The following is a 57,003-nucleotide window of genomic DNA, read 5'->3' as shown; positions in this document are numbered from 1 at the left end:
ATGGCGGTGGTCAGCAGGGTTTCCTGACGGCGCGCCGGCCAGTACATCGGGTTCAGCGTCACGCCACCGTAGATCCAGCAAGTGGTGTCGCGGGTGAACTGGGTGTTCGGCAGCGGCGGCAGGATGAAGCTGGAGTGGCCGAGGAAGTCGCGGAACATCTGGATGGTCTTGCCACCAAAGCTGTCCGGCAGATCGTCGGCGGACACGCCACCGATCAGGAATTCGGCGATGTGCCGTGGCTCAAGGCTTTTCAGCCAGGATTTGACTTCGCTGATCAGGCCCAGGCCCACCGAGTCAGCAGTGACCTTGCGCTCGAGGATCCAGTCCAGTGCTTCCGGGATGGCGACGATGTCGGTCAGCAGGTTGTGCATTTCCAGCACGTCGATCCCGCGTTCACGCATTTTGGTCACGAAGTCGAAGTGGTCGCGCTTGGCCTGGGCGACCCACAGCACGTCGTCAAACAGCAATTCGTCGCAGTTGTTCGGGGTCAGCCGCTGGTGGGCCAGACCTGGGGAGCAAACCATGACTTTGCGCAGTTTGCCGGCTTCGGAATGGACGCCGTACTTAACTTTTTCCGTGGTCATTGCAGTGATCCTCCAGAGGTAAAAAATTGGGCAATTACAGGGTCAGGAAGCCGTCGTAGAGACCGTAGGCTGCCACCAGGGCACCGACGACTACCGCGGCGAAAATCAGCTTCTCGACGTTGGTGAAAACCGCTTGTTTGAGTTCGAGCTTGGCCTTGGCGAACAGGATCGCGCCGGGTGCGTAGAGCAGGGCCGAGAGCAGCAGATACTTCACCCCACCGGCATACAGCAGCCAGACCGCGTAGATCAGGGCGATACCACCGATGATCAGGTCCTTGCGGCGCTCGGCCGCGAAGCCTTCGTAGGTTTCGCCGCGTACCGCGAGCAGCAGGGCGTAGGCCGCCGACCACAGGTACGGCACCAGAATCATCGAAGTGGCGAGGTAGATCAGCGACAGGTAAGTGCTGGCCGAAAACAGGGTGATGATCAGGAACAGCTGAACCATCGCGTTGGTCAGCCACAACGCATTGACCGGTACGTGGTTGGCGTTCTCCTTGCGCAGGAACTCCGGCATGGTGTGGTCTTTGGCGGCGGCGAACATGATCTCCGCACACAGCAGCACCCACGACAGCAGCGCGCCCAGCAGCGAGATGATCAGACCGACGCTGATCAGCACCGCGCCCCAGTGACCGACCACGTGCTCGAGCACGGCAGCCATCGACGGGTTCTGCAGTTTGGCCAGTTCCGGCTGGGTCATGATGCCCAGCGACAGCACGTTGACCAGCACCAGGAACAGCAGCACGGTGATGAAACCGATCACGGTGGCCTTGCCGACGTCGGAGCGTTTTTCCGCCCGGGCCGAGAAGATGCTCGCGCCTTCAATGCCGATGAACACCCACACGGTGACCAGCATCATGTTGCGCACCTGGTTCATCACGCTGCCCAGATCCGGGTTTTTCACGCCCCAGATGTCAGCGGTGAAGATGTCCAGTTTGAAGGCGAAGACCGCGATCAGGACGAACAGCAGCAGCGGCACGACCTTGGCGATGGTGGTCACGAGGTTGATGAACGCCGCTTCCTTGATTCCGCGCAGCACCAGGAAATGCACGGCCCACAGCAGCACCGAGGCGCCGATCACGGCGGCCACCGTGTTGCCTTCGCCGAAAACCGGAAAGAAATACCCGAGGGTACTGAACAACAGAACAAAGTAACCGACGTTACCCAGCCAGGCGCTGATCCAGTAGCCCCAGGCGGACGAGAAACCCATGTAATCGCCGAATCCGGCCTTGGCGTAGGCGTAGACACCGCCGTCCAGGTCAGGCTTGCGATTGGCGAGGGTTTGAAAGACAAAAGCGAGGGTGAGCATGCCGACAGCGGTGATGGCCCAACCGATCAGCACTGCACCGACGTCGGCGCTGGCGGCCATGTTTTGTGGCAAAGAGAATATCCCGCCACCGATCATTGAACCGACTACCAATGCAACCAGTGCACCGAGTCGTAGTTTTCCGGGAGCTTCAGACATTGCATGACTCCATTGCAGGAGAGAAGAGTTCACAGCGTAGTGCCGTTGTCTGTTCAAACAGCTGACTTAGATCAGTTCATGGCCACATTCCATTGTTAATGAATGACTTATGAAAAGGCTGATGGCATAAAGCTGCTGCCCGAAGAGGCCCATTCCAGAGGCTTGCGGCAGATGGGGTTGGGAATTTCTCCTATTACTTTGGAATTATCACGCTAGTTGGTTTTCAGCTTTTGGCAAATTTTTCACATCTGTTTTCAGTACAGAATTGATTTATCAGGATCAGCGCACAAAACTGTCTCAACGTGCTATGCGTTAGCGTCAGTCGCTATATATAAGTGGGTATTGCTCGGCATTACCTGATAAGCATCATTCGGTATCAGACATTTAGTTAATAGTTGTTACAAAATGAATTAAGGGAGACAAGAATGTCGCAACCGACGCAAAAGCTGCGCCTTGGTGCGTTGATCGCCCTGGTTGTAGGTTCGATGATTGGCGGGGGAATTTTTTCCCTGCCGCAGAACATGGCCGCGCGCGCCGATGCCGGGGCGATCCTGATTGGCTGGGGAATCACCGCCATCGGCATGCTGACCCTGGCGTTCGTGTTCCAGACCCTCGCCAACCGCAAGCCTGAGCTGGACTCCGGCGTCTACGCCTACGCCAAGGCCGGGTTTGGCGACTACATGGGTTTCTCGTCCGCCTGGGGTTACTGGATCAGCGCCTGGCTGGGCAACGTCGGTTATTTCGTGTTGCTGTTCAGCACGCTCGGTTACTTCTTCCCAGTGTTTGGCCAGGGCAACACGCCGGTCGCCATCGGCTGTGCGTCGGTGCTGTTGTGGGCCGTGCATTTTCTGGTGATGCGCGGGATCAAGGAGGCGGCCTTCATCAATCAGGTGACCACGGTCGCCAAGATCGTGCCGCTGATCATGTTCATCGTGATTGCGGCGGTGGCGTTCAAGGCCGATATCTTTACCCGCGACATCTGGGGCCGCAGCAACCCGAGCTTCGGCGGGGTGATGGATCAGGTGCGCAACATGATGCTGGTGACGGTGTTCGTGTTCATCGGCATCGAGGGCGCCAGCGTGTACTCGGCACGGGCGGAGAAACGCACCGATGTCGGCCGCGCCACGGTGATCGGTTTTCTCGGCGTGCTGGCGCTGCTGGTGCTGGTCAATGTGCTGTCGCTGGGGATCATGAGCCAGCCAGAACTGGCGACCCTGCAAAACCCGTCGCTGGCGGCGGTGCTGGAACACATCGTCGGGCCATGGGGCGCGTTGTTGATCAGCCTTGGTCTGGCGGTGTCGCTGCTCGGCGCGTTGCTGTCGTGGGCGCTGTTGTGCGCCGAAATCCTGTTTGCCACGGCGCGGGACAAGACCATGCCGGCGTTCCTGAAAAAGGAAAACGCCAACCACGTGCCGGTCAATGCGCTCTGGCTGACCAACGTGATGATTCAGATTTTTCTGCTGATCACGCTGTTTTCCGCCGGCACCTACACCAGCCTGATCTACCTCGCTTCGTCGATGATTCTGGTGCCGTACCTGTGGTCGGCGGCATACGCGGTGCTGCTCAGCGGGCGCGGCGAAACCTACGAACATGCCTCGGCCGAGCGCACCAAGGACCTGCTGATCGGCGGCATCGCCCTGTGCTACGCGGTGTGGCTGTTGTATGCCGGCGGAGTGAAATACCTGCTGCTGTCGGCGTTGCTGTATGCGCCGGGGGTGGTGCTGTTCGCCAAGGCCAAGCATGAGCAGGGCGAGCCGTTGTTCACTCATGTCGAGAAGGTGATTTTCACCGGCGTGATCATTGGTGCGGGGCTGGCAGCGTATGGGTTGTACAGCGGGGTGTTGTCGTTGTAGGTGATGTCAGTGCGGGCCTCTTCGCGAGCAGGCTCGCTCCCACATTTGTTCCCCTGTGGGAGCGAGCTTGCTCGCGAAGGGGCCCGAATGGTCATCACCATAGCGGGCTGTGTGAACCCAATTCTGTGGCCGGCAACTGCCATTGCAGCGGCGTCCCGCTGATATTCACCGGTACCAGCAAGCGATGCGCCGGCCCCCATGGAGTCTGCTCCAGCGACAGACTTTGATCCTGCGCATCTTCAGCCCGCAACGCTTCGCTCGACCCCGGCCCCTGTTCGATCAACAGCTTGGCGGTGCGCGCCAGCGACAAGCGTGCCGAGCCACCTCGACCCGTCTTCAAACGTTGCGTCAACAGCCGGATCGCACTCGCCGCTATCAAATACCCTGTTGCATGGTCCAGCGCCTGCACCGGCAACGGCGTCGGTTGATCCGCGTGCTTCCAGCGCTGCCCGGCCTCGGCGATGCCGCTGCTCATCTGCACCAGACTGTCGAAGCCACGGCGGTTCTGCCACGGGCCGCTCCAGCCGTAGGCGTTGAGGCAGACGTCGATCAGCCCCGGGGCCAGTTGCCGCCGGCGCTCGCTGCCGAAGCCGAGGTGTTCCAGCGCGTCGGCACGGTAGCCGTGCACGAGGATGTCGGCGTCCTTCAGCAGGTTTTCAAACATCACGCGATCTGCCGGTTGCTGCAGATCCAGCCGCGCGCAGCGTTTGCCAAGGGTCATGTCCGGGATAACGCCCGGTTCGTTCCAGGTCGGCGGATCGATGCGCAGCACATTGGCGCCGAGGCCGGCAAGGAAACGGCTGGCGGTGGGGCCGGCAAGCACGCGGGTCAGGTCCAGCACCTTGAGGCCGGCCAGCGGCTGCGCTGCCGAGCCTTGCCACGCGTTGCTGTGTTCATCCTGCGCATCGAAGAAATGCACCAGCGGTTCGGCATTCACTGCCAGCCCCTGCGGATGCTGCTGCCACTGCGCCCAACTGCGCATTTCGGCGGCGCAGCCGTTGGCGTCGACGACTGCTTGTTCCAGATCGGCACTGCGCCATTGCGCGACGTTCGCTGCCATGGCGGCACGGTCGGCGCAGGCGCCCAGCACGCGTTCGGCGGCGGCGCGGTGATGCGGGGCGTTGGTGTGCAGGCGGATCCAGCCGTCCTCGGTTGCGTAGTCACCGGCCACCGGATCCCACAGCGGCGGAACGTTCCAGCCCATCGGACGCAGCGAAGTGGCGAACCAGAACGAGGCCAGACGTCGATCGACTTCCACCGCGGGCAAGTGCCCGGTCTGTTGCCGGAGCAGTTCGCTGACGGCCTGCCCGGCAGCGCCGATGCTGGCGCAGGCCAGGTCGGTCACGGCAAATGCCGAGGGCAGGGCGCCATGGCCCGTGAACGGAATCGGCGTGTGGGGCAAGCCGAGTGCGGCTTGAATGGACGTGAGTAGATCAGTCATCGAAGGCCCTCCGGGAGAGAGGGCGATGATAGTGCAAAAAAATCTCGGGTCAGATGAAATTCCGGACAACCCACGCTGCCCCCTGTGGGAGCTGGCTTGCCAGCGATGACGGTGGATCAGTCAGTACATGAGTGACTGACACACCGCAATCGCTGGCAAGCCAGCTCCCACAGGGACGGTGGTGATTATCAGACGCGGAACTGGTCCATCAGCTTCATCTGCTGGCTTGCCAGGGAATTGAGCTGGCTGCTGATCGCCGCCGACTCAGTCGCTTGCTCGGTCAGCGTTTCGGTCACGGTGCGAATCGCCGAGACGTTGCGGTTGACCTCTTCGGCCACGGCGCTCTGTTGTTCGGCGGCGCTGGCGATCTGCAGGTTCATGTCGCTGATCACGGTGACCGCGTCGCTGATCTTGCCCAGCGCGTCCACGGCCTGACGGATCTGCCCGGCGTTGTTGTGTGCCTGGGTCTGGCTCGAATGCATGGTCGCGACCACGCCACGGGTGCCGGTCTGGATGCGCTCGATGACGATGCGGATTTCTTCCACCGAATCCTGAGTGCGCTTGGCGAGGTTGCGCACCTCGTCGGCGACCACTGCGAAACCACGACCGCTTTCCCCGGCGCGGGCCGCTTCGATGGCGGCGTTGAGCGCCAGCAGGTTGGTCTGTTCGGCGATGCTGCGGATCACTTCCAGTACTGAACCGATCTGCTCGCTGTTGACCGCCAGTGCTTCGACTTCGGTCACCGCTTTGCTGACTTCGTCGGCCAGTTGATTGATGTCGCGGGTGCTGCGTTCGATGATCGACATGCCGTCGCGGGCCGACTGATCGGCGCCCTTGGCGGCGTTTGCTGCGTTCGACGCGCTGTTGGCGACGTCGTGGGCGGTGGCGCTCATTTCGTTGGACGCGGTGGCGACCTGATCGATTTCGCGGAACTGCACCTGCATGCCTTCGCTGGTCTGGCGGGCGATTTCCGAGGATTGATCAGCAGTGCCACGCGCTTCGGTGATGCTCTGTTTGATCTGGGCGATGGTCGGTTGCAGCTTGTCGAGGAAGCGGTTGAACCAGTTCACCAGTTCGCCCAGTTCATCCTTCTTGCTGTAGTTCAGGCGCTGGGTCAGATCGCCTTCACCGCTGGCGATGTTCTTCAGCATTTCAGCGACACTGTTGATCGGCCGGGTCACGCCCGAGGCGGTGAGCCAGATCAGCAGCAAACCGACCAGACCTGCGACCACGGCCACCAGCAACGCGCTGATCAAACCGCTTTTCTGCGCATCGTCGAGTACCGCTTGCAGCTTGACCGAGTCGGCCAGCAGCACCTGTTTCGGCAGGTCGATGACCACGCCCCAGGCCCGCGAATTGCCAATCGGATCGACTGGGTACACCGCCCGAATCAGCTCGCCTTGTTCAAGGATCTTCGGCGTGCCGCTGCTGACCAGTTGCAACAGATCCTTGCCGTCGGCGCCGAGGGTATCGCTGATTTTTTTGCCGACCTTGGTTGCGTCGGAACTGTCGGCACCGAGCACGCCGCTGCCGGAGACGATCAGCATGTGCCCGGCGTTGTTGAACAGGTTGCGCTGGGAATCCACCGCCGCCGCTTGCAGGGCATCAAGGGCGATGTCGACACCGACCACGCCGATGGCCTTGCCGTCGACAATCAGCGGCACGGAAATGGTGGTCATCAACATTTCCTTGCCGCCCACGGTGTCGGCGTACGGATCGAGCAGGCAGGTGCGTTTGTTATCGCGAGGGCAGGTGTACCAGCTGTTGTACGGCGTACCGCTGACGCTGAGGGTGGTCTTGGTCATGTCTTCTTCGACCATGATTGTGTTCAGCGCCGAGCCGGCAGCGCGGCTCCAGTAGGTCGCAAAGCGCCCGGCTTCGTTGGACTGGCGCGTGGCATCGTTGACGAACTCGCTGTCCTTGCCATCAAGGCCGTTGGGTTCGAAAGCGAGCCAGATGCCGAGCACCTTGTCGTTGCGCTCAAACGCGGTTTTCAGGCTCTGGTTCAACTCTTCACGCAGGGCACCGGCGTCCAGCGAACGCTTGGCGGCCATCATCCGCATGTCCTTGATCTGGTCGGCCAGGGCAGTGATCACCGTCAGGCTTTCGCCGAAGGTCTTCTGTACCCGCACCGCTTGCTCGGCTGCCTTGGCCTGCAACAGGTTCTGCACACTGGCGGTGAGCAACTGGTTGCTGGAGTTGCTGACCAGTTCGTCGTTCTGGTTGGTCTGGTAAATGTTCATGCCGACGATCAGCGCGACCACACCGAGCAGACACAGACCGGAGAGCAGGACGATTTTCAGGCGAATGGAAAGAGAGTCGAACATGGGGCGATCTCGTGAATGAATGAGCAGGTGGCCGCGGGGATGAACTACCCGGTTCGCCAAATCCATTCAGCGCCATGCATTGCTCATCGGCGCACAGCGACGGCGCATGAGACGCTCGCCGACGAACGGTCAGTGCTAAACGTTTGCGCAGGGGATTGTGCTGAAAAAGCGATTAATTACAGGGAAGTTTCAGCCGGGTGAACACTGAGGAGCTTTTGGTGATGAGGCTTTGTGGTGAGGGGATTCATCCCCGATGGACTGCGCAGCAGGCCCAAAACCTGACAACCATTTTTAACTGAAACTCTGCGGAGCCTGATTAGTGGCTGCTGCGCAGCCATCGGGGATGAATCCCCTCACCACAAAAGCTCATTTGCCAAAAATAGCGGACGGTCAGGCGGGAGGCGGGATCACTTCCGGGCGCGACCAGATCCACAGATTGCCCAGGCTCATTCCGGCAATCGCCAGATACACCGGCCAGCCGTGGTCGAGCATCACCAGCATCAGTGTCGCGCACAGCAGCATGCTGACGGTGGCGCTGACCTTGGCCTTGCGCGCGATGATCTTGCCGTTGCGCCAGTTGCTCAGGATCGGCCCGAACAGCCGATGGTTTTCCAGCCAGGCACTCAGGCGCGGCGAGCTGCGGGTCGCAGCCCAGGCGGCGAGCAGGATGAACTCGGTGGTCGGCAGGCCGGGCACGACGATGGCGATCAGGCCAATGCCGAGACTGACATAGGCCAGCAGGCCGAACAGCAGGCGGGCGAGTTTTGAGGAGGCGGGTTGCGGCATGGGCTCGGGGAGTACAGTGAGACGAAACGGGAATCTTACAGACTTGTCGAGACCCCTGTGGGAGCTGGCTTGCCAGCGATAGCGATGTATCAGTCGAAATAGATCTTGTCTGACCCGCCGCCATCGCTGGCAAGCCAGCTCCCACAGGGTTTTGTGTTGTGCCGGTAAATCAGGCCGGTTCGGCTTCGGTGGCGTAAGCCTGTTCCAGCAGCACGGTGAAGCGGTTGAACGCGTCGATTGCGCCTTGCTCGACTTCGGCTTCCTCTTCGGCGGTGAACGGCAGGGAGTCGAGAATACGCACGAAGCTTTTCCAACCCTCGGCGCGGCCACCTTCCGGTTCACCCAGGTGGCGGGCGCCGAAGGTTTCGCTCAGCTCCAGCGCCACCGCGCGTTTGATCAGGAACGCAGCGCCCAGCTTCGAGCCTTCGGAGACGAAGATCCAGCCGAGGGCGCGGGCCTTGCTCGGGTTTTTCAGCGCACCGGCCACCGGTGCCGGGATGTCGGTATCGAGGTCCGCCAGGTCAGCCTTGGCCGCTTCGGCGCGGCAACGGGCCGGCAGGTCCGGGACGATGGCCGTCAGTTCGGCGTTGTTATAGAGGTCGACCAGTTCCGACTGAAACAGGTACTGTGCGACCACGAAACGTGCAAAGTTGGCGCGGGTTTCGAACGGCGCGTGGGCTTTGACCAGCGCGTCGAGCTTGCTGTGCGGCTCGTGGGTGATCTGGTTCAGGCGTTGTGAACGCAGGGCTTTTTCCGAAGTGGTCATGGGGTGTCCTTGATAAAAGAGGCGCTTGATAACGAGACGAACGGGCAGGTGCCAAACCGTAAAAAAAGCCCCGCGACGCGTCGGTCAACGCGCGCCGCAGGGCCGTGCTGATCAGATGTCCCAGACCAGATTGATCGCGAAGTTGCGGCCCGGCTGGGTCAGGCGATCGAGGTTGGCCGGTTGCGTCACCGAAGCTTCGCCGACGCTGTCGTAACCGCGCACGTCATCCCACAGCCAGTACTTCTTGTCGGTGAGGTTGTAGATGCCGCCGCTGACGGTGACGTCGTCGGTGACTTTGTAATAACCGGCCAGATCCAGAATGCCGAAGCCCGGGGTCTTGAACTGGCTGCTGACGCCATCCGGCGACTTGAAGTTGCTGTCGTCGACGCGGTCCTTTTTCTTCACCACGGTCCAGCTCAGCAGGCCGCCGTAGTGGTCCTGGTCGTAACCCAGACCGAATACGCCGGTCAGCGGATTGACGCTGTTGAGCGGCTCGCCATTGTCGTTGTTGCGACCGTAGGCGTAAGCAATCGATCCCTGGGTGTAGAGGCCTTGCGGCGCGCCGAACGCATCGAGGTTCAGGCGACCTTTGACTTCGGCACCCTTGATGGTCGCGTGCTTGATGTTGCTCGACTGGAAGGTCAGCTCGTCGTAGCCAGGCGTGACGGCGTCTTCGTTGATGAAGTCGCGGTACTTGTTATAGAACACCGCCACGTCGAACGAGCCTTGCTCGAAGTTGCCGCGCAGACCGGTTTCATAGCTTTTGCTTTTTTCCGGTTCCAGGTTCGGGTTCGGCGCCACGTTGTAGCCGGTGGTGCTGTTTTCAAAGCGCCCGTACAGCGCTTTCGCAGTCGGGGTGCGGAAGCCTTCGGCGTACTGGCCGTACCAGGTGTAGTTGTCGGTCAGGGCGTAAGTCAGGCCGAATTTGGGCGAGACTTTGTGCCAGGTCTTGTTCTCGTCGCTGACGGTGCCGTTGCCGTCGGCGGCCACGGTGTTGAGGAATTCTTCAGTGATGTGCGGCTTGAGCTGGGTGTAGTCGTAGCGCAGGCCCGGCAGGAAGGTCCACTTGTTCCAGCTGATCTGATCCTGGGCAAACAGGCTGTAGGTGTTGATGGTCGGGTCCGGGAAGTCGCTGGATTTTTTCAGCACGTCTGCCGCACTGGTGGCGCCGATGGCGGTGCAGCCACGGCCGACAGCCAGGCATTTGCCGTCGCCACTGCGCGAGCCGGTGACTTTCTGCTGTTTGATCGTGGTGCCGTAGGTCAGCACGTGATCGGTGTCACCGATGGCGAAGGCCTTGTCCAGTTGCGCATCGAATACCCACTGTTTTTCCTCGTAGACCGTGTCGCGGGTGCGCAGCACTTTACGGGTCATCGGGTAGTAGAACTCTTCAGTGCTCTGGTCGGTCTTGGCGATCTGGTGGTTCAGGCTCCACTTCACGTTATCGGCCAGCAGGCTGTCGAGGACGAAGCTGTGTTCTAGGCCGAAACGCTCGCGGGTGATGGTGTCGTTGCCGGTACGCCACTGGTACATGCCGCCGGGCAGCACGCTGTTGGGGATGGTCGGGGCGCCGTTGAAGTACGGGCCGCCGTAAGCGCTTTTCTGATCGGTGTCGCGGTCGTCCTTGTACTTCTCGTAGGTCAGGCCCAGACGCGAATCGTCGTTGTAGTTCCAGCCGATCTTCGCCAGCACGTTGGTGGCTTTGACGTCTTCCGGGTTGGCGGCGGTGCGGGCGAGGCCGGTGCCGTTGTTGCTGCCGTAGGAGTCGGTTTCATGACCGTCGCGCTGGCTGAAGTGCAGCAAGCCGTCGAACTGCTCGGCACGCCCGGCAACCGTGGCGGATTTCAGCCAGCTCTCATCGGCGGAGCTGTAGCCGGTCTTCAATCGGGCACCGACATCGTTGCCGGGCTTGATGATGTCGTCTGGGTCGAGGGTGTAGTAGCTGACGGCGCCGCCGATGGCGTTGCTGCCGTAGAGCACCGAGGCCGGGCCCCGGAGGATTTCCACGCGCTTGACGATCTCCGGATCGACGTAATTGCGCTGGGTCTTGGCGTACGGGCCGTTGAAGAAACCGTCCGGCACTTCGACACCGTCGACCTGAGTGAGGATGCGGTCGCCGTCGATGCCGCGAATGTTGTAGCCACTGATACCGCCGCGCTGACCGGCGCCGCCGACGGACACGCCCGGCTCGTAGCGCACCAGATCCTTGAGGGTGTTGACGTTGTTGCGGTCCAGATCCTGGCGGGTCTGCACGGTGACTGTGGCCGGCACGCTGTTGACCGACTGTTCCTGGCGGGTGGCGCTGATGGTCACCTGATCCAGATTCAAGGTGCCGCTGGTGCTGCGTTTTTCCAGCACCACGTTGTTGTTGCTCAGCTTGCGGAAGCTCAGGTTGGTCCCCACCAACAGGCGTTCCAGGGCTTTCTCCGGCGGCAGCGAACCGCGCACGCCCGGCGACGACACGCCCTGACCCAGTTCCGCCGGCAAGCCGACCTGCCAACCGGTCACGCTGGTAAAGGCATTGAGCGCCGACACCAGCGGTTGCTGGCCGATCGAGAACGAATAATCACCCATGTTGCGTGCCGGTTGCTCGGTGGCAGCCATCAGCGGTGCGGTGCCGGCCATGAGGATGGCAGCCGTCAGCAGCGACAATACGCGGGAAGGGGAAGCAGTCTGGCGGGTAAGGCGAGAGGACATCGATAGCGCTCCGTGTCGCACGAATCTTTATAGGTGCTGATCCGCCTCCGAAGATGCGAATCAATTGCATTGGCTATAACGAGACGAACGGGGTTTCGCTATCGAGTAAAAATAATTCTCATTTAGTTCAGGATCACCAGCGCCGGGAATTCCTGCAGGCGCGCCGAGGTGATGTGGGCGAGGGAACGCACGACGTCCAGCGGTTGGTCGAGACGGTAATTGCCGGTGACGTTGACGTCGGCCAACTGCTCGTTGGTGTTGATAATCCAGCCCGGGTAGTAGCGGCGCAGTTCGGCCAGCACCTTGTCGAGCGGACAGTTTTCAAAGATCAACCGGCCCTGGACCCAGGCCAGGTCGGTGGCGGCATCGAGTTTGGCCGGACGATCGAAACCGTTGGGGCCGATACGGATGCTTTCGCCGGCGCTCAAACGCACGCGCGCGTCATTGTGGGTGGCACGCAGATCGACATCGCCGCGTTGCACATTGACCTGCGCCACGCCGTCCAGATAGCGCACGGCGAACGCGGTGTCGCGCACGCTGGCCTGCACCGGGCCGGCATCGATTTCCAGTGGCTGAGCCCGGTTGGCCGCTACCTCGAAAAACGCTTCGCCCTGATACAGTCGTGCCACACGCTGGCGCTCATTGATGGTGCTGGAGAATGCCGAGTTGGTGTTGAGCAGCACCCTGGAACCGTCCTCCAGTTGCAGGCGCTGACGCTCGCCGACCACGGTCAGATGATCGGCCTGCAGGCGCATCGGCAGATTGCTGAAACTGAACAGGCCGAGGATCAGCACCGCAGCGGTGGCCAACGGTTTCCAGTGTGGGCGCAGACGTTTGATGAGCGTCACTTTCGCGGGTTTCGCAGCGAGACTCTGCGCGCATTGCACCACTTGCGGACCGTCCCAGATCGCCTGGGCCCTGGCGAACGCCTCGGCATTCAACGGATCGGCTGCCAGCCACGCGTGAAATTGCCGGGTCTGCTCTTCGTCCGCACTGCCGAGGACGATGAGCCAGTCCAGAGCCTGGTCCATTGCACGGGCGGCGTCCTGCGCCGTGTCGGGCGAAGGCGGGCGGTGGGTGTCCGTCACGGTGTTTCCTCGGCAGTGTCTGTGCACGGCTGTTTTTTTAGTGGAGCGTAAAAGTCGCGCAAGGGTAGCAAAGCCCGCTGATCAGTGCAGTCGATGCTGATGCTGACAGAAATCGCCTGCGACCTCAGGCGCCATTCAAGCGCTCGGCGACACCGATGCAGATCGACATGATCAGCTTGAGTTCCTTCTGCACGGTGCTGAGCGACACGTTCAACTCGTCGGCGATTTCCTGATAACTGTGCCCGTGCAGGCGGCTGAGGATGAAGATTTGCTGCTGACGCGGGCTGAGTTGACTGAGGCTCACGTTCAGGCGCTCCAGCAATTGTTCGGCGTGGGCGGCGTCTTCGGCGCTGCTGGCAGGGGCGGCGACGCTGTGCACCACGTCCTGCGGCACGTCATCGACCATGGTTCGCGAATGGATCTTGCGCGCACGCAGGTGATCCAGCGCCAGATTGCGCGCGGTCTGGAACACGAAGGGTTCAAGGTGATCGATGGCGCGCTCGCTCAACGCTCGCGTGACGCGCAGGTAGGTTTCCTGCAACAGGTCTTCGGCGGTGCTGTGATTGTTGACCATCCGCTCGATCGTACGCAGCAGGGATGTGCGCTGAGAGAGGAAGACGTGATTGAAGCGCGATTGACTCACGGGGGAACCTGATCCATTTCGAGCGAATGATAATGCTTATCATCTAGTCGAGTGGTCAAGTGTTGTTTTGAACGAAGCAAATGTAGGAGCTGCCGAAGGCTGCGATCTTTTGATCTTGATTTTGATTTTTAAAAACAGAATCAAAAGATCGTCCGAACGCGGCCCGAGCCTTCGGCAGCTCCTACAGGGGGCGGGACAACTTATTCGGCGTTGCAGAGCGCCAGGCAGTTATCCAGCATGCGGTTGGAGAAGCCCCATTCGTTGTCGTACCAGGCCAGCACCTTCAGCAGTTTGCCGCTGGCTTTGGTGTGGTTGGCGTCGAAGATCGACGACAGCGGGTTGTGGTTGAAGTCGCTGGAAACCAGCGGCAACGTGTTGTAACCCAAAATTTTCGAGTGCTGGCTGGCCGCTTTCATCAGCGCGTTGACCTCGTCGGCCGTGGCTTCCTTCTTCAACTGCACGGTCAGGTCCACCAGCGACACATTGATCACCGGCACGCGCACGGCCATGCCGGTCAGTTTGCCCGCCAGTTCCGGCAATACCAGGCCTACCGCTTCGGCGGCGCCGGTCTTGCTCGGGATCATGTTCTGCGTGGCCGAACGCGCGCGGTACGGGTCGGTGTGATAGACGTCGGTGAGGTTCTGGTCGTTGGTGTAGGCGTGAATCGTGGTCATCAGACCGCTTTCAATGCCCAGTTCGCGGTGCAGCACCTGCGCCACGGGCGCCAGGCAGTTGGTGGTGCACGAAGCGTTGGAGATGATCTGGTGCGACTGGCGCAGAATGTCGTGGTTCACGCCGTAAACGACGGTAGCGTCGGCGCCTTTGGCCGGGGCCGAGATGATGACTTTGCGCGCGCCGGCAGTAATATGCGCGGCCGCTTTGGCGCGGTCGGTGAACAGACCGGTGCATTCGAACACCACATCGATCTTTTCCGCGGCCCATGGCAGCTCGGCCGGGTTGCGAATGGCGCTGACCGCAATGCGGTCGCCATTGACCGTCAGGCTCTCATTGTCATGGGCCACTTCGGCATCGAATGTGCCGTGAACGGTGTCGTATTTGAGCAGATGGGCATTGATGGCGCTGTCGCCCAGATCGTTGATGGCGACGATCTGCAAATCCTGTCGATAGCCTTGGGTATACAGTGCGCGCAGGACATTACGGCCGATGCGGCCAAAACCATTGATTGCGATTCGAAGAGTCATTGAACAGCGCCGCCGTCGTTTTGTTGTTGGAATTACAAGATTATTCGCATAAAAATAGAAAACAAGCCTTTTTAGTGGCAATATTTTGTTTTATCTACAACGAGTGACCTGAATCAACTGGTCCGAATGGTCAAAAAAGCCGTCTGTCATTCCAACAACAACGGCGTTTGATCAGCATAGACAATCAGGTCGCCACATCCGTTAGCCTGGAGTTCTACACATGCATCCCCGCGTTCTTGAGGTCACCGAACGGCTTATCGCCCGCAGCCGCGCCACGCGTCAGGCTTACCTTGCACTGATTCGCGGCGCCGCCACTGACGGGCCGATGCGCGGCAAGCTGCAATGCGCCAACTTCGCCCACGGCGTGGCCGGATGTGGCAGCGAAGACAAGCACAGCCTGCGGATGATGAACTCGGCGAACATCGCCATTGTTTCTTCGTATAACGACATGCTCTCGGCGCACCAGCCGTACGAAGTCTTTCCCCAGCAGATCAAAACCGCCTTGCGCGAAATCGGCTCGGTCGGCCAGTTCGCCGGTGGTACGCCGGCGATGTGCGATGGCGTGACCCAGGGCGAGCCGGGCATGGAGCTGAGCCTGCCGAGCCGTGAAGTGATCGCCATGTCGACGGCGGTGGCGTTGTCGCACAACATGTTCGACGGCGCGCTGATGCTCGGCATCTGCGACAAGATCGTCCCGGGCCTGATGATGGGCTCGCTGCGCTTCGGCCATCTGCCGACGATCTTCGTCCCGGGCGGGCCGATGGTCTCGGGGATTTCCAACAAGGAAAAAGCCGACGTGCGGCAGAAGTACGCCGAAGGCAAGGCGACCCGCGAAGAGCTGCTGGAATCGGAAATGAAGTCCTACCACAGCCCGGGCACCTGCACCTTCTACGGCACCGCCAATACCAACCAGTTGCTGATGGAAGTCATGGGCCTGCACTTGCCGGGCGCCTCTTTCGTCAACCCGAACACCCCGCTGCGTGATGCCCTGACCCGCGAAGCCGCGCATCAGGTCACGCGTCTGACCAAGCAAAACGGCAACTTCATGCCGATCGGCGAAATCGTCGACGAGAAGGCGCTGGTCAACTCGATCGTCGCGCTGCACGCCACCGGCGGCTCGACCAACCACACCCTGCACATGCCGGCCATCGCCATGGCCGCTGGCATTCAACTGACCTGGCAGGACATGGCCGACCTCTCCGAAGTCGTGCCGACCCTGAGCCACGTTTACCCGAACGGCAAAGCCGACATCAACCACTTCCAGGCTGCTGGCGGTATGTCGTTCCTGATCCGTGAGTTGCTGGAAGCCGGCCTGTTGCACGAAGACGTCAACACCGTGCTCGGCCACGGCTTGAGCCAGTACACCAAGGAGCCATTCCTCGATAACGGTGAACTGGTGTGGCGCGAAGGCCCGACCGAAAGCCTCGACGAAAACATCCTGCGTCCGGTCGCCCGTGCATTCTCCGCCGAGGGCGGTCTGCGGGTGATGGAAGGCAACCTCGGTCGTGGCGTGATGAAGGTCTCCGCGGTGGCGCTGGAAAATCAGATCGTCGAAGCGCCAGCCATGGTGTTCCAGGATCAGCAGGACCTGGCCGACGCGTTCAAGGCTGGTTTGCTGGAGAAGGATTTTGTTGCGGTGATGCGCTTCCAGGGCCCGCGCTCCAACGGCATGCCCGAGCTGCACAAGATGACGCCGTTCCTCGGCGTGCTGCAGGATCGCGGCTTCAAAGTCGCGCTGGTGACCGATGGGCGCATGTCCGGCGCGTCGGGGAAAATCCCGGCGGCGATTCACGTCAGCCCTGAAGCGTATGTCGGTGGTGCTTTGGCGCGGGTGCAAGAGGGCGATATCATCCGCGTCGATGGCGTCAAAGGCACTTTGGAACTCAAGGTCGACGCCGCCGAATTTGCAGCGCGTGAACCCGCCAAAGGCCTGTTGGGCAACAACATCGGCAGCGGTCGCGAACTGTTTGGCTTCATGCGTTTGGCCTTCAGCTCGGCGGAGCAGGGCGCCAGCGCCTTCACTTCTGCCCTGGAGACGCTTAATTGAAACTGGCTTTGGTCGGTGATATCGGAGGCACCAACGCGCGGTTCGCGTTGTGGAAAAACCAGCAACTGGAATCGGTTCAGGTGCTGGCCACAGCCGACCACGCCAGCCCGGAAGAGGCGATCAGCCTGTACCTGAGTGGCCTCGGTCTGGCGCCGGGTTCGATCGGTTCGGTGTGCCTGTCGGTGGCGGGGCCGGTGAGTGGGGATGAATTCAAATTCACCAACAACCACTGGCGCTTGAGTCGCACGGCGTTCTGCAAGACCTTGCAGGTCGAACAACTGCTGTTGATCAACGATTTCTCGGCGATGGCGCTGGGCATGACCCGTTTGCAGCCCGGTGAATTCCGTGTGGTCTGCGAAGGCACGCCGGAGCCGTTGCGCCCGGCGGTGGTGATCGGTCCGGGCACGGGGCTGGGCGTCGGCACCTTGCTCGATCTGGGCGAAGGCCGGTTTGCCGCTCTGCCGGGCGAGGGCGGGCACGTCGATCTGCCGCTGAGCAGTCCGCGTGAAACCCAGCTCTGGCAGCACATCCACGACGAAATCGGACACGTCAGCGCAGAAACGGCGCTGAGCGGCGGTGGCCTGCCGCGCGTCTACCGGGCGATCTGCGCAGTGGACGGACATGAACCGAAGCTTGAGACGCCGGAAGCGATCACTGCAGCCGGTCTGGCTGGCGATCCGATCGCCCTGGAAGTGTTGGAACAGTTCTGCTGCTGGCTCGGCCGCGTGGCCGGCAACAACGTGCTGACCACCGGGGCTCGTGGCGGGGTCTTCATCGTGGGTGGGGTGATACCGCGCTTTGCCGATTTCTTCGTCAACAGTGGTTTTGCCCGCAGCTTCGCCGACAAGGGCTGCATGAGCGATTACTTCAAGGGCATTCCGGTGTGGCTGGTGACGGCGCCGTATTCCGGGCTGGTGGGTGCCGGTGTGGCACTGGAGCAAGCAATCCCGGCCTGAAATGCAATCAAACTGTAGGAGTGAGCCTTTGTGGCGAGGGGATTCATCCCCGATGGCCTGCGAAGCAGGCCCGGTTTTTCCAGGGTCGCTGCGCAACCCATCGGGGATAAATCCCCTCACCACAGGTTTGTTCCCACAGGTGTTTTGTGGTGTTTGTAAAATCAGTGCTTAAGGCATAATCCGCCCCAATTCCAACAACAAGGATGCCTTCGAAGTGAGCTCAGTCAACAAGTCGATATTGTTGGTCGATGACGACCAGGAAATACGCGAGTTGCTGGAAACCTACCTGACCCGCGCCGGGTTTCAGGTGCGGGCCACCGCCGATGGCGCCAGTTTCCGCCAGGCCCTCAACGACGCGCCGAGCGATCTGGTGATCCTCGATGTGATGCTGCCCGATGAAGACGGTTTCAGCCTGTGCCGCTGGGTGCGCCAGCATCCGCGTCAGGCGCAGGTGCCGATTATCATGCTCACCGCCAGTTCCGACGAAGCCGACCGCGTGATCGGCCTGGAGCTCGGCGCTGACGACTACCTCGGCAAACCTTTCAGCCCCCGTGAACTGCAAGCGCGAATCAAGGCGCTGCTGCGACGGGCGCAGTTCGGTCAGGAGCGCAGCGGCAGCGACGTGCTGGCCTTCGACGAGTGGCGGCTGGACATGGTCAGCCATCGACTGTTCCACACCGACGGTGAAGAAGTGATTCTCTCCGGTGCCGACTTCGCATTGCTGAAGCTGTTTCTCGATCATCCGCAGGAAATTCTCGACCGCGACACCATCGGCAACGCCACCCGTGGCCGTGACCTGATGCCGCTCGACCGGATTGTCGACATGGCCGTCAGCCGCTTGCGCCAGCGCCTGCGTGACACGGAAAAACCGCCACGGCTGATCCGCACCGTGCGCGGCAGTGGCTACCAACTGGCAGCCAATGTGGTTGCCGGCAATGGTCACTGAGTCGCTGCGCAGGCTCGCCAACACAGTACCGGTGCCGCGTTCGCTGCTCGGGCGCATGCTCCTGCTGACCCTGTTGGCAGTGTTGTTCGCACAGACCTTGTCGAGCGTGATCTGGGTCTCGCAACTGCGCGCCACCCAGCTCGAGGGCCTGGTCACCAGTGCCCGCAGCCTCGCCCATTCGATGACCGCCAGCGTCAGTTATTTCCGCTCGTTGCCGGTGGCGTATCGACCGCTGGTGCTCGACCAGTTGCGCAGCATGGGCGGCACCCGTTTCGTGGTGACGCTCAACGACAAGCCGCTGGGCATGGACGTGCTGCCGATCACCCCGCGCAAGGCTGCGGTGATTCAAGCGGTGGATGAAGTGCTGCGTCAGTCGCTGGGCCATGACACGGATATTTCGGTGACTTTCGTCAGCCCCGAGGATCTGCGGATCTTCAATGCCGGGCTGAAACTCGATGAGCTACCGCGCTCGTGGGCGCATTACGCGTTGACCCTGGAACCGGTGAATCCACCCGTGCTGGTGACGCAGATTCAAATGGCCCCGGGCGAGTGGCTGTACATCGCCTCGTTGCTGCCCGAGCCCTACACCAGTCTTGAAGAGCAAGGCCTGCCGGCGCAGCAAGTGTGGTTCATCGTCCTCACCAGCGGCTTTTTGCTGCTGTTCATCGGCTTGCTGGTGCACTGGCAGAGCCGGCCGCTCAAGCGTCTGGCGCGGGCGGCGCGGGATCTGTCGCTGGGCGCCGATGTTGAGCCGGTGGCCGAGGGCGGTGGCAGTGAAGTGGTGGAAGTAGGCCGTGCGTTCAACACCATGCGCGAACGCATCAGCCGCTACCTGACCGAGCGCAGCCAGTTGTTCAGCGCGATTTCTCATGACCTGCGCACGCCGATCACTCGCCTGCGTTTGCGCGTCGAGCTGCTCGAAGACGAGCAGTTGCAAGCCAAGTTCGGTCGCGATCTGGATGAGCTGGAGTTGCTGGTCAAGGGCGCGCTGCAATGCGTGAAAGACACCGACATCCACGAGAACATTGAGCCGGTGGACCTCAACCATGTACTCGACTGCCTCGTAGAACCGTACCTGGCGCCCAACGGCAATGGCCGCGTGACCCTGCAAGGCAAGGCGCTGGCGGCGTATCCGGGCAAGCCTTTGGCGTTGAAGCGCTGCATCGGCAACCTCATCGACAATGCCCTGAAGTACGGGCAGAACGCGCACCTGCACATCGATGACGATGAGCGCGCGTTTGTCCTGCACGTCGACGACGAAGGCCCGGGCGTGCCGGAGCAACGGTTGGAGCAGGTGTTCGAGCCGCACTTTCGCTTGGCCGGGCAGCAGCAAGGCTATGGTCTCGGTTTGGGCATTGCGCGCAACATCGCCCACAGCCATGGCGGTGAGGTGACGCTGCAGAATTTGCGTGAGGGCGGGTTGCGGGTGACGTTGCAGTTGCCGCGTTCAGTAGACTGAAGATCAAAAGATCGCAGCCTTCGGCAGCTCCTACACCGTACTCTGTAGGAGCTGCCGAAGGCTGCGATCTTTTGACTTTGCTTTTCTAATGTCACGGCTTGGTGACAAACCCCGTCCCCTTCGTTACAAGCCCACCCCGGCCCGTTGTTTAGACTGCCCGCAGTCATAACAACAAAAAAAGGGCCACCCATGGATCTTTTCCACCCAGGCTTCAGCAGTTGGCTGAATGCCCCTGCCCACCAGCAATGGCTCGCCGACGAAGGTCTGCGCCTGCTGGCATTCGCCAAGGCTGCAAAGCTGCCTGAAGGTTTCGGCAACCTTGACGAACGCGGCCGTCTGCCGGCGCACGCGCAAGCCGAAACCATGAACACCGCGCGCATGACCCACAGCTTCGCCATGGCCCACATTCAGGGCCTGCCGGGGTTTGCCGAACTGGTTGATCACGGCATTGCGGCCCTGCGCGGGCCGTTGCGGGATGCGCTGCACGGCGGCTGGTTTGCGGTCGCCGAACATCGCGATGGCAACACCGGCAAGAACGCCTATCTGCATGCCTTTGTCGCGCTCGCGGCCAGCTCCGCGGTGGTCGCGCAGCGTCCCGGCGCCCAGGCGCTACTGGATGATGCGATCGACATCATCGACACGTATTTCTGGAGCGAAGAAGAGGGCGCCATGCGCGAATTCTTCAATCGCGACTGGCGCGAAGAAGAGGCCTATCGCGGCGCCAACAGCAACATGCACGCCACCGAAGCGTTCCTCGCGCTGGCCGATGTCACCGAAGACCCGCGCTGGCTGGTGCGCGCGCAACGCATCGTCGAGCGGGTGATCCACGGTCATGCAGCAGCTAACGGCTACATGGTCATCGAACACTTCGACCGCGACTGGCAACCGCTGCGCGAGTACAACCACGACAACCCCGCTGACGGCTTCCGTCCTTACGGCACCACCCCGGGCCACGGTTTCGAGTGGGCGCGACTGTTGCTGCACCTCGAAGCGGCGCGGGTCCAGGCCGGGATGCTCACGCCGGGCTGGCTGGCGACCGATGCGCAAAAACTCTTCGAGCAGAATTGCCGAAACGGCTGGGACGTCGATGGCGCGCCGGGCATCGTCTATACCCTCGACTGGGACAACAAAGCCGTGGTGCGACATCGTCTGCACTGGACCCATGCCGAAGCCAGCGCGGCGGCCAGCGTCTTGCTCAAGCGCACCGGTGATGCGCAATACGAAACCTGGTACCGGCTGTTCTGGGAATTTTGTGAAGGCCATTTCATCGATCGCTGTGACGGCAGCTGGCACCACGAACTCGATCCGCAAAACCGCCCGAGCGCCGATATCTGGCCGGGCAAACCCGATCTCTACCACGCGTGGCAAGCGGTACTGATCCCTCGTCTACCCTTGTCACCGAGTATGGCAACCGCTCTGGCGCAAATATCCCGGGCTGTTCCTGTGTAACCATGTGGTGACATTTGCGCGTCCCTTCGTTACCTGCGAAGGGAATCGCCCTGTTTAAACTCCTGTGCAGCGCAAGCACCAGACTTGCATGCATAACAACAAGAAAGGTACATCTCAGATGAATGCGATTTCTCGCCTCGCTACTGTCATTTCTGTCGCCTCCCTGTTCCCGCTCGCAATTCTGCCTCTCAGTGTGTCCGCTGCCGAATCCAAAGGCTCGGTCGAAGTCGTGCACTGGTGGACGTCCGGTGGCGAAAAAGCCGCTGTCGATGTGCTCAAGGCGCAAGTTGAAAAAGACGGTTTCACCTGGAAAGACGGCGCTGTCGCCGGCGGTGGCGGTGCCACGGCCATGACCGTGCTGAAGAGCCGCGCCGTGGCCGGCAACCCGCCGGGCGTGGCCCAGATCAAAGGCCCGGATATCCAGGAATGGGCCTCCACCGGTCTGCTCGACACCGACGTCCTGAAGGACGTGGCCAAAGAAGAGAAGTGGGACAGCCTGCTCGACAAGAAAGTCTCCGATACCGTGAAGTACGACGGTGATTACGTGGCCGTACCGGTGAACATTCACCGCGTGAACTGGCTGTGGATCAACCCGGAAGTCTTCAAGAAAGCCGGCATCACCAAGAACCCGACCACCCTCGAAGAGTTCTACGCCGCTGGCGACAAGCTCAAGGCTGCGGGCTTCATCCCGCTGGCTCACGGCGGTCAGCCTTGGCAGGACAGCACCGTGTTCGAAGCCGTGGTGCTCTCGGTCATGGGCGTTGATGGTTACAAGAAAGCCCTGGTCGATCTGGACAACAAGGCGCTGACCGGCCCGGAAATGGTCAAGGCGCTGACCGAGCTGAAAAAAGTCGCGACCTACATGGACGCCGACGGCAAGGGGCAGGACTGGAACCTGGAAGCGGCCAAGGTCATCAACGGCAAGGCCGGCATGCAGATCATGGGTGACTGGGCCAAGTCCGAATGGACCGCCGCCAAGAAAGTCGCCGGCAAGGATTACGAGTGCGTAGCCTTCCCGGGCACCGACAAGGCGTTCACCTACAACATCGACTCCCTGGCGGTGTTCAAGCAGAAAGACAAAGGCACTGCGGCCGGTCAGCAAGACATCGCCAAAGTCGTGCTGGGGGAAAACTTCCAGAAAGTCTTCAGCATCAACAAAGGCTCGATCCCGGTACGTAACGACATGTTGAACAACATGGACAAACTCGGTTTCGACTCCTGCGCGCAGACCGCTGCCAAGGACTTCCTGGCTGACGCCAAGTCCGGTGGCCTGCAGCCGAGCATGGCGCACAACATGGCGACCACGCTGGCGGTGCAGGGCGCGTTCTTTGATGTCGTGACCAACTACATCAACGACCCGAAAGCCGACCCGGCTGATGCGGCCAAGAAACTGGGCGCGGCGGTTCAGGCGGCCAAATAACCGTCAGTAGCGCAGGCCCTTCTTTGTGGGAGCGGGCTTTGTGGTGAGGGGATTTATCCCCGATGGGTTGCGTAGCAGCCCCGGAAAGTTGCAGCGGTGGAGTACCAGAAAGACCGCGTGCAAAGGTTTCGCGACTGCTTCGCAGCCGATCGGGGATAAATCCCCTCGCCACAGAGCTCGCTCCCACAAGGGATCTCACTGTAGTTTTTATTCCCTGTACTGGATTTCTCCATGAGTTCTGTTGCTGTGTTCAGCAAAGCCTCGCCGTTCGATGCACTGCAGCGCTGGCTACCGAAACTGGTGCTGGCGCCGAGCATGTTCATCGTGCTGGTAGGCTTCTATGGCTACATCCTGTGGACGTTCGTGCTGTCGTTCACCACCTCGACGTTCCTGCCCAACTACAAGTGGGCCGGTCTGGCGCAATACGCCCGGCTGTTCGACAACGACCGCTGGTGGGTGGCGAGCAAGAACCTCGCGGTGTTCGGTGGCATGTTCATCGGCATCACGCTGGTGATCGGTGTGCTGCTGGCGGTGTTCCTCGACCAGCGTATCCGTCGCGAAGGCTTTATCCGCACCATTTACCTGTACCCGATGGCGCTCTCGATGATCGTCACCGGTACTGCGTGGAAATGGCTGCTCAACCCGGGCATGGGCCTGGACAAATTGTTGCGTGACTGGGGCTGGGAAGGCTTCCGTCTGGACTGGCTGATCGACCCGGATCGCGTTGTGTACTGCCTGGTGATCGCCGCTGTGTGGCAAGCCTCGGGCTTCATCATGGCAATGTTCCTCGCCGGCCTGCGCGGGGTTGATCAGTCGATCATCCGTGCCGCACAGATCGACGGTGCGAGCATGCCGACCATCTACTGGAAAGTCGTGCTGCCAAGCCTGCGTCCGGTGTTCTTCAGTGCGGTGATGATCCTCGCCCACATCGCGATCAAGAGCTTCGACCTGGTCGCGGCGATGACGGCGGGTGGCCCGGGGTATTCCTCCGACCTGCCGGCAATGTTCATGTACTCCTTCACCTTCAGTCGCGGCCAGATGGGCATGGGCTCGGCCAGTGCGATTCTGATGCTCGGTGCGATTCTCGCGATCATCGTGCCTTACCTGTACTCCGAGCTGAGGACCAAGCGTCATGACTAGTCTCGCTGCCAAACCCGCGTTCAGCCTCAGTCGTGTGGCGATCTACGCGGTGCTGATCCTCGCGGTATTGCTGTACCTGGTCCCGCTGGTGGTGATGCTGCTGACCAGCTTCAAGACCCCGGAAGACATCAGCACCGGCAACCTGCTGAGCTGGCCGACCGTGGTCAGCGGCATCGGCTGGGTCAAGGCCTGGGCCACGGTTGACGGTTACTTCTGGAACTCGATCAAGATCACCGTGCCGGCCGTGGTCATCTCCACCGCCATCGGCGCGTTGAACGGTTACGTGCTGTCGTTCTGGCGCTTCCGTGGTTCGCAGCTGTTCTTCGGTCTGCTGCTGTTCGGTTGCTTCCTGCCGTTCCAGACCGTGCTGCTGCCGGCCTCGTTCACCCTCGGCAAGATGGGCCTGGCGAGTACCACCACCGGCCTGGTCTTCGTGCACGTGGTCTATGGTCTGGCGTTCACCACGCTGTTCTTCCGCAACTACTACGTGAGCATTCCCGATGCGCTGATCAAGGCAGCACGGCTGGATGGCGCGGGGTTCTTCACGATTTTCCGGCAGATCATTCTGCCGATGTCGACCCCGATCATCATGGTCTGCCTGATCTGGCAGTTCACCCAGATCTGGAACGACTTCCTGTTCGGTGTGGTGTTCTCCAGCGGTGATTCGCAACCGATCACGGTGGCGCTGAACAACCTGGTCAACACCAGCACCGGGGCCAAGGAATACAACGTTGATATGGCAGCGGCGATGATCGCCGGGCTGCCGACCCTGCTGGTCTATGTGGTCGCAGGCAAGTATTTCGTGCGCGGGCTGACGGCCGGCGCAGTCAAGGGGTAATCATGGCAACGCTCGAACTTCGCAACGTCAACAAGACCTACGGTGCCGGCCTGCCGGATACCCTGAAGAACATCGAACTGTCGATCAAGGACGGTGAGTTCCTGATCCTGGTCGGCCCGTCGGGCTGCGGCAAGTCGACCCTGATGAACTGCATCGCCGGCCTGGAGACCATCACCGGTGGCGCGATCATGATCGGCGACCAGGACGTCAGCGGCATGAGCCCGAAGGATCGTGACATCGCCATGGTGTTCCAGTCCTACGCGCTGTACCCGACCATGAGCGTGCGCGAGAACATCGAGTTCGGTCTGAAAATTCGCAAGATGAGCCAGTCGGCGATCGATGAAGAAGTCGCCCGCGTGGCCAAGCTGCTGCAGATCGAACACCTGCTCAACCGCAAGCCGGGCCAGCTCTCCGGTGGCCAGCAACAGCGCGTGGCAATGGGCCGTGCGTTGGCGCGTCGGCCGAAGATCTATTTGTTCGATGAACCGCTGTCGAACCTCGACGCCAAGCTGCGCGTCGAGATGCGCACCGAAATGAAACTGATGCACCAGCGCCTGAAAACCACCACCGTTTACGTGACCCACGACCAGATCGAAGCGATGACCCTGGGCGACAAGGTTGCGGTGATGAAGGACGGGATCATTCAGCAGTTCGGCACGCCGAAAGAGATCTACAACGACCCGGCCAACCTGTTTGTGGCGAGCTTCATCGGTTCGCCGCCGATGAACTTCATCCCGCTGCGTCTGCAACGCAAGGACGGTCGCCTGCTGGCGTTGCTCGACAGCGGCCAGGCCCGTTGCGAACTGCCAATGAGCATGCAGGACGCAGGGCTTGAAGATCGCGAAGTGATCCTCGGCCTGCGCCCGGAACAGATTGTCCTGGCGAACGGCGAGGGCAATGGCCTGCCGAGCATCAAGGCCGAAGTACAGGTTACCGAGCCGACCGGTCCGGACACCCTGGTGTTCGTCAACCTGAACGAAACCAAGGTCTGCTGCCGCCTGGCACCGGACGTGGCGCCGCAGGTGGGCGAAACCCTGACCCTGCAATTCGATCCGTCGAAAGTGTTGTTGTTCGATGCCAAGACTGGCGAGCGTCTGGGCGTTGCGGGCCAGGCGCAGACCGAGGCGCGGTCGGCGAACGTCGCGCAATTCAAAGGCCGGTAAAAGATCCGTGCAGGAATAAGGTTCATGTGGGAGCTGGCTTGCCAGCGAAGGGGCCGGCACATCCAGCATGGATGTCGCCTGAATCACCGCCATCGCTGGCAAGCCAGCTCCCACAGGGATCGGATTCCAATCAGGAGCACGCGCTGGATTGCCTGTAATCCAGTGCAATTTATGTAAACCGCGTTGGAAAAAAACAGTTAATAACAATAAAGACGAGGATGTAGGGATGAAAAAGAAACACGTCAATGCCCGGTTGATCTGCCAAGTGTCAGCCGCGGCGGCATTGGTGCTGGCCGGCAATGCAATGGCTGCGGATGCGTTCAGCTCCGATTCGAAATGGATGACGGGCGACTGGGGTGGCGAGCGGACCAAGCTGATCGAGCAGGGTATCGACATCAAGGCTGACTACGTTGGGGAAATGGGCGCCAACCTGCATGGCGGCTACAACGACGACAAGACCGGTCGCTACAGCGATCAGTTCGGTCTGGGCGTGGCGCTGGACCTGCAAAAACTCTGGGGCTGGGACAACACTCAGGCCAAGATCCAGTTGACCAATCGTAACGGTCAGAACATCTCCAACGATCGTGTTGGCGATCCGCGTGCCGGCACTCTGTCGTATTCTCAGGAAGTCTACGGCCGTGGCCACATGGTGCGTCTGACCCAGTTGTGGATTCAGCACCAGTTCTTCGACAACAAGCTCGACGTCAAGGCCGGTTACTTCGGTGAGGGCGAAGACTTCAACACCTTCCCGTGCGACTTCCAGAACCTGGCGTTCTGCGGCTCGCAAGTGGGTAACTGGGCGACCAACATCTGGTACAACTGGCCAGTCAGCCAGGCCGCGATCCGGGTGAAGTACAACATCAACGACGAGCTCTACGCGCAGATCGGTGCGTACAACCAGAACCCGTCGCAGCTGGAACACGGCAACGGCTTCAAGCTCAGCGGCAGCGGCACCAAAGGGACTGTTCTGCCAGTCGAACTGGTCTGGTCGCCGAAGGTCAACAGCCTGCCGGGCGAATACCGCGTCGGTTACTACAAGAGCACCGCTGATGCCAGCGACGTCCGCGAAGACGTCAACGGTTTCGACGCGGCAACCACTGGTGACGCGTACAAAACCCACAGCAGCAAACACGGTTACTGGTTCGTCGCGCAGCAACAACTCACCAGCCACAACGGTGATGCCAGCCGCGGTCTGAACATCGCTGCAAACGCCACGTTCCACGACAAGGACACCAACTTCATCGATAACTACCAGTCGGTGATGTTTGTCTACAAAGGCCCGTTCGACGCCCGTCCGAAGGATGACGTCGGCATTGGCGCGGCGCGTATCCACGTCAACGATGACGTGAAGAAAAACGCCGAACTGCTGAATGCCTCCAACGGTGTCTCGGATTACGACAATCCGGTGTTCTCGCCGATTCGTGAAACCGAATACAACTACGAGATCAACTACGGCTTCCACGTCACCAACTGGCTGACCGTGCGTCCTAACCTGCAGTACATCACTCACCCGGGCGGTGTTGATGCCGTGGACAACGCTTTGGTCGCTGGCCTGAAAATTCAGTCTACGTTCTGACGCGTCTGCGATAAGCTCCTCTCCATGTGCGCATATTTGCGGACAGCCCAGGCTGTCCGCTTTTTTTTGCGATAGACGTCCGATGATATACCTGTGGCGAGGGGATTTATCCCCGATGGGTTGCGAAGCGACCCCAGAACTGCAACCGTTTTCACCCTGACATACCGTATGCAATTGGTTCAGGGCCGCTCCGCGCCCCATCGGGGATAAATCCCCTCGCCACAGTGTTCACTCTCACTGGGCACAAAGGTAATTGAGTACCCCCATGATTTTCAGGACCGTGGCCAATGCATGAGCATCCGCTGCAACGCTTCTTCAAATCCCTGCGCGAACGACCGGTGTTTGCCTGGGAGCGCTATCAGATGCGCGATGTGCTGGTGATCGACCATCCGCTGTGTCAGGCGGTGTTCAGTCGGCAGGGCGCGCAGTTGCTGCACTTTCAGCCGCGCGGGCAGAAACCTTGGTTGTGGTGCGCGGCGAAGTGGCCGCACGTGGGCGCCATTCGCGGTGGTGTGCCGGTGTGCTGGCCGTGGTATGGCCGCCATCCGAGCGAAAACGCCTGGCCCTCTCACGGTTGGGCGCGACTGCTCGACTGGAAATTGCTCGACAGCAGTAGCGCTGAGGATGGCGTGCGCCTGCATTGGCAATTGCAGTTGTGCGATTGGCAGGTCGACCTGCATGCGCATCTGGGTGAACGCATGGAATTACGCCTGAGCACCGAGCATCAGGACGACATGCCGTGCCAGTTGAGCCAGGCTTTGCATGCTTACTGGCGTATTGGCGACGTGGGTGAGATAGCGCTGTCTGGCCTCGAAGGTGCGCAGGGTTATGACCAGTTGAGGCGCCAGTCCTGCCAGCAGGAAGGCGAATTGCGCGTGGAGGGCGGTTGTCAGCGGGTGTTCCAGCACGACGGCGAATTGCAGCTCAAGGATCACGCCTGGCAGCGCGAATTGTGCATCGATACCGGTGACAGCGGCGACACCGTGGTCTGGCATCCTGGCTCGCGACCATTGCTGGGTGTGAGCTGGGATGAAGTAACGGAGTTTGTCTGTGTTGAAGCGGCGGCGGGCGGTACCGACAGCCTGCATCTGGCGCCGGGGGAGAAGGCGCATCTGAGCTTGCAGGCGTGGGCTGCTGCCTGAGTTTGTACGGTGGCTGCTGGCCCCATCGCTGGCAAGCCAGCTCCCACAGACTCAGTGGCGGTCATGGATTTTGTGGACGACCCGGACACTGTGGGAGCTGGCTTGCCAGCGATGAGGCCGGATCATTCAATAAAGAGTTATCAGGCCTCAGTTGAACTCGTCACCCACCGGATACCGGCTGGCATTCAAGCTCTCCTTGATCTTGCGCAGATGCGGCTGGAAATCCACCCCGCGACGCAGGGTCATGCCGGTCGCCAACACATCCAGCACTGTCAACTGAATGATCCGCGAGGTCATCGGCATATAGATGTCAGTGTCTTCCGGCAGCGGAATATTCAGGCTCAGGGTACTGGCTTTGGCCAGCGGCGAATTCTCCGCGGTCAGGCCTAACACCGAAGCGCCGTTCTCCCGGGCGATGCGCGCCACTTCCACCAGTTCGCGGGTGCGCCCGGTGTAAGAAATGATCACGAACAGCTCGCCAGTGTGCGCCACCGACGCAATCATCCGCTGCATCAGCACATCCGCATGAGCGGTGACGGCGAGGTTGAAGCGGAAGAATTTGTGCTGCGCATCCAAAGCCACAGGCGCTGACGCACCGAGGCCGAAAAAGTGGATTTGCCGCGCCTGGATCAACAGGTCGACGGCGCGGCTGATCAGGTTCGGATCGAGCGCCTGGCAAGCGCTGTCCAGCGAGGCAATGGCGCTGCCGAAAATCTTTTGCGTGTACGCCTCGGGATTGTCATCGGCCTCCACCGCGCGGCTGACATACGCCGCGCCACTGGCCAGGCTCTGCGCCAGTTGCAGCTTGAGTTCAGGGTAGCCGCTGACACCGAACGAACGGCAGAAACGGTTGACCGTCGGCTCGCTCACCGACGCGGCCTGGGCGAGGGCGGCGATGCTGAAGCGGGTGGCCTGCTGCGGGTTGAGCAGGATCACCTCGGCGACTTTGCGTTCGGCCTTGTTCAGCTCTTCAAGGCGACTCTGGATCTGTTCCAGTAAATTTCGCACGCGGTCCATATGGAATTCCTAATTCACCTGCGCAAAGGTGCGCCGGGCTATGCAAATTGGGCCTTTGATGTGGCCCGTGACGGTGGCCTATCCTACTGATGGCTCCGACCGACCACCACTCGGAATCTGTATTTTGCGAAAATGTTGTGGTTATTACTACATTTTCCCTTGAGTGATGCCTTGAAAAAAGGTATTTGTAGCTTAACTTGATAAAAGAACAAACATCATGCCTTCGATTACGGTTGAACCGTGCACCTTTGCCTTGTTCGGCGCTCTGGGCGATCTGGCCCTGCGCAAGCTGTTTCCTGCCCTTTATCACCTCGATGGCGCCGACCTGTTGCACGAGAACACGCGCATTATCGCGCTGGCCCGTGAACCCGGCTCCGAGCAGCAGCACCTGGCGTTTATCGCCGCCGAATTGCGCCGTTACGTCGGCAAAGAGCTGGACGAGGCAGTGGCCGAGCGCTTTCTCGCGCGCCTGAGCTATCTGCACGTCGACTTCCTCAAGGCTGAAGACTATGTGGCGCTGGCCGAAGCGGCCGGCAGCGCGCAACGCATGATTGCCTACTTCGCCACACCGGCAGCGGTGTACGGCGCGATCTGCGAGAACCTGGCGAAAGTCGGTCTGGCAGAAAACACCCGCGTGGTCCTGGAAAAGCCGATCGGCTCCGATCTGGAATCCTCGCGCAAGGTGAACGACGCCGTGGCGCAGTTCTTCCCGGAGAACCGCACCTATCGCATCGACCACTACCTGGGCAAAGAGACCGTCCAGAACCTGATCGCCCTGCGTTTCGCCAACAGCCTGTTCGAAACCCAGTGGAACCAGAATTACATCTCCCACGTGGAAATCACCGTGGCCGAGAAGGTCGGCATCGAAGGCCGCTGGGGCTACTTCGACAAGGCCGGCCAGCTGCGCGACATGATCCAGAATCACCTGTTGCAGCTGCTGTGCCTGATCGCCATGGACCCGCCGGCCGACCTGTCCGCCGACAGCATCCGTGACGAAAAGGTAAAGGTACTCAAGGCCCTGGCGCCAATCAGCCCGGAAGGCCTGACCACGCAAGTGGTGCGCGGTCAGTACATCGCCGGGCACAGCGAAGGCAAGTCCGTGCCGGGCTACCTCGAAGAACCGAATTCCAATACCCAGAGCGACACCGAAACCTTCGTCGCCCTGCGTGCCGACATCCGCAACTGGCGCTGGGCCGGCGTGCCGTTCTACCTGCGGACCGGCAAGCGCATGCCGCAGAAGCTGTCGCAGATCGTCATCCACTTCAAGGAACCGTCGCACTACATCTTTGCGCCGGAACAGCGCCTGCAAATCAGCAACAAACTGATCATCCGTCTGCAACCGGACGAAGGCATTTCCTTGCGTGTGATGACCAAGGAGCAGGGCCTGGACAAGGGCATGCAACTGCGCAGCGGCCCGCTGCAACTGAATTTCTCCGACACCTGGCGCAGTGCGCGGATCCCCGACGCCTACGAGCGGTTGTTGCTGGAAGTGATGAACGGCAATCAGAACCTGTTTGTCCGTAAAGATGAAATCGAAGCCGCGTGGAAGTGGTGTGACCAGTTGATCGCCGGCTGGAAAAAATCCGGTGACGCGCCCAAGCCGTATGCGGCCGGGTCGTGGGGGCCGATGAGCTCGATTGCACTGATCACGCGGGACGGGAGGTCGTGGTATGGCGATATCTGATGTAAAACTGCCTGCGGGCGTCCACGCTCACCAGTTCAAGAGTCCGGTGCTGTTGGCCGAAGGTCTGGCGCTGAATGTTGCCAAGCAACTGAGCGATGCCATTTCGGCACGCGGCAACGCGGTGCTGGTGGTTTCTGGCGGTCGCAGCCCGGTGGCGTTTTTCCAGCACCTGGCCAAGCAGGAGCTGGACTGGTCGAAGGTCGTCGTGACCCTCGCCGACGAGCGCTGGGTACCGGTCGAACACGCCGACAGCAACGCCGGTCTGCTCAAGCAGTACCTGCTCAAGGGGCCGGCCGCCAAGGCGCAGTTCCTCAGCCTTTACAGCGCGGCGGCGAACGTCGAGCAGGCTGCGGAGCAGGCCGACCGTTTGCTTGCCGAATTGCCGCCGATTGACGTGCTGGTGCTGGGCATGGGCGATGACGGTCACACCGCGTCGCTGTTCCCCGACAGCCCGAACCTGAATGAAGCCTTGCAGGTTGACGGCAGCCGTCGCTGCTGGCCGATGCTGGCGCCGAGCGTACCGCGTCAACGCCTGACCATGAGCCGCGCACTGCTGGCTTCGGCGAAGCACAAGATTCTGTCGATTTCCGGTCAATCGAAACTGACCACACTGAATGCCGCACTGGCATCCGACGACGTCGCGGCCATGCCGGTGCGCGCGTTTCTGCAACCTACGTTAGAGATCTACTGGTGCCCATGAGCCAAGGAACAGCCGCTATGACAACCCCATCCCCGACCGTTTCCATGGCGGACAAAGTTGCCCTGATCGACAGCCTCTGCGCCAAAGCGCGGATCCTGCCGGTGATCACCATTGCCCGTGAACAGGATGTGCTGCCGCTGGCCGACGCCCTGGCCGCGGGTGGTCTGACGGCGCTGGAAGTGACCCTGCGTTCGCAGTTCGGTCTCAAGGCGATCCAGATCCTGCGTGAGCAGCGTCCGGAACTGGTGACCGGTGCCGGCACCGTGCTCGACCGCAACATGCTTGCGGCGGCTGAAGCGGCGGGTTCGCAGTTCATCGTCACCCCGGGTATCACCCGTGACCTGCTCGAAGCCAGCGTCGACAGCCCGATTCCGCTGCTGCCAGGCATCAGCAACGCCTCCGGCATCATGGAAGGCTATGGCCTGGGCTATCGCCGCTTCAAGCTGTTCCCGGCGGAAGTCAGCGGTGGCGTGGCGGCGATCAAGGCCCTCGGCGGCCCGTTCGGCGAAGTGAAATTCTGCCCGACCGGTGGTGTCGGCCCGGCCAATATCAAGAGCTACATGGCACTGAAAAACGTCATGTGCGTGGGCGGCAGCTGGATGCTCGATCCGGAGTGGATCAAGAACGGCGACTGGGCGCGCATTCAGGAATGCACCGCCGAGGCCCTGGCACTGCTGAACTAAACGTTTTACCTGACACTTCGTTGTGTGTTCTACGGCTTTACGGTGCGCTTGGTCGGTGCACCGTTTTTTTTGCCCGAAGAAAATCCAACCCCTGTAGGAGCTGCCGCAGGCTGCGATCTTTTGATCTTGATTTAAAAAACAACATCAAAAGATCGCAGCCTGCGGCAGCTCCTACAGTGAGGCGTGCGGTATCACCGTTACGCTGCGATACATAGTTACCGCACCGAGAGCGGCGCGCGCCGTTAATCTGCGTTCATCTTATGGAAGAGAGAACGCGTCATGGAACGAGACATTTCAGCCGCAACACCCCAACCGGTGTATCAACTGGCGCCCGAGCAAATCGCCGGGCCGTATTTCCGCAATCCCAAATTACTGCGACGCAATATCAGCGAGGGCGCCGAGGGCCTGCCACTGCTGCTGCGCCTGACGATCGTCGACGCGATGACCGGCGAGCCGGTGAGCGGCGCGCTGGTGGATATCTGGCACTGCAATGCGCGGGGCGCCTATTCGGGGTGGAGCCGGATCAATCCGGATCGGGAGGTCGACACCGATGCCATCGGCTCGATCCCGCGTACCGACGATGACACCTACCTGCGCGGCAGCCAGTTCTGTGATCAGCAGGGGCGGGCGCGCTTCACCACCATCTATCCGGGTTTCTACGCCGGTCGGGCGCTGCACATTCATGTGGCCGTGCGCATGGTTACCGGCCGTGAATATCTGGATGAGCGCAACGTGGCCTGGGTCGGTCAGCTGTATTTTCCCGAGGTGGTGTCACGCGCCGTGCTCAATGCCCGGGACTATCGCGGGCGGGCCTCTGCACCGTTGAACAACGCCGAGGACAGCTACTACGCCAACATGGGCGGCGAGGGCTCAACCTTGACGGTGTGGCCGATCGGCCGCGACTCTCACGAGGACGGTTTCTTCGGCCAGCTGACCATTGGCATCGACACCTTTGCCGCCTCGTCGCAGATCAAGCCCGAGGACTTCGACAAGTACACCGTGTGAACGGATCAGCGCAGCTCGTTGAGTGCACGGGTCAGCAACTGCATGTCAGCCGCCGTGGTGGTCAATCCCGGAGTGATACGGATGCTCGGCCCGCTCGCTGCACCGTTACGCACCACGGTGAACAAGTTGTACTCATCGAGCAGACGCTCGACCATTGCCTGTTGATCGGCGTGACGAGTGAAACGCATCGAGGTGATCCCGCAATACAAGCGCGGATCGTCCGGGGTCATCACTTCGATCCCCGGCAAGTGGCGCACGGCGCTGACCCACAGGTTGCGCAGGTAATTCAGTCGCGCGCCCTTGGCTGCTGCGCCGCCGAGCGAACGATGCTCCTCGAGCGCCAGCGGCAGGGACATCAACGCCGGAATGTTCGGTGTGCTGTACGGCGTGCGCGCGCGGATGTCGCTGGCTGGAAAATGCATTTCGCCCATGTCCGGATCAATGTCGGCAAGGCGCTGCGGAGCGATGTACAGAAAACCCAGAGTCAACGGTGCGCCAATCCATTTGTGCAGATTGAAGCCAGCGAACGAGATGCCCAAGGCTTCAAGGTTGAACTCTATCTGGCCAAGGGCGTGGGCGCCGTCGAGGATAATGTCTACGTCATGTTGTTTCGCCAGCGCAGCGATGGCCTGCACCGGCATCACCAGCCCCGTGCGATGAGTCACGTGGGTCAGGGCCATCAGCTTGAGTTTTGGATAGCGGACGAAGGCTTCGCGATAGGTATCCAGCAGGCTGTCGAAAGTGGCCGGATGGGTGTGGCTGATCTCGATCACCTCCACACCGCGATGGCGCGCCAGCCAGCGCATGGCGCCTTTGACCGTGTCGTATTCCAGGTCGCAGATCAGCACCTGATCGCCCGGCTGCAGGCGATTGTAATTGCGGATCAGCGACTGCAGTGCATCGCTGGCGTTGCGGGTGAAGGCGATGCTCTGCGCGCGCACGCCGATCGTCTCGGCCAGTTGCGCGCGGATGTCGAGGCTGTCGTGCTGTTCGAAACGCTGGCGCACATACACCGAGTTGCGGGTGTTGATCAGCTCGATGTTGCGCTGGTAGTCCTCGATCACCGTGCGCGACATGCGTCCGAAGTAGCCGTTTTCCAGGTTCAGCGGGCCGGTTTGTGCTTCGTAGCGATCGGCGAAGGTTTGCCAGAATGCTTCGTCACGGGCGCGGCGGGTGTTGTCAGGCATGGTCGACTCGGCTCAGGGGGAGGGCGCTTCAGTGGCGCGGGGCGGGTTTGCCGTGTTTGGCGCGTAGCGGTTCAAGCAGCTCCGACAGACCGTTATGGTCGATTTCCTGCATCAGCGCCAACAGTCCGCCGAGCTCGCCGTGAGGGAAGCCTTCGCGAGCGAACCAGTTCAAATAAGGGCCCGGCAGGTCGGCAATGATCCGGCCCTTGTACTTGCCAAAGGGCATTTCACGGGTGATCAGCAGTTCGAGTTTTTCAGGATTCATCAGGGGCAATCATCTGGCTTCGGAACACGCTGGAAAATACAGGCATTCTGCATGCAGGCCAAATGACAGATCATGCAAATAACCGTGATACAGATAGTTCAAATATCTTTAACTTGTTGAAAAACAAGGATTTATTTTTTATCAGAAAGCTGGCACGCACACTGCAATAACCCTTGCATCTTCAACCAACCGCAAGGAATTGAAAAATGACTGACATGAACAAAGAAGCCATCTCTGTACTCAACGACCTGATCGAAACCAGCAAGGACGGTCAGGAAGGGTTCAAGACTTGCGCCGAAGACATCAAGCATCCAGAACTCAAAGCGCTGTTCGCCAAGCGTTCTGCCGATTGCGCTACTGCCGCTGCCGAACTGCAGGCTACCGTGCGCTCGATGGGCGGTGATCCGGAAACCTCTACCAGCGTCAGCGGTGACCTGCACCGTCGCTGGGTCGACGTCAAAGCCATGTTCACCGGCAAGGACGAAGAGGCTGTACTGAACGAAGCCGAGCGCGGTGAAGACCATGCACTGAAGGCTTATCGTGAAGCCATCGAGAAAATCAACAAGCACAACCTGGTCGGCATCCGTGACCTGGTTGAGCGTCAGTACCACGGCGTGCAACGCAATCACGACCAGGTGAAAGCCCTGCGTAACCAAGCTCGCGCGCGTTCGTAAGCGTTTGCAGGTTATAAAAAACGCCAGCTAGTCTGGCGTTTTTTTTGCGTGAGGAAAAGCCAAGGATCGCAGCCTGCGGCAGCTCCTACAGGGGATCGCATTCCAGGGCAGGAGCTGCCGAAGGCTGCGATCTTTTCCATCAGCCGATGCTGATCGCCGGCAACGTCGGCAGGGTCACGGTCTGTTGCTTGCGCGGCGCGAGAATCTCGGCCTCGCCATCCACCACCAGCTCATCGCGCTGATTGAACACGCGAGTGGCGATGCGCACGCGAAACTTCGGCAACTTCTCGAGAATTTCCAGACGCACGGTCAGGGTATCGCCAATCTTCACCGGTTTCTGAAAGCTCATCTGCTGACCGATGTAGATGGTGCCCGGCCCAGGCAGCTCGCACGCCACGGCCGCGCTGATCAACGCACCGCTGAACATGCCGTGGGCGATGCGTTCCTTGAACATGCTGGCAGCGGCGAACTCGGCGTCCAGGTGCACCGGGTTGTGGTCGCCGGACATCGCGGCGAACAGCTGAATATCACGTTCTTCCACCGTCTTGCTGTAGCTGGCGGTCTGGCCGACTTCGAGGGCTTCGTAAGGGATGTTGGTAACCTGGGTCATCGGTCTTGATTCCTGTGACGGATTAAAGTGAATCCACAAAAAATTATTCGCTGCGATGGGGGCGGCGATGGCTCAGCGCCTGGTCGATCCAGGTCAGCACATCGGCGATCACTTCGTCGCGATTGGTTTCATTGAACAATTCGTGCCGCGCCTGCGGGTAGATCTTCAGTTGCAGGTTCTGGCTGCCGGCCGAGCGCAACGCTGCGGCCAGATCTGTCAGACGCTTGCCTTCGCTCACCGGATCACATTCACCGCCGATCACCAGCAGCGGCAGGCCCGGGTCGATCTGCGCGAGATTGGACGCTTTGCTGATCTGCTGCAAGCCGCCGAGCAAGTCGATCCACAATTGGTTGGTGCAGCGGAAGCCGCACAATGGGTCGTTGGCATACAGATCGACCTCGACCGGGTCGCGGCTCAGCCAGTCAAACGGGGTACGCGCCGGTTTGAATTTTTTGTTGAACGAGCCGAACGACAACCACTCGATCAACGCACTGCGGCCCTTGCCGCCCTGACGCAGTTTTTCGAAACGGGCGATCTGCCGCGCCGCGCCGTAAAGCGCGACAGGCTGAAAGTTCGAACCGCTGAGAATCGCCCCGTGCAGGCTGGCGCTGTGATGCAGCAGGTAACCCTGAGCGAGGTAGCTGCCCATGCTGTGCCCGAGCAGGATGATCGGTACCTCGGGATGCTGCTGGCCGATGTGCTGATTGAGGCTGGCCAGATCGCCGATCACCTTGCACCAGCCGTCGTCATCAGCGAAATGCCCGAGCGTCCCGTGTTCGGCGGTTTTGCCATGCCCGCGCAAATCCGGGGCGTACACACCGTAGCCTTGTTCGCAGAACGCATTCGCCAGCCTTTCGTAGCGAGCGCTGTGTTCGGCCATGCCGTGGGCCAGCAGAATGACTGCTTTCAATGGCGCGGCGGGCAGCCACTGGTTGACGAACAGGCGGCTGCGGTCACTCGCGTCCAGCCAGAAGGCACGGTGGATCATGGCAATTCCTTTTTGATCGAGCGGTTACGGCCCGCAGTCGTTGCATTGTATAGCGCGTCCGATCAGCTCACGCCACGGCAGGAAGATTCATACGATCAATGTCGCCATTGCCCTTATTTGCCTCAATGGCCATAACTGCTAGTGTCCGTGAAGCTCCGCTTTTTGCTTTGTGCCCTCAGGGATAAGCGCGAAACCACAGAAAAGCGGCTCCCGGATCGATTCAGGTAAAGAGGACAAGAACAATGCAACCTGATTTCTGGAATGACAAACGCCCCGCCGGCGTACCCCTGGACATCGACATGGGCGAGTTCAAGTCGGTGATCGAGGTGTTTGAGCGTTCCTGCAAAAAATTCGCGGACCGTCCGGCCTTCAGCAATATGGGCGTGACCCTGACCTACGCGGAACTCGAGCGCTACAGCGCGGCGTTCGCCGGTTACCTGCAGGCCCACACCGATCTGGCGCCGGGGGATCGCATCGCGGTGCAGATGCCCAATGTGCTGCAATATCCGATTGCCGTGTTCGGCGCCTTGCGCGCCGGGCTGATTGTGGTCAACACCAACCCGCTGTACACCGCGCGCGAGATGCGCCACCAGTTCAAGGACTCCGGTGCCCGGGCGCTGGTGTACCTGAACATGTTCGGGCAGAAGGTCCAGGAAGTGCTGCCGGACACCGACCTGCAATACCTGATCGAAGCGAAAATGGGCGATCTGATGCCCACCGCCAAGGGCTGGCTGATCAACACCGTGGTCAGCAAAGTGAAGAAAATGGTCCCGGACTATTCGCTGCCGCAGGCCATCTCGTTCAAGAGTGCGCTGCGCCTGGGCCGTGGTCTGGGGATCAAACCGCTGAAAGTCAGCCTCGACGACATCGCCGTGTTGCAATACACCGGTGGCACCACCGGGCTGGCCAAGGGCGCGATGCTGACCCACGGCAACCTCGTGGCGAACATGCAACAAGTGCGTGCCTGTCTCGCCCAGTTGGGGCCTGACGGTCAGCCACTGCTGCGCGAAGGTCAGGAGGTGATGGTGGCGCCGCTGCCGCTCTATCACATCTATGCTTTCACCGCGAACTGCATGTGCATGATGGTTTCCGGCAACCACAACGTGCTGATCACCAATCCGCGAGACATCGCAGGCTTCATCAAGGAACTGAAGAACTGGCGCTTCTCGGCGCTGCTCGGGCTGAACACGTTGTTCGTCGCGCTGATGGATCACCCGGACTTCAAGACCCTGGATTTCTCCAGTCTCAAGCTGACCAACTCAGGCGGTACTGCGCTGGTCAAGGCCACCGCCGAGCGCTGGGAGCAGATCACCGGTTGCCGCATCACCGAAGGTTACGGTCTGACCGAAACCTCGCCGGTGGCCTGCACCAACCCGTATGGCGAAAAGTCGCGCCTGGGCACGGTCGGCCTGCCGGTGCCGGGTACGCTGCTGAAAGTCATTGATGACGAGGGCGTCGAGCAGCCGATGGGCGAGCGCGGCGAGCTGTGTATCAAAGGCCCGCAGATCATGAAAGGCTACTGGCATAAACCCGAGGCCACCGCCGAAGTGCTGGACGCCGAGGGCTGGTTCAAGTCCGGTGATATTGCGGTGATCGACCCGGACGGCTTCGTGCGCATCGTCGACCGCAAGAAGGACATGATCATCGTCTCGGGTTTCAACGTGTACCCCAACGAGATCGAGGACGTGGTGATGGCTCACCCGAAAGTCGCCAACTGCGCGGTGATCGGTGTGCCGGACGAGCGTTCGGGCGAGGCGGTGAAGCTGTTTGTGGTGGCGCGGGAAACCGGGGTCAGCCTCGAAGAGCTCAAGGCGTACTGCAAAGAGAATTTCACGGCCTACAAGGTGCCGAAACACATCGTGCTGCGTGAGTCGTTGCCGATGACGCCAGTCGGGAAGATTTTGCGGCGGGAGTTGCGCGATATCGCTTAAACAGCAGAAGCGAAAAGATCGCAGCCTTCGGCAGCTCCTACATGGGAAATGTATTCCCTGTTGGAGCTGCCGAAGGCTGCGATCTTTTGCTTTCAAGGCCCGGAAAACCGGGGCTTTCAGGGTGATATAGGATTTTTGCTCTAAAATGACTGTTAGAAAGTCTTGAGTCATTAAAGTGACCATGGAGGCCGCTTTTGGCTCTAGTCGGCCCTTGGCAAAGCTGCTACTCTCGGCGCGCTTTGTGACTTCTCGGCCTGTAGAAAAGCCAGATTCACCAATACAAAACACACACCAATAATAATCGCATCAAATGCGGTGAAGAATTCGCGTTGCTGAGGAGTGGGCTTCCATGATCGAAGACTTTTGGAAGGATAAATACCCGGCTGGAATTGCTGCCGACATCAATCCAGACGAGTACCCGAATATTCAGGCAGTGTTGAAGCAGTCCTGCCAACGCTTCGCCAACAAACCGGCTTTCAGCAACCTGGGCAAGACAATCACCTACGGTGAACTGTACGAATTGTCCGGTGCGTTTGCCGCGTATCTGCAACAGCATACCGACTTGCAGCCCGGTGATCGAATTGCCGTGCAACTGCCCAACGTTCTGCAGTACCCGGTCGCCGTCTTCGGTGCGATCCGCGCCGGGCTGATCGTGGTCAACACCAACCCGCTGTACACCGCGCGGGAAATGGAACACCAATTCAACGACTCCGGCGCCAAGGCCCTGGTGTGTCTGGCCAACATGGCGCACCTGGCGGAAGCCGTGGTGCCGAAAACCGGCGTCAAACACGTCATCGTCACCGAAGTCGCCGACCTGCTGCCGCCGGTCAAGCGCCTGCTGATCAACAGCGTGATCAAGTACGTGAAGAAGATGGTACCGGCCTATCACCTGCCTAAAGCCGTCAAGTTCAACGACGTGCTGAGCAAGGGCCAGGGCCAGCCGGTGACCGAAGCCAACCCGCACAGCAGCGACGTCGCGGTACTGCAATACACCGGCGGCACCACCGGCGTGGCCAAGGGCGCGATGCTCACCCATCGCAACCTCGTCGCCAACATGCTGCAGTGCAAGGCGCTGATGGGCTCCAACCTCAACGAAGGCTGCGAGATCCTGATCACCCCGTTGCCGCTGTACCACATCTATGCGTTCACCTTTCATTGCATGGCGATGATGCTGATCGGCAACCACAACATCCTGATCAGCAACCCGCGCGACCTGCCGGCGATGGTCAAGGAACTGTCGAAGTGGAAGTTCAGCGGTTTCGTCGGCCTGAACACACTGTTCGTGGCGCTGTGCAACAACGAAGGTTTCCGCAAGCTGGATTTCTCCAACCTGAAAGTCACCCTGTCCGGCGGTATGGCCCTGCAACTGGCCGCGGCCGAGCGCTGGAAAGCCGTGACCGGCTGCTCGATCTGCGAAGGTTACGGCATGACCGAAACCAGCCCGGTGGCCACGGTCAACCCGATCCAGAACATCCAGATCGGCACCATCGGTATTCCGGTGCCGTCGACCCTGTGCAAAGTCATCGACGATGCCGGTGTCGAGCAGCCAATGGGCGAAATCGGCGAGCTGTGCGTCAAGGGCCCGCAAGTGATGAAGGGCTACTGGCAGCGTCAGGAAGCCACCGACGAAATCCTCGACAGCGAAGGCTGGCTGAAGACCGGTGACATCGCGCTGATTCAGCCCGATGGCTACATGCGCATTGTCGATCGCAAGAAAGACATGATCCTGGTGTCCGGTTTCAACGTTTACCCGAACGAACTGGAAGACGTGCTGGCAACCTTGCCGGGCGTGTTGCAGTGCGCGGCCATCGGCGTGCCGGACGAGAAATCGGGCGAGGCGATCAAGATCTTCATCGTGGCCAAACCGGGCGTCACCCTGACCAAGGAAACCGTGATGGAACACATGCGCGCCAACGTCACCGGTTACAAGGTGCCGCGTTCGGTGGAATTCCGCGATGCACTGCCGACCACCAACGTCGGCAAGATCCTGCGCCGCGAGCTGCGTGACGAAGAGCTGAAGAAGATCAAGGCGAAGAACGCCGCCTAAAACAGAAAGCCCCGCAAATGCGGGGCTTTTTGTTGAAGATCAAAAGATCGCAGCCTTCGGCAGCTCCTACAGAGTTCAATGTAGGAGCTGCCGAAGGCTGCGATCTTTTGCTTTATGCGGTTGTTACTGCCGGAACGGCGCGAAATTTACGTTGGTCCCCGCCGGACGCATGTCCTGCAGATACGAATCCTTGTCTGCACTCAACTCCAGGCTCAACGCCGCCTTGCGCTTGCCTTCGTTGCGAATCACCAGGCCTTCGAGCTTTTCCCGCAGAAACACGGTTGGCACTTTCAGGTGCAGCAGTTCGTCGGTGGCCGGGGTGTGCATCAGCAGGTGAATCCACTCGTACTGGCCGACGGCCAGACGCGATACCGGCAGGTCGAACCACCAGATGTTGCGGTTGCGGTTCAGTTCGGCGAAGTGGCAGTTGTTGGTGCCGAGCACAGCGCCGCCCAGTTCCTGGTTGCGACGGGCAATGGCCTGCTTTTTATCGAGTTTCATAACATTCCTGCGGGGTCTGATCGTTGGCGCAGCGCGCCCATAGCTGCGCATTCTCGGGGCTTGGGGGGCAAACATAAAGCCCAACCTGCATTGCACGACGAAATGAAGGGCAAAAATAAATGAAACTCGTGGCAAACCCGGCCAGTCAATCATTACGTACTGACTTTTCCCCTTCAATGCACCAAGGAGAAACACCATGAGTAGCACTGGCGATAAAGTAAAAGGCATGGCCAACGAAGCTGTCGGCAACGTCAAGCAAGGTGTCGGTAAAGCCACCGACAACAGCAAGCTGCAAGCCGAAGGCAAGCTGCAAGAGAAAAAAGGCGAAGCCCAGCAAGCTGTCGGCAAAGCCAAAGACGCCATCAAGAAAGGTGTCGACAAGGCGTAATTCCCGCCTTGAACGAAACACACGAACGGCCATCCAAGGATGGCCGTTTTTGTGTCAAAACCCGACGGTCATCCACGAAGGTCGCCAAGTAGGCTACCGTGATGTAAAAAACGGCCCCTGAGTCGCCACGACTTCAACCTGTAATGCGGCGAAAGGAGACGCGAATGATTTTTCCGGACATGAAAGGTCTGCCCCTGCATCGAGTGATGGTGCGCACGGTCACTGAATTCGTCGACGACGAGATGTCGACCTACGCCTCGGCACTGGCCTACCAGATGCTGTTCTCGCTGTTCCCGTTCATTCTGTTTTTGATTGCCCTGATCGGTTTCCTGCACCTGCCGGACTTCTTCAGCTGGCTGCGTCTGCAGTCGGAACTGGTATTGCCGCCGCAGGCACTGGAACAGGTCAACCCGGTGATCGATCAGTTGCAGCAGTCCAAGGGCGGCTTGCTCTCGGTGGGTATCGTCATCGCCCTGTACACCGCGTCGGCCGGTGTGCGCCTGATGATGAGCGCGATGAACGCCGCGTATGACGTGGTCGAGGGTCGGCCGATCTGGAAACGCTTTCCACTGTCGATTGTCTACACCGTGGGCATTGCCGGCATGCTGCTGGTGGCCGCCGCGCTGATGGTGCTCGGGCCGCAAGTGATGGGCTGGATTGCCGCGCAGGTAGGGCTGGAAGACTTCATCGTCACGGTCTGGACGATTGCGCGCTGGCCGGTGATCGTGATTCTGATGATGGTCGCGGTGGCGCTGATCTACTACGTGATGCCCGACGTCAAACAGGAATTCCGTTTCATCACCCCCGGCTCGGTGCTGGCCGTGGTGGTGTGGATCATCGCCTCGCTGGGCTTTGCGTTCTACGTCAAAACCTTCGCCAACTACAACGCGATGTATGGCAGCATCGGGGCGATCATCGTGCTCTTGCTGTATTTCTACATTTCCTCGGCGGTGCTGCTGCTCGGCGCGGAGATGAATGCGGTGATCGAACACATGTCCAGCGAGGGCAAGGACGCGGGCGAGAAAGTCCCCGGCGAACTCGATGTACATCCCAAACAACACGTCTCGGGCCTGGGGCGCGATCATTCGCTCAAGCCTGACACTGACGAAGCCTGATCATGATTCGTGAAATCCTCAAAATGGGCGACGAACGCCTGCTGCGCATCGCCCCGCCAGTGCCGCCGGAGATGTTCGACAGCCCCGAGCTGTGGCAACTGATCGATGACATGTTCCAGACCATGGAAAGCGTCGGCGGAGTTGGCCTGGCCGCGCCGCAGATCGGCGTCGATCTGCAATTGGTGATCTTCGGTTTCGAGCACAGCGAACGCTACCCGGACGCCGAAGCGGTGCCGCAGACAATCCTGATCAATCCGCTGATCACGCCGTTGAGTCCGCTGACCGAGGAGGGTTTCGAAGGCTGCCTGTCGGTGCCCGGCCTGCGTGGCGCGGTGGATCGTTATCAGCAGATCCGCTACGAGGGCTTCGATCCCAAGGGCGAGCCGATCGTGCGCGTGGCCTCGGGTTTTCATGCGCGGGTGGTGCAGCACGAATGCGATCACCTGATCGGCCGTCTGTATCCTTCGCGGATTACTGATTTCAGCAAGTTCGGTTTTACCGAAGTGATGTTCCCGGATCTTGATCCGAGCGCAGACGATTAAGCAAAAATCAAAAGATCGCAGCCTTCGGCAGCTCCTGCACCAATCCCTGTAGGAGCTGCCGCAGGCTGCGATCTTTTGATCTTCAAACAAGCCCCATCGCAATCATCGGCTTGCTCCGCGCATACCGGCTCAACCGTTCGGCCAATGCATAGGGCAGGGAAGGGTCGAAGCTGAAGCCACGCCGCTCATAAAACCCGCGCAAATCCGGATGGCAGAACAGCCACACCGGTTCCTGCACATCCTTCACTGCCGCCGCAATCAACTGCCCGGCAATCCCTTGCGCACGGCAATCCGGATCGACAAACAGCCCGGTCAACCAATACCCGCCCGCCACCGGCCGCAAGCACAACGCGGCGACGATGTCCTCGCGACGGGCCACCCACAGTTGCGCGTCGCGCACTGCTTTCATCGATGATTGGTGGCGGCGGTAAAACTTGTTCATCAACGGCCACAAAGGCTCGTCGAGCAGGCTGTACTGGGTATCGGACATGGGATCGGACTGACGGCGGGCAAAGCGCCGATTATAAAAGAACGCGCGACGCGCGATAGGTGTATACCTGAGCCTACATCCCTGTGAGTGGAGTACGCATCATGTCCAAAGGTATGGATTCAAAGAAAGCCGCGAAGAAGAAACCGGCCAAGACGGCGATTGAAAAGCGTGCAGAGAAAAAAGCCAAGAAGGTCGATATTTTCGGTCATTGATCACGTCCCTCGGGAGTCCGTCCTCCGGGCTCCCGCCTCAGCGCAAAAATAATCTGCAAGATTGCCCGGCTTCGTTGCACAGAAGGGGAAGATTCCCGTTCCGAGCCACGCCATGCCGAATTACTTCGACGTCCACCATCGCCAGCAAATCGAAACCCTGCGCCAGCGCTTCACCGCCCGCACCGAATGGCCGACATGGCTGCTGCTGATCGGCGTGTATGGCGGCTGGTTCGCGATCATCCTCAACAGCGCATGGCTGGGGCGCGGCCTGAGCACATTGCTGCTGATTCCGCTGCTGGTGCTGTGGCTGTCAGTGCAGCATGAGTTGCTGCATGGGCATCCGACCCGCTCGGTGCTTTTCAATAAAATCCTCGGTTATGCACCCTTTGCGGTGTGGTACCCGTACACCTTGTACCGCGACAGCCATCTGTTGCATCACCGCGATGAACACCTGACAGTGCCCGGTGTCGATCCGGAAAGCCGCTATCTGACGGCGGTGCGTTGGCAGGGCAGTTCCTTGTTCGAACGCGGCCTGCACTGGCTGAACAAAACCGTGCTCGGGCGGTTCGCGATTGGCGCGCCGCTGGCCTTGCTGGCATTGGCCGCGGAAGAACTGCAACGCCTGAGAAACCGCGAGCGGCAAGCCTGGCGAATGTGGCTGACCCACGGTGCGTTCACCGTGTTGATGCTGTGGTTTGTCGCGCGCTTCAGCGTGTTGCCGGTCTGGCATTACCTGTTGCTGATCAGCGTACCGGCGCTGTCGATTGCGATGATCCGCTCCTACTATGAACACCGCCCGCACGCACAGCCGGAGCAACGCACCGTGCTCAACGAGGCCGGCTGGCCATGGCGCTGGCTGTTTCTGAATCTGAATTTTCATCTGGTGCATCACGACCTGCCGGGGCTGGCGTGGTACGACTTGCCCCAGGCTTACCGTATGCGCCGCGAGCAATGGGTCGCGCGTAGCGGCGGATTTCTGGTGCAGGGTTATGGGCAGTTGTGGTGGCGCCACGGGTTCAAGCCGATCGACAGTCCCGAGCATCCCTTTCACTGACCCCAGGACCACCACAGGTAAGTATTTGCAGGGAAATAATGTGTATGACCCAACATCACGTTGAACTGCTGATGTACACCGCCCCCGAGCCCATTCGTGCGGCCAGCGAGCGCTGGATTTCCCGCATCCTCAAACACCTCGGCCACTCCCGCCTGAACGCCGCCAGCCTGTCGCTGCCCGAACTGTGGTTGTCGCCCGATCTGCTACTGACGCAAACCTGCGGCTACCCGTTGATGACCTTGCTGCGCGATCAGGTGCGCATCGTCGGTCGCCCGCGCTACGAATTGCCCGACGCCAGCGCCGGCAATCACTGCAGCCTGATTCTCAGCCGCGCAGACGATGCGCGCAAAACCCTGGCGGATTTTCGTGGCAGTCGCGGGGTGATCAACAGCGAAGACTCCAACAGTGGCATGAATCTGTTGCGCCAGCGCCTGGCGCCGTTGCAGCGCGACGGGCAGTTCTTCGCCACGGTTGGTATCAGTGGCGCACACCGCGAGAGTCTGCGCTGGCTGCGTGAAGAACGCGCCGATCTGGCGGCCATCGACAGCGTGACCTATGCCTGCCTTGCGCAATACGCACCCGAGGAGGTCAACGGATCGCGGGTTGTGGCGCGTAGTGCGTTCAGTCCGACGTTGCCGTTTATCACCGCCGTATCGACTACGGATAAACAAATCGAGCACTTGCGCCAGGTGATGAATCAGACGCTGCTTGAGTTGCCGGATGTGGCGCAGATCCTTGGATTGCCTGAGGTTTTGGCAGCCAGTGAAAGCGATTATCAGGTTGTGTTCGACTATCAGCGTGAGGCTGAAGAGTTGGGCTATGGCCGCTTGCGCTAAAGATCGCAGCCTTCGGCAGCTCCTACAGGTTGAACGCATTTCAAATGCAGGCGCTGCCGAAGGCTGCGATCTTTCGCTCTTATATATCAAAAAAGAATATAGGAATGAAATATAAATATTATTAATGCATAAGGCGCCTTGCTAGGATCGCGCCACCGGATCACCGGACATCCAGCGACCCCTTGCCCAGGAGCCCTTATGTCCGGCGCCGATACCGTTCACCGCAATCATCTCGACGTGCTGTTCCGCGCCCACTATCGCTGGCTATGCACGTACTTGCGCCGGCAGCAGCACGCCGCCGAAAACGCGGAAGACATCGCTGCCGAAACCTTCGCGCAATTGCTTCAGGCGCCCAGTGTCACGGCGATTCGTGAACCCCGCGCCATGCTCACCACGATTGCCCAACGCCTGCTTTATCAGCGTTGGCGCCGCGCGGACCTGGAGCGCCGGCATGCGCAACAGATCGAGGTCGAGGTCGCCACTTCGCCTGAAGACCTCGCACACCTGAGCCAGACCCTCAAGCGCCTCGACCGCAGCCTGCAACGCCTGCCCGGCAAGGTCCGTTCGACCTTTTTGCTGGCACGGATCGATGGCCTGACTTACCCGCAAATCGCCGCCGAACTGGGCATTTCCCAGCGTTCGGTCAGCGCTTACATGAGCCGTTCCCAAGCCCTGTGCGACCGCCACAGCGCCAACCCAATCCTGACAGACAAGAGGTCCGCATGAGATCGATCAAAACCCTGCTCGGCCGTTCGTTGCTGGCGCTGAGCCTGAGCGTCGGCGCTGTTTCGGCGGCGGAGAAATCCGCGCCGATCCACTTCGGTGACATCACCTGGGAAAGCGGCAGTTTCATCACCGAAGTGCTACGCCTGATCGTCGAGAAAGGCTACGGCTACCCGACCGATACGCTGCCGGGGAGCACCGTCAGCCTGGAAGCGGCGCTGGCAAAAAACGACATTCAAGTGATCGGCGAGGAATGGGCCGGGCGCAGTCCGGCGTGGGTCAAGGCTGCCAATGAAGGCAAGGTGTTCGGCCTTGGGGATACGGTCAAGGGCGCAACCGAGGGCTGGTGGGTGCCGGAATACGTGATCAAGGGCGACCCCGAGCGCGGCATCAAAGCGTTGGCCCCGGAGCTGAAATCGGTGGCTGACCTGCCGCGCTACAAGGACGTGTTCCGCGACCCGGAAGACCCGCGCCGTGGACGCTTTCTCAACAGCCCGACCGGCTGGACCTCGGAGATCGTCAACAGCCAGAAGCTCAAGGCCTATGCGCTGACCGACAGCTACGTCAACTTCCGCACCGGCTCCGGCGCGGCGCTGGATGCCGAGGTGGCGTCATCGATCAAACGCGGCAAACCGGTGCTGTTCTACTACTGGTCGCCGACGCCGCTGCTCGGTCGCTTCAAACTGGTAAAACTCGAAGAACCGCCGTTCGATGCCGAGGCCTGGAAAACCCTGGCCGATGCCAACAACCCGAATCCCAAGGGCACCCGCTCGATGCCGGCCAGCCTGGCGATTGGCGTGTCGGCGCCGTTCAAGGCGCAATACCCGGAACTGGTGGCGTTCTTCGAGAAAGTCGATTTGCCAATTGATCTGCTGAACCAGACGCTGGCCGGAATGAGCGAAAAGCGCCAGCCACCGCGGCAGGTCGCCGAAGCGTTTCTGCGTGATCAGCCGCAGGTGTGGCAGGCGTGGGTGCCGGGGGAGGTGGCGAGCAAGGTGACGGCGGGACTTTGAGTTTCAACTGTTTGATCGGTGGCGTTTGAGCTACCGCCTTCACGAGCAAGCTCGCTCCCACACTGGGTCCATGGCTTGTCCGAATCCAGTGTGGGAGCGAGCTTGCTCGCGAATGATCTGCAGACTTACACCGCTTCCGCCGCCAACGCCGCCATCACGGTCGGCCGCTGCTCAATCCGCGCCTGAAACCGCGCCAGCGCCGGCCACTGTGCCAGTTCGATTCCGAACAACCCGGCCCAACGCAGCACCACAAACAACAACGCATCCGCCACGCTGAAGCCGCTCGGCAGCAGATACTCCTGCTGCTCCAGCACCGCGACCAACACGGCAAAACGCTTGAACAACTTCTCCTTGATCATCTCGGCCGGCAACCGCTCATCGAACAGCGCACCAAGCCCGCCGTGGATCTCGCTCGAAATGAAATTCAGCCACTCCTGCAAACGCAGCCGTTCAAAACTGCCGGGCGCCGGCGCCAGCCCTGACTGGGGTTGCAGATCCGCCAGATATTGCAGGATCACCGGGCCTTCGGTCAGCACCGCGCCGTTGTCCAGTTGCAGGGCGGCGACATAGCCCTTGGGGTTGATCGCCAGGAAGTCTTCACCGCTGGCGGTGCGCTTGCTGCGGTTGTCGACGCGGATCAGTACGAAGGGCAGCTTCAGTTCGCGCAACACAATGTGCGGCGCCAGCGAACAGGCTTGCGGGGCGTAATACAGCTTCATCGGCGGCTCTCTGGTGAGGATTTGGCGCCAGTGTCATAGTGCGCCGCACCCTCGGTAAAATTAATCTTTCAGAAAGCAGCCATAAGGACAGCTACTGCCATGATGAACCTGATGCATTGGCGGCTGGTGGTCGCTGTGGCCGATCACGGCAACATCACCCGCGCGGCCGAACGGGTCGGCATGACGCAGTCCGGCGCGAGCCAGGCCCTGGCGCTGATGGAACAAACCCTCGGTGTGCAACTGTTCAGTCGCGAAAGCCGGCAAACCTTGCCCACCGCCATTGGGCTGCCGGTGATTGAGCAGGCGCGCGTAATGCTCGGCGCGCTGCAAACCATTCGCCAGACCGTCGACAGCGTGCGCCCGATGCTGCGCGGGACGATTCGCCTGGCAAGCTTTCCCATGGTCCTGGCGAGTTTTCTGCCGCCGCTGCTGCGCCAGTTCAATCGCCTTTACCCCGGGATCGAAGTGGTGGCGCTGGAGGTCAGCGATGACGAAGTGGAAACCTTGCTTGCGGCCGGTCTGGTGGATGTCGGTGTGGTGCTCAACCCGGCCCCCGAGCGCAATGCCGGGCCATTGGGCCGTGATGAATGGGTGGCGGTCGTGCCGACGGGCCATTCGCTGGCGCTGCGAGGAACCGAGCAAGGCGTCACCCTGCAAGAACTGACCGCGCTGCCCTTTGTGCTGGCCACCGGCGGTTGTTCGACCAACGCCCGCAGCCTTGCCGCCGAAGCCTGTTTGCAGTTGCAGGATGTGCGGGTCGAGGTACGCGAGTGGAGCAGCGCTTTCACGCTGGTGCGGGAAAACCTCGGCGTGACGCTGGTGCCGGAAATGACCTTGCCGGTCGACCGTCAGGGCTTGCGCGTGATTGCTCTGCAACCACCTGTCGAGCGGGTGTTTTCGCTGGTGTTGCCTGCGGGGCAGACGGCGTCGGCAGCGGTGCAGGCGCTGCTGGATTTGCTGGCGGAGACTTCGCTTGCCTCCGTTCGCTGAACCGTTTCTTGTGCAAAAAGTGCCAGATACTGGCCGACTAGTGGCCTTGCGCGTGGCAGGGCGCTGGCTATGCTAGCTGTAACTAACTATGTCGACCGTCATCGGTTAGCCGTGATTTCAACGCTGCCAGAGTGCGCAATCAAAGGCACCGGACACTGAACCAACAAGGAGCCAGTTGTACATGGAAGTTATTCTGCACGTTAGGGCTGGCCCGCTCGCGGGCTATCAAGAGAAGGATGTCTTGATGAGAGCGTCGCGGCATGCACGCTCGGATTAAACATCATTTATCACCTGACAACTTCCTCCTGTGGAGGAATGCGTGTGCCTGTTCTGTGGAACGTAGTGGTGGATTCTGAAAGACCTGAACTTTCATCAAATCAAAAGACCGCGCGGAAGGTGATACAACCATGTTCAACCTACATCACAAGGCTGACCTGCAGGAAATCGAGCGTTTCAGCTGCGCCTTGACCGAAGCCAATGCCAAGCTCGAAGCGATCAGCCGCTCGATGGCGATGATCGAATTTACCCCCGAAGGCATTGTTCTGGATGCCAACGAAAACTTCTGCAAGACCATGGGTTACAGCGCCGAGGAAGTGCGTGGCAAACATCACCGGGTATTCTGCGAAGAAGCGTTTTACCGCAGCGAGGAATACGCCAGATTGTGGCGCGACCTGGCCCGGGGCGAGCCGATCAGCGGCACGTTTCTGCGCTTGAACAAGTCCGGCAGGGAGATCTGGCTTGAAGCCAGTTACATGCCGGTGTATGGCCCGGACAAACAGGTCAAAAGCGTCATAAAAGTTGCCGCCGACATCACCGCCCGGGTCAACAAAGAGCACGAAGAAGAAAGCATGCTGGCGGCAATCAGCCGTTCGATGGCAGTGATCGAGTTCACCCCGGAAGGCAATGTGATTACCGCCAACGACAACTTTCTGCGCACCATGCAATACACGCTGCCGGAAATCGTCGGCCATCACCACAGCCTGTTCTGTCATCGTTCCGAATCCGAATCGGCGCAGTACAAAGCGTTCTGGGCGTCGCTCAATCGCGGCGAATATCACTCGCACCGTTTCGAGCGCAAGAACAAGTCCGGACAGATGGTTTATCTCGAAGCCTCGTACAACCCATTGTTCGACACCAAGGGCCGCCTGTACAAGGTGGTGAAGTTTGCCAGTGACATCACCCAGCAGATGACCACGCTGCAAAACGCCGCAGAATCGGCCCACAGCACTTCGGTACAGAACGATGCCTGCGCACAAAAAGGCTCACAGGTCGTGCAGCAGACGGTGCAGATCATCCAGGACATTTCCCGCGACCTCAACGAAGCGGCGCGGAGCATCGATGCGGTGAACAAGCAGTCGGACATCATCGGCACCATCGTCCAGACCATTCGCGGGATCGCCGACCAGACCAACCTGCTGGCGCTCAACGCCGCCATCGAAGCGGCCCGGGCCGGTGAGCACGGGCGCGGGTTTGCCGTGGTCGCGGACGAGGTGCGCAGTCTCGCGGCGCGCACCAGTCAGGCGACGCTGGAGATTGTCGAAGTGGTGCGCAAAAACCATGACCTGTCGCTGAGCGCGGTGTCGAGCATGCAGTCGAGCCTGAGTCGCACCGGGCTGGGTGTGGAACTGGCGAACGAGGCGGGGGAGGTGATCCTGGAGATTCAGCAGGGGTCACGGCATGTAGTGGATGCGATCGGGCAGTTCAATGCGACGTTGCAGTTGAACTGATGCTCTGAAATAGCGATGGACATTGTCCTGGCATCCAAGGGCAGTAGCGACTGCCCTTGTTTTATTATTGGCTCCTGTTATTTCAATTCGTACTTGGCAGTGAATTCGCCCTTGAACGCGATCAACCGCCCTATATCATCAAAGTAATTAGCGTCAATCGTTCCGACTTGGGTATCCAGATTCGGCCCGATGGTGACTTTCCCGGTTCCAGTGAGTGTGAGCAGTTTTTTTCCATTGTGATATTGCAGCTGAGGAACTCCCTCTGAGACGAAAACCAGATCGTGGGTACCGGGATCAAGCTCTGCGGGGTAGATGATCTGAACAAATTGAGCGCCCATGTCCGCTTTGAAAAGTCTGCGATCAAAAACAACCTTCTCTGTACTAAAGTTCTCTCCAACCGGATTTCCGTTATAGGTGGAATTGCACTCGCAAGTGCCGGTGAATGCGTTGGCTTCCATGATGATCTCCTGATCCAGGTACGTGAGCACGAATGTGATCACCGTTCCATTTAACAAGCGCGGGTCGAAAGAGCACCACTGTCAGTTCTTACAGGTCTCAGGCTTTTCTGATGAGTGGTAGCAATAAGGGGGGAGCGTACGAGAGAACAGGGTCGCAATGGACCCCGTTCCGTTTTGCATGAAACTAAAGCGCTGCGAGAAACTTGTCCGCCAGTTTGTCGCTGTCCTTGACGTCATTGGCGTTGTCTTTTTCCGCTTGTGCCAGCTTCATCTTGTCCTGCAGACGCTCGGCGATCTCTTTGCCGATGGCCAGTTGTTTCTCCGGCGGCATGGCTTTGATGTCGTCTTCGGTGATGCCCATGCTCTGAAGGATACTGTCGCGCAGACGCTGTTCCGGCGACTTGCTCATGTAGTCCTTGAACGCGTCGGTGGCCGAGGTGCCGGTGGTGCTGCCGGCAGTCGTGGCGTCGGTGGTTTGCAGGCCGACACGGGTCTTGGCGAAGGCTTCGTCGACGTTATCGCTGATGCGCTTGGCGGCGGCCACTTGCTGGGTGGCGATCTGCGTGGCCGAATCCTGGACCCTGGAGGTCGCATCGGTGGCTTGCGACTGAGTCTGGTTCTGCAGCGATTGCAACATGGCGCCGTGCAGGCCGCTTTGCAGACCGGCAGCGGCGGTTGTGGTCGCGTCATCCGCCAACCGCTTGGGCAGGTGGATGAGCTGCTGTTGTTTGGCACTGACCAACATCATGATGGAGACCTTTGGATAATTGCTGACGGGCATAGCCGAGCAATTAGCGTGCCTTTGCAGAACATCCTGCTATTTCAAGACTTTACTGTTGGTGCGTGCGCAACCAGGCGGTCATCCCTTGCCGCCGGGCGGCAGAGGATGACCGTGCGGCCCTCAGCGATGGGCAATGTTTTCCAGTGCCAGATTGCGCGTGCGCGGGCCGAACCCGCCGATGGTCAGCATCACGATCAGCATGCTGCTGACGATGAACGCCAGTACGCCGGGCGTGCCGAAGTGGTCGAGGAACAATCCGATCAACAGGCTGCTGAACACCGTCGACAAGCGACTGAACGAATAGCAGAAACCCACCGCCCGGGCGCGGATGTTGGTGGGGAACAGTTCGCTCTGGTACGAGTGATAACTGAAACTCAGCCAGGCATTGCAGAAGGTGATCATCACCCCGCAGAAGATCAGGCCGAAGGCGCTGGTCTGCAACGCGAACAGGGTGCCGAAAGTCATGGCGCCGAGGGCCGAGCCGACGATCTGCCATTTGTTCTCGAAACGGTTGGCGAACTTCACGAACAGCAATGGCCCGAGCGGGTAGGCCAGGGTGATGATGAACGCGTACATCAGGCTGTGGGTGACGCTGACGCCCTGGCCGGACAGCAGCGCCGGCAGCCAGTTTCCAAAACCGAAGAAACCGATCGCCTGGAACACGTGAAACACGATCAACATCAGCGCCCGACGCCGATACGGTGGTTGCCAGATATCGGCGAAACGGCCCTTGCCCTCGACATCCACCGGAACGGCTTCAGGCGCATCCAGCGGTTGGCGATGATCCTTCTCGCAGCGGGCTTCGATGGCGTCGAGAATCCGATTGGCTTCATCGAATCGTCCATGCTGCGCCAGCCACCGCGGCGACTCCGGCAGACGCTTGCGCAGCCACCAGATGAACAGCGCAAACACCGCGCTCGCCAGCACCACCCAACGCCAGCCCGACACACCGAACGGCGCCTGCGGCACCAGCCACCACGACATCAACGCCACCGCTGGCACCGAGAGAAACTGCACGAAAAAGGCGAAGGCAAACGCCGAACTGCGCATGCGCTTGGGCACCAGTTCCGAGAGGTAGGCGTCGATGGTCACCAGCTCGATACCAAGGCCGATGCCCACCAGAAAACGCATGCAGATGATGCCCAGCGCCGAGCTTTGAATGCCCATCAGCACCGTGGCCACGGTGTACCAGACCAGCGCAAAGGTGAAAATCGCGCGGCGGCCGAAACGATCGGCCAACGGACTGAGCAGGCTGGCGCCGAGAAACAGACCCAGGAAGGTCGCCGACGCGAACGCCGCCTGATCGGAGAAACCGAAAACGCCCTGATTGCCGGTAGCGAAGATCCCGTCACGGATCAGCCCGGGGCTGATGTAGGCCGTCTGGAACAAATCGTAGAGTTCGAAGAAACCGCCAATCGACAACAGCGCCACCAGTCGCCAGATCGTGGCAACAGCGGGTAGACGGTCGATGCGGGCGGAAATCTCGGCGGCGCGTATCGGATCGATGCCGTCGCATTGCGCGGCGGCGGGAGCGTGAGCAGTCATGGGGCTGGTCCATTTTTTATTGATGGAAAAGCTTAGCCTGCTATCGGAGTGGCTGGATTGTGAATATCGGCGGTTTTCCCGCAGACACCGCCGATTTTTCGCAATAACTGCTTACCAATTAACGATTTATGCCGCGGCGGCCGAATCGGGCAGCGCCGAGGCCGGCAAGCCGAAGACGCGATCGAACAGCCAGTTGAAGGCAAACGTGTAGCACGGGATGAAGATGATCAGCGCCAGATCCAGCAGGAACGCCTGCACCAGACTGATGTTCATCCACCAGGCGATCAGCGGAATAAGGAACACGATCAGCGTCAGTTGAAAACCCACTGCATGAGCGATGCGCCGTTTGACCGTGCGGGTGCGTGACTGCTGGCGGCTTTCCCAGTGCTCGAACAGCAAGGTGTAGATGAAATTCCAGGTCACGGCGATGGTGGTGATGATCACCGCCAGCGGGCCGGTGCTGCCCGGCGAGGTGCCGGACAACAGCGCCAGGCCGAGGGCGGAGAAGGTCATGCCGATCACTTCGTAGAGCGACACGTAAACCAGTTTGCGTTTGACGCCTTGCATGGGGATTTGCCTCTTTCTTGCAACATGTGGCCAGCGGGACTGGCGAAGGCGGCGAAAGATAGCTTCAATAGGCGTGACAGAAAAAGTCAGTAGCTTTCAGTTTTGGTGATAGGTAGATGAAGTGAATTTCAACAGCGACAGCATCGAACTGTTCCTCGCAGTGATCGAGCGTGGCTCGTTTTCCGCTGCTGCCCGCGCTTTGGGGCGGGTGCCGTCGGCGGTGAGCATGGCTATCGGCAATCTGGAGGCGGAGCTTGGCTACGCCTTGTTCGACCGCAGCCATCGCGAGCCGCAGCCGACAGCGATGGCACTGTCACTGGTGCCCCACGCGCGGCTGATTGCCGAGCAGCTCAAGCAACTGCAAGTGCATGCGGTGGAGTTGTCGCTGGGGTTGGAGAGCAAGCTGTCGATTGGCGTGGTCGCGGACATTGACCGGCGCCGCTTGCTCGCTGCGATCAAGGTGATTGCCGAGCGTCATCCGCTGCTCGATATCGAAGTGTTGACCGCGCCGCAGGACGATGTGCTGGCGATGCTGCACAGTGGCCGTGTCAGCGTGTGTCTGGCGTTTGCCGGGTTGAGCATGAACGTGCATGAGCGCTTTCAGTTCGTCGGCAGCGAACGGATGATCGCCACGCTCGCGGCGGACAGTCCGTTGTTGCAGGGGCAGGATCTGTTTCTCGAAGACCTCGTACATGTGCGGCAGATCGTCGTCGCCAGTCGCGACTTGCCGATCAGCGAAACCCGGCCGCTGGTGGCCGAATCGCATTGGCGCACCGACACCCTGGAGACTGCGCTGGAGATGGTCGAGGCGGGGCTGGGCTGGGGCAATTTCCCGTTGTCGGTGGTGCAGCCGTGGCTGGACAGCGGGCGCTTGAAGCGACTGAATTTTCGCAATATCGAGAATGGCCTGGTGCTGCCGGTACATGCGGTGTGGCTCAAGAGCCAGCCACTGCAGAAGGGCGCATCGGTCCTCGTCGAACTGCTCAGCCACTGAACCCGACACAGATCTCCTGTGGGAGCGTGCTTGCTCGCGAAGGCGTCGTGTCAGCTGGCATTTGCTTATCTGGCACACCGCCTTCGCGAGCAAGCTCGCTCCCACAGGGAGATTGGGTTTCACCTTGGCATTTGTGATCACCCCAGGGATTTCAGAGGTCAGGTACTCTCGCGAATCTTCAGTTCAAAACCCATGTCTTCCACCGGCCGCGCCACGCTGTTGCCGGCCATCAACGTCAACATCTGCTCCGCCGCGCGCCGGCCAATCGCCTCGCGCGGGGTGTTGATGCTGCTCAGGCGCGGCACCATGTGTTCGGACATCGGCAAGTCGTTGAAGCCGAGGATCGCCACTTGCTCGGGGATCTTGATCCCGTTGCGCAGCGCTTCGAGCAGGGCGCCCTGCGCCAGGTCGTCGTTACCAAAGAAGATCGCATCGACGTCCGGATGCGCCGCCAGCAGTTGCAGGAACAGCTCTCCGCCTAATCCCACCGACGAGGAGCGTGGGGTCAGCACTTCCAGGTCCGGGTCATAGCGCCCGGCCTTCTGCAGGGCTTTGCGAAAACCCTCGCCGCG

52 protein-coding genes (2 of these 52 only partly in view) are annotated in these 57,003 nt (G+C 60.3%); 29 read left to right on the top strand and 23 right to left on the bottom strand.

Annotated elements, in window-relative coordinates:
- On the bottom strand, window positions 1-584 hold the 5' portion of the coding sequence (gene arcA / locus GTQ41_RS20530; protein WP_047296012.1) for an arginine deiminase. It extends 673 nt beyond the left edge of the window; only the first 584 of its 1,257 coding nucleotides appear in the window; the start codon lies at window positions 582-584; the stop codon falls past the left edge of the window.
- A 34-nt stretch (window positions 585-618) separates the two neighbouring features.
- A complete protein-coding gene (gene arcD, locus GTQ41_RS20525) occupies window positions 619-2,046 on the bottom strand; it encodes an arginine-ornithine antiporter (protein ID WP_047296010.1) in 1,428 nt (475 codons plus the stop codon).
- A 425-nt stretch (window positions 2,047-2,471) separates the two neighbouring features.
- On the opposite strand from arcD (GTQ41_RS20525), the gene arcD (GTQ41_RS20520) reads away from it, so the two are divergent.
- Entirely contained in the window at window positions 2,472-3,899 is a 1,428-nt protein-coding gene (gene arcD / locus GTQ41_RS20520; RefSeq protein WP_041068612.1) for an arginine-ornithine antiporter, read from the top strand.
- Between the two features lie 94 nt (window positions 3,900-3,993).
- Here the strand turns inward: arcD (GTQ41_RS20520) and GTQ41_RS20515 are convergent, their stop codons facing one another.
- The 8 genes from GTQ41_RS20515 to gap all read right to left on the bottom strand — a co-directional run bounded on the left by GTQ41_RS20515 (window position 3,994) and on the right by gap (window position 14,849).
- Window positions 3,994-5,340 carry a CoA transferase gene (locus tag GTQ41_RS20515; RefSeq protein WP_047296008.1) on the bottom strand — a complete coding sequence of 449 codons (1,347 nt, stop codon included), beginning with the start codon at window positions 5,338-5,340 and terminating at the stop codon, window positions 3,994-3,996.
- Window positions 5,341-5,528: 188 nt separating this feature from the next.
- Complete coding sequence (locus GTQ41_RS20510; protein WP_047296007.1) at window positions 5,529-7,667, bottom strand: methyl-accepting chemotaxis protein; 2,139 nt, start codon at window positions 7,665-7,667, stop codon at window positions 5,529-5,531.
- 390 nt (window positions 7,668-8,057) lie between these two features.
- Window positions 8,058-8,453: a YbaN family protein gene (locus GTQ41_RS20505; RefSeq protein WP_047296005.1), complete on the bottom strand. Its 396-nt coding sequence runs from the start codon at window positions 8,451-8,453 to the stop codon at window positions 8,058-8,060.
- A 169-nt stretch (window positions 8,454-8,622) separates the two neighbouring features.
- Window positions 8,623-9,219, bottom strand: a complete 597-nt coding sequence (locus tag GTQ41_RS20500) for a biliverdin-producing heme oxygenase (protein WP_047296003.1) — start codon at window positions 9,217-9,219, stop codon at window positions 8,623-8,625.
- 111 nt (window positions 9,220-9,330) lie between these two features.
- Window positions 9,331-11,916 carry a TonB-dependent receptor gene (locus GTQ41_RS20495; RefSeq protein ID WP_217325347.1) on the bottom strand — a complete coding sequence of 862 codons (2,586 nt, stop codon included), beginning with the start codon at window positions 11,914-11,916 and terminating at the stop codon, window positions 9,331-9,333.
- Window positions 11,917-12,038: 122 nt separating this feature from the next.
- Window positions 12,039-13,004 carry a FecR domain-containing protein gene (locus GTQ41_RS20490; RefSeq protein WP_047295999.1) on the bottom strand — a complete coding sequence of 322 codons (966 nt, stop codon included), beginning with the start codon at window positions 13,002-13,004 and terminating at the stop codon, window positions 12,039-12,041.
- Between the two features lie 124 nt (window positions 13,005-13,128).
- On the bottom strand, window positions 13,129-13,647 hold the full coding sequence (locus tag GTQ41_RS20485) for an RNA polymerase sigma factor (protein WP_041068631.1): 519 nt from the start codon (window positions 13,645-13,647) through the stop codon (window positions 13,129-13,131).
- Window positions 13,648-13,847: 200 nt separating this feature from the next.
- Window positions 13,848-14,849, bottom strand: a complete 1,002-nt coding sequence (gap, locus tag GTQ41_RS20480; RefSeq protein WP_047295995.1) for a type I glyceraldehyde-3-phosphate dehydrogenase — start codon at window positions 14,847-14,849, stop codon at window positions 13,848-13,850.
- Between the two features lie 220 nt (window positions 14,850-15,069).
- Here gap and edd point away from each other — a divergent pair, with 220 nt between their 5' ends.
- The 11 genes from edd (at window position 15,070) to GTQ41_RS20425 (ending at window position 28,985) form a co-directional block, all read left to right on the top strand.
- A complete protein-coding gene (gene edd, locus GTQ41_RS20475; RefSeq protein WP_047295993.1) occupies window positions 15,070-16,896 on the top strand; it encodes a phosphogluconate dehydratase in 1,827 nt (608 codons plus the stop codon).
- Entirely contained in the window at window positions 16,893-17,852 is a 960-nt protein-coding gene (locus GTQ41_RS20470; RefSeq protein WP_047295991.1) for a glucokinase, read from the top strand. The genes edd and GTQ41_RS20470 overlap by 4 nt, the downstream gene beginning before the upstream one ends.
- Window positions 17,853-18,066: 214 nt before the next feature.
- The gene (locus GTQ41_RS20465) at window positions 18,067-18,798 is read left to right on the top strand and encodes a response regulator (protein WP_047295990.1); all 732 of its coding nucleotides are present in this window, start codon (window positions 18,067-18,069) and stop codon (window positions 18,796-18,798) included.
- Entirely contained in the window at window positions 18,788-20,257 is a 1,470-nt protein-coding gene (locus tag GTQ41_RS20460) for an ATP-binding protein (RefSeq protein ID WP_047295988.1), read from the top strand. Before GTQ41_RS20465 ends, GTQ41_RS20460 begins: the two co-directional genes overlap by 11 nt.
- A 189-nt stretch (window positions 20,258-20,446) precedes the next feature.
- The gene (locus GTQ41_RS20455) at window positions 20,447-21,706 is read left to right on the top strand and encodes an AGE family epimerase/isomerase (RefSeq protein ID WP_047295986.1); all 1,260 of its coding nucleotides are present in this window, start codon (window positions 20,447-20,449) and stop codon (window positions 21,704-21,706) included.
- A 118-nt stretch (window positions 21,707-21,824) separates the two neighbouring features.
- Window positions 21,825-23,126, top strand: coding sequence for an ABC transporter substrate-binding protein (locus tag GTQ41_RS20450; RefSeq protein ID WP_047295984.1), 1,302 nt, complete (start codon window positions 21,825-21,827; stop codon window positions 23,124-23,126).
- Between the two features lie 231 nt (window positions 23,127-23,357).
- On the top strand, window positions 23,358-24,266 hold the full coding sequence (locus GTQ41_RS20445; protein ID WP_003227452.1) for a carbohydrate ABC transporter permease: 909 nt from the start codon (window positions 23,358-23,360) through the stop codon (window positions 24,264-24,266).
- Window positions 24,259-25,104, top strand: a complete 846-nt coding sequence (locus GTQ41_RS20440) for a carbohydrate ABC transporter permease (RefSeq protein ID WP_047295982.1) — start codon at window positions 24,259-24,261, stop codon at window positions 25,102-25,104. Before GTQ41_RS20445 ends, GTQ41_RS20440 begins: the two co-directional genes overlap by 8 nt.
- Before the next feature lie 2 nt (window positions 25,105-25,106).
- Window positions 25,107-26,267: an ABC transporter ATP-binding protein gene (locus tag GTQ41_RS20435; protein ID WP_027612564.1), complete on the top strand. Its 1,161-nt coding sequence runs from the start codon at window positions 25,107-25,109 to the stop codon at window positions 26,265-26,267.
- 226 nt (window positions 26,268-26,493) lie between these two features.
- A complete protein-coding gene (locus GTQ41_RS20430) occupies window positions 26,494-27,843 on the top strand; it encodes a carbohydrate porin (RefSeq protein WP_217325346.1) in 1,350 nt (449 codons plus the stop codon).
- A gap of 287 nt (window positions 27,844-28,130) precedes the next feature.
- Window positions 28,131-28,985 (top strand): D-hexose-6-phosphate mutarotase, encoded by an 855-nt coding sequence (locus tag GTQ41_RS20425; RefSeq protein WP_047295978.1) that lies wholly within the window; start codon window positions 28,131-28,133, stop codon window positions 28,983-28,985.
- 147 nt (window positions 28,986-29,132) lie between these two features.
- Here the strand turns inward: GTQ41_RS20425 and GTQ41_RS20420 are convergent, their stop codons facing one another.
- Complete coding sequence (locus GTQ41_RS20420; RefSeq protein ID WP_169842436.1) at window positions 29,133-29,993, bottom strand: MurR/RpiR family transcriptional regulator; 861 nt, start codon at window positions 29,991-29,993, stop codon at window positions 29,133-29,135.
- A gap of 226 nt (window positions 29,994-30,219) precedes the next feature.
- Here GTQ41_RS20420 and zwf point away from each other — a divergent pair, with 226 nt between their 5' ends.
- The 4 genes from zwf to GTQ41_RS20400 all read left to right on the top strand — a co-directional run bounded on the left by zwf (window position 30,220) and on the right by GTQ41_RS20400 (window position 34,074).
- Complete coding sequence (gene zwf / locus GTQ41_RS20415; RefSeq protein WP_047295976.1) at window positions 30,220-31,686, top strand: glucose-6-phosphate dehydrogenase; 1,467 nt, start codon at window positions 30,220-30,222, stop codon at window positions 31,684-31,686.
- Window positions 31,673-32,386 carry a 6-phosphogluconolactonase gene (pgl, locus tag GTQ41_RS20410; protein ID WP_047295975.1) on the top strand — a complete coding sequence of 238 codons (714 nt, stop codon included), beginning with the start codon at window positions 31,673-31,675 and terminating at the stop codon, window positions 32,384-32,386. The genes zwf and pgl overlap by 14 nt, the downstream gene beginning before the upstream one ends.
- A 17-nt stretch (window positions 32,387-32,403) precedes the next feature.
- The gene (locus tag GTQ41_RS20405; RefSeq protein ID WP_047295973.1) at window positions 32,404-33,069 is read left to right on the top strand and encodes a bifunctional 4-hydroxy-2-oxoglutarate aldolase/2-dehydro-3-deoxy-phosphogluconate aldolase; all 666 of its coding nucleotides are present in this window, start codon (window positions 32,404-32,406) and stop codon (window positions 33,067-33,069) included.
- A 279-nt stretch (window positions 33,070-33,348) separates the two neighbouring features.
- Complete coding sequence (locus GTQ41_RS20400; protein WP_047295971.1) at window positions 33,349-34,074, top strand: intradiol ring-cleavage dioxygenase; 726 nt, start codon at window positions 33,349-33,351, stop codon at window positions 34,072-34,074.
- Between the two features lie 5 nt (window positions 34,075-34,079).
- Here GTQ41_RS20400 and GTQ41_RS20395 read toward each other — a convergent pair whose 3' ends face one another.
- Both GTQ41_RS20395 and GTQ41_RS20390 read right to left on the bottom strand, forming a co-directional pair.
- Window positions 34,080-35,261 carry an aminotransferase class V-fold PLP-dependent enzyme gene (locus GTQ41_RS20395; RefSeq protein ID WP_047295969.1) on the bottom strand — a complete coding sequence of 394 codons (1,182 nt, stop codon included), beginning with the start codon at window positions 35,259-35,261 and terminating at the stop codon, window positions 34,080-34,082.
- A gap of 28 nt (window positions 35,262-35,289) precedes the next feature.
- Window positions 35,290-35,526: a DUF3820 family protein gene (locus GTQ41_RS20390; RefSeq protein WP_003213031.1), complete on the bottom strand. Its 237-nt coding sequence runs from the start codon at window positions 35,524-35,526 to the stop codon at window positions 35,290-35,292.
- Between the two features lie 206 nt (window positions 35,527-35,732).
- Here GTQ41_RS20390 and GTQ41_RS20385 point away from each other — a divergent pair, with 206 nt between their 5' ends.
- Window positions 35,733-36,200 (top strand): PA2169 family four-helix-bundle protein, encoded by a 468-nt coding sequence (locus GTQ41_RS20385; RefSeq protein ID WP_025112834.1) that lies wholly within the window; start codon window positions 35,733-35,735, stop codon window positions 36,198-36,200.
- A gap of 139 nt (window positions 36,201-36,339) precedes the next feature.
- Here GTQ41_RS20385 and GTQ41_RS20380 read toward each other — a convergent pair whose 3' ends face one another.
- Complete coding sequence (locus GTQ41_RS20380; protein WP_003227420.1) at window positions 36,340-36,810, bottom strand: MaoC family dehydratase; 471 nt, start codon at window positions 36,808-36,810, stop codon at window positions 36,340-36,342.
- A 43-nt stretch (window positions 36,811-36,853) separates the two neighbouring features.
- Window positions 36,854-37,798, bottom strand: a complete 945-nt coding sequence (locus GTQ41_RS20375; protein ID WP_047295965.1) for an alpha/beta hydrolase — start codon at window positions 37,796-37,798, stop codon at window positions 36,854-36,856.
- Window positions 37,799-38,040: 242 nt separating this feature from the next.
- On the opposite strand from GTQ41_RS20375, the gene fadD2 reads away from it, so the two are divergent.
- Both fadD2 and fadD1 read left to right on the top strand, forming a co-directional pair.
- Window positions 38,041-39,729 carry a long-chain-fatty-acid--CoA ligase FadD2 gene (gene fadD2 / locus GTQ41_RS20370; protein ID WP_047295963.1) on the top strand — a complete coding sequence of 563 codons (1,689 nt, stop codon included), beginning with the start codon at window positions 38,041-38,043 and terminating at the stop codon, window positions 39,727-39,729.
- A 349-nt stretch (window positions 39,730-40,078) separates the two neighbouring features.
- A complete protein-coding gene (gene fadD1 / locus GTQ41_RS20365; RefSeq protein ID WP_047295961.1) occupies window positions 40,079-41,776 on the top strand; it encodes a long-chain-fatty-acid--CoA ligase FadD1 in 1,698 nt (565 codons plus the stop codon).
- A gap of 123 nt (window positions 41,777-41,899) precedes the next feature.
- Here the strand turns inward: fadD1 and GTQ41_RS20360 are convergent, their stop codons facing one another.
- Entirely contained in the window at window positions 41,900-42,277 is a 378-nt protein-coding gene (locus GTQ41_RS20360; protein WP_041068691.1) for a hypothetical protein, read from the bottom strand.
- Between the two features lie 196 nt (window positions 42,278-42,473).
- Between GTQ41_RS20360 and GTQ41_RS20355 the strand changes: the two genes are divergently transcribed.
- The 3 genes from GTQ41_RS20355 (at window position 42,474) to def (ending at window position 44,322) form a co-directional block, all read left to right on the top strand.
- Entirely contained in the window at window positions 42,474-42,665 is a 192-nt protein-coding gene (locus GTQ41_RS20355) for a CsbD family protein (protein WP_047295959.1), read from the top strand.
- A 164-nt stretch (window positions 42,666-42,829) separates the two neighbouring features.
- A complete protein-coding gene (locus GTQ41_RS20350; RefSeq protein ID WP_047295957.1) occupies window positions 42,830-43,780 on the top strand; it encodes a YihY/virulence factor BrkB family protein in 951 nt (316 codons plus the stop codon).
- A gap of 2 nt (window positions 43,781-43,782) precedes the next feature.
- Window positions 43,783-44,322 carry a peptide deformylase gene (def, locus tag GTQ41_RS20345; RefSeq protein WP_047295954.1) on the top strand — a complete coding sequence of 180 codons (540 nt, stop codon included), beginning with the start codon at window positions 43,783-43,785 and terminating at the stop codon, window positions 44,320-44,322.
- Between the two features lie 82 nt (window positions 44,323-44,404).
- Here the strand turns inward: def and GTQ41_RS20340 are convergent, their stop codons facing one another.
- Window positions 44,405-44,812, bottom strand: coding sequence for a GNAT family N-acetyltransferase (locus GTQ41_RS20340; RefSeq protein WP_047295952.1), 408 nt, complete (start codon window positions 44,810-44,812; stop codon window positions 44,405-44,407).
- Between the two features lie 324 nt (window positions 44,813-45,136).
- Between GTQ41_RS20340 and GTQ41_RS20335 the strand changes: the two genes are divergently transcribed.
- The 4 genes from GTQ41_RS20335 (at window position 45,137) to GTQ41_RS20320 (ending at window position 48,650) form a co-directional block, all read left to right on the top strand.
- On the top strand, window positions 45,137-46,078 hold the full coding sequence (locus GTQ41_RS20335) for a fatty acid desaturase (protein ID WP_047295950.1): 942 nt from the start codon (window positions 45,137-45,139) through the stop codon (window positions 46,076-46,078).
- A gap of 44 nt (window positions 46,079-46,122) precedes the next feature.
- Window positions 46,123-46,914: a phosphate/phosphite/phosphonate ABC transporter substrate-binding protein gene (locus tag GTQ41_RS20330; protein ID WP_047295948.1), complete on the top strand. Its 792-nt coding sequence runs from the start codon at window positions 46,123-46,125 to the stop codon at window positions 46,912-46,914.
- Between the two features lie 198 nt (window positions 46,915-47,112).
- Complete coding sequence (locus tag GTQ41_RS20325; protein WP_047295947.1) at window positions 47,113-47,640, top strand: sigma-70 family RNA polymerase sigma factor; 528 nt, start codon at window positions 47,113-47,115, stop codon at window positions 47,638-47,640.
- Window positions 47,637-48,650: an ABC transporter substrate-binding protein gene (locus tag GTQ41_RS20320; RefSeq protein ID WP_047295945.1), complete on the top strand. Its 1,014-nt coding sequence runs from the start codon at window positions 47,637-47,639 to the stop codon at window positions 48,648-48,650. Before GTQ41_RS20325 ends, GTQ41_RS20320 begins: the two co-directional genes overlap by 4 nt.
- A gap of 125 nt (window positions 48,651-48,775) precedes the next feature.
- On the opposite strand, the gene gstA is transcribed toward GTQ41_RS20320, so the two are convergent.
- Entirely contained in the window at window positions 48,776-49,369 is a 594-nt protein-coding gene (gene gstA, locus GTQ41_RS20315; RefSeq protein ID WP_047295943.1) for a glutathione transferase GstA, read from the bottom strand.
- A 99-nt stretch (window positions 49,370-49,468) separates the two neighbouring features.
- On the opposite strand from gstA, the gene GTQ41_RS20310 reads away from it, so the two are divergent.
- Window positions 49,469-50,359, top strand: a complete 891-nt coding sequence (locus GTQ41_RS20310) for a LysR family transcriptional regulator (protein WP_047295941.1) — start codon at window positions 49,469-49,471, stop codon at window positions 50,357-50,359.
- A gap of 407 nt (window positions 50,360-50,766) precedes the next feature.
- Window positions 50,767-52,086 (top strand): PAS domain-containing methyl-accepting chemotaxis protein, encoded by a 1,320-nt coding sequence (locus tag GTQ41_RS28805; protein WP_095668502.1) that lies wholly within the window; start codon window positions 50,767-50,769, stop codon window positions 52,084-52,086.
- A 77-nt stretch (window positions 52,087-52,163) separates the two neighbouring features.
- Here the strand turns inward: GTQ41_RS28805 and GTQ41_RS20300 are convergent, their stop codons facing one another.
- The 4 genes from GTQ41_RS20300 to GTQ41_RS20285 all read right to left on the bottom strand — a co-directional run bounded on the left by GTQ41_RS20300 (window position 52,164) and on the right by GTQ41_RS20285 (window position 55,437).
- On the bottom strand, window positions 52,164-52,544 hold the full coding sequence (locus tag GTQ41_RS20300; RefSeq protein WP_131671178.1) for a hypothetical protein: 381 nt from the start codon (window positions 52,542-52,544) through the stop codon (window positions 52,164-52,166).
- Between the two features lie 184 nt (window positions 52,545-52,728).
- Window positions 52,729-53,289 (bottom strand): hypothetical protein, encoded by a 561-nt coding sequence (locus GTQ41_RS20295; protein ID WP_047296297.1) that lies wholly within the window; start codon window positions 53,287-53,289, stop codon window positions 52,729-52,731.
- A gap of 156 nt (window positions 53,290-53,445) precedes the next feature.
- On the bottom strand, window positions 53,446-54,870 hold the full coding sequence (locus GTQ41_RS20290) for an MFS transporter (RefSeq protein ID WP_047295934.1): 1,425 nt from the start codon (window positions 54,868-54,870) through the stop codon (window positions 53,446-53,448).
- Window positions 54,871-54,996: 126 nt separating this feature from the next.
- Window positions 54,997-55,437: a PACE efflux transporter gene (locus GTQ41_RS20285; RefSeq protein WP_047295931.1), complete on the bottom strand. Its 441-nt coding sequence runs from the start codon at window positions 55,435-55,437 to the stop codon at window positions 54,997-54,999.
- Window positions 55,438-55,558: 121 nt separating this feature from the next.
- Between GTQ41_RS20285 and GTQ41_RS20280 the strand changes: the two genes are divergently transcribed.
- Complete coding sequence (locus GTQ41_RS20280; protein ID WP_047295929.1) at window positions 55,559-56,431, top strand: LysR family transcriptional regulator; 873 nt, start codon at window positions 55,559-55,561, stop codon at window positions 56,429-56,431.
- A gap of 158 nt (window positions 56,432-56,589) precedes the next feature.
- Here GTQ41_RS20280 and GTQ41_RS20275 read toward each other — a convergent pair whose 3' ends face one another.
- Window positions 56,590-57,003, bottom strand: partial view of a LacI family DNA-binding transcriptional regulator gene (locus tag GTQ41_RS20275; RefSeq protein ID WP_047295927.1) — the final stretch only. 618 nt of this gene lie beyond the right edge of the window; the window shows 414 of its 1,032 coding nt (coding positions 619-1,032); its start codon lies off the right edge, out of view; the stop codon is at window positions 56,590-56,592.

Source organism: Pseudomonas sp. AN-B15 (genome assembly GCF_019056475.1).
GTDB lineage: Bacteria > Pseudomonadota > Gammaproteobacteria > Pseudomonadales > Pseudomonadaceae > Aquipseudomonas > Aquipseudomonas parakoreensis.
This window is presented reverse-complemented; position numbering and strand designations above follow the sequence as displayed.

Coding starts and splice junctions, on each gene's coding strand:
- arcD (WP_047296010.1), bottom strand. CDS start 2,046: ATGTCTGAAGCTCCCGGAAAACTACGACTCGGTGCACTGGTTGCATTG.
- arcD (WP_041068612.1), top strand. CDS start 2,472: ATGTCGCAACCGACGCAAAAGCTGCGCCTTGGTGCGTTGATCGCCCTG.
- GTQ41_RS20515 (WP_047296008.1), bottom strand. CDS start 5,340: ATGACTGATCTACTCACGTCCATTCAAGCCGCACTCGGCTTGCCCCAC.
- GTQ41_RS20510 (WP_047296007.1), bottom strand. CDS start 7,667: ATGTTCGACTCTCTTTCCATTCGCCTGAAAATCGTCCTGCTCTCCGGT.
- GTQ41_RS20505 (WP_047296005.1), bottom strand. CDS start 8,453: ATGCCGCAACCCGCCTCCTCAAAACTCGCCCGCCTGCTGTTCGGCCTG.
- GTQ41_RS20500 (WP_047296003.1), bottom strand. CDS start 9,219: ATGACCACTTCGGAAAAAGCCCTGCGTTCACAACGCCTGAACCAGATC.
- GTQ41_RS20495 (WP_217325347.1), bottom strand. CDS start 11,916: ATGTCCTCTCGCCTTACCCGCCAGACTGCTTCCCCTTCCCGCGTATTG.
- gap (WP_047295995.1), bottom strand. CDS start 14,849: ATGACTCTTCGAATCGCAATCAATGGTTTTGGCCGCATCGGCCGTAAT.
- edd (WP_047295993.1), top strand. CDS start 15,070: ATGCATCCCCGCGTTCTTGAGGTCACCGAACGGCTTATCGCCCGCAGC.
- GTQ41_RS20460 (WP_047295988.1), top strand. CDS start 18,788: ATGGTCACTGAGTCGCTGCGCAGGCTCGCCAACACAGTACCGGTGCCG.
- GTQ41_RS20455 (WP_047295986.1), top strand. CDS start 20,447: ATGGATCTTTTCCACCCAGGCTTCAGCAGTTGGCTGAATGCCCCTGCC.
- GTQ41_RS20450 (WP_047295984.1), top strand. CDS start 21,825: ATGAATGCGATTTCTCGCCTCGCTACTGTCATTTCTGTCGCCTCCCTG.
- GTQ41_RS20445 (WP_003227452.1), top strand. CDS start 23,358: ATGAGTTCTGTTGCTGTGTTCAGCAAAGCCTCGCCGTTCGATGCACTG.
- GTQ41_RS20440 (WP_047295982.1), top strand. CDS start 24,259: ATGACTAGTCTCGCTGCCAAACCCGCGTTCAGCCTCAGTCGTGTGGCG.
- GTQ41_RS20435 (WP_027612564.1), top strand. CDS start 25,107: ATGGCAACGCTCGAACTTCGCAACGTCAACAAGACCTACGGTGCCGGC.
- GTQ41_RS20430 (WP_217325346.1), top strand. CDS start 26,494: ATGAAAAAGAAACACGTCAATGCCCGGTTGATCTGCCAAGTGTCAGCC.
- GTQ41_RS20425 (WP_047295978.1), top strand. CDS start 28,131: ATGCATGAGCATCCGCTGCAACGCTTCTTCAAATCCCTGCGCGAACGA.
- zwf (WP_047295976.1), top strand. CDS start 30,220: ATGCCTTCGATTACGGTTGAACCGTGCACCTTTGCCTTGTTCGGCGCT.
- pgl (WP_047295975.1), top strand. CDS start 31,673: ATGGCGATATCTGATGTAAAACTGCCTGCGGGCGTCCACGCTCACCAG.
- GTQ41_RS20405 (WP_047295973.1), top strand. CDS start 32,404: ATGACAACCCCATCCCCGACCGTTTCCATGGCGGACAAAGTTGCCCTG.
- GTQ41_RS20400 (WP_047295971.1), top strand. CDS start 33,349: ATGGAACGAGACATTTCAGCCGCAACACCCCAACCGGTGTATCAACTG.
- GTQ41_RS20395 (WP_047295969.1), bottom strand. CDS start 35,261: ATGCCTGACAACACCCGCCGCGCCCGTGACGAAGCATTCTGGCAAACC.
- GTQ41_RS20390 (WP_003213031.1), bottom strand. CDS start 35,526: ATGAATCCTGAAAAACTCGAACTGCTGATCACCCGTGAAATGCCCTTT.
- GTQ41_RS20385 (WP_025112834.1), top strand. CDS start 35,733: ATGACTGACATGAACAAAGAAGCCATCTCTGTACTCAACGACCTGATC.
- GTQ41_RS20380 (WP_003227420.1), bottom strand. CDS start 36,810: ATGACCCAGGTTACCAACATCCCTTACGAAGCCCTCGAAGTCGGCCAG.
- GTQ41_RS20375 (WP_047295965.1), bottom strand. CDS start 37,798: ATGATCCACCGTGCCTTCTGGCTGGACGCGAGTGACCGCAGCCGCCTG.
- fadD2 (WP_047295963.1), top strand. CDS start 38,041: ATGCAACCTGATTTCTGGAATGACAAACGCCCCGCCGGCGTACCCCTG.
- fadD1 (WP_047295961.1), top strand. CDS start 40,079: ATGATCGAAGACTTTTGGAAGGATAAATACCCGGCTGGAATTGCTGCC.
- GTQ41_RS20360 (WP_041068691.1), bottom strand. CDS start 42,277: ATGAAACTCGATAAAAAGCAGGCCATTGCCCGTCGCAACCAGGAACTG.
- GTQ41_RS20355 (WP_047295959.1), top strand. CDS start 42,474: ATGAGTAGCACTGGCGATAAAGTAAAAGGCATGGCCAACGAAGCTGTC.
- GTQ41_RS20350 (WP_047295957.1), top strand. CDS start 42,830: ATGATTTTTCCGGACATGAAAGGTCTGCCCCTGCATCGAGTGATGGTG.
- def (WP_047295954.1), top strand. CDS start 43,783: ATGATTCGTGAAATCCTCAAAATGGGCGACGAACGCCTGCTGCGCATC.
- GTQ41_RS20340 (WP_047295952.1), bottom strand. CDS start 44,812: ATGTCCGATACCCAGTACAGCCTGCTCGACGAGCCTTTGTGGCCGTTG.
- GTQ41_RS20335 (WP_047295950.1), top strand. CDS start 45,137: ATGCCGAATTACTTCGACGTCCACCATCGCCAGCAAATCGAAACCCTG.
- GTQ41_RS20330 (WP_047295948.1), top strand. CDS start 46,123: ATGACCCAACATCACGTTGAACTGCTGATGTACACCGCCCCCGAGCCC.
- GTQ41_RS20325 (WP_047295947.1), top strand. CDS start 47,113: ATGTCCGGCGCCGATACCGTTCACCGCAATCATCTCGACGTGCTGTTC.
- GTQ41_RS20320 (WP_047295945.1), top strand. CDS start 47,637: ATGAGATCGATCAAAACCCTGCTCGGCCGTTCGTTGCTGGCGCTGAGC.
- gstA (WP_047295943.1), bottom strand. CDS start 49,369: ATGAAGCTGTATTACGCCCCGCAAGCCTGTTCGCTGGCGCCGCACATT.
- GTQ41_RS20310 (WP_047295941.1), top strand. CDS start 49,469: ATGATGAACCTGATGCATTGGCGGCTGGTGGTCGCTGTGGCCGATCAC.
- GTQ41_RS28805 (WP_095668502.1), top strand. CDS start 50,767: ATGTTCAACCTACATCACAAGGCTGACCTGCAGGAAATCGAGCGTTTC.
- GTQ41_RS20300 (WP_131671178.1), bottom strand. CDS start 52,544: ATGGAAGCCAACGCATTCACCGGCACTTGCGAGTGCAATTCCACCTAT.
- GTQ41_RS20295 (WP_047296297.1), bottom strand. CDS start 53,289: ATGTTGGTCAGTGCCAAACAACAGCAGCTCATCCACCTGCCCAAGCGG.
- GTQ41_RS20290 (WP_047295934.1), bottom strand. CDS start 54,870: ATGACTGCTCACGCTCCCGCCGCCGCGCAATGCGACGGCATCGATCCG.
- GTQ41_RS20285 (WP_047295931.1), bottom strand. CDS start 55,437: ATGCAAGGCGTCAAACGCAAACTGGTTTACGTGTCGCTCTACGAAGTG.